This is a genomic window from Burkholderia sp. Bp8963 (assembly GCF_003854275.1).
GTDB lineage: Bacteria > Pseudomonadota > Gammaproteobacteria > Burkholderiales > Burkholderiaceae > Burkholderia.
In genome coordinates, this window is the sequence record NZ_QTQP01000008.1 from 57,672 (window position 1) to 115,342 (window position 57,671).

General features: G+C 67.7%; 45 protein-coding genes (2 of these 45 cut by a window edge). 18 read left to right on the forward strand and 27 right to left on the reverse strand.

The features are described from left to right. The 4 genes from DID96_RS08880 to DID96_RS08895 all read right to left on the reverse strand — a co-directional run. Positions 1–1,237, reverse strand: partial view of a mechanosensitive ion channel family protein gene (locus tag DID96_RS08880; protein WP_260463830.1) — the beginning only. Its footprint begins 1,253 nt before the window's first position; the window shows 1,237 of its 2,490 coding nt (coding positions 1–1,237); the start codon lies at positions 1,235–1,237; the stop codon falls past the left edge of the window. 216 nt (positions 1,238–1,453) lie between these two features. Then, positions 1,454–2,095: an NAD(P)-dependent oxidoreductase gene (locus tag DID96_RS08885; RefSeq protein WP_124598988.1), complete on the reverse strand. Its 642-nt coding sequence runs from the start codon at positions 2,093–2,095 to the stop codon at positions 1,454–1,456. Between the two features lie 122 nt (positions 2,096–2,217). Continuing rightward, positions 2,218–2,673, reverse strand: a complete 456-nt coding sequence (locus tag DID96_RS08890) for an Rrf2 family transcriptional regulator (RefSeq protein WP_124598989.1) — start codon at positions 2,671–2,673, stop codon at positions 2,218–2,220. Positions 2,674–2,766: 93 nt separating this feature from the next. Next, on the reverse strand, positions 2,767–3,189 hold the full coding sequence (locus DID96_RS08895) for a hypothetical protein (RefSeq protein ID WP_124598990.1): 423 nt from the start codon (positions 3,187–3,189) through the stop codon (positions 2,767–2,769). A gap of 191 nt (positions 3,190–3,380) precedes the next feature. Between DID96_RS08895 and DID96_RS08900 the strand changes: the two genes are divergently transcribed. The 8 genes from DID96_RS08900 to DID96_RS08935 all read left to right on the forward strand — a co-directional run bounded on the left by DID96_RS08900 (position 3,381) and on the right by DID96_RS08935 (position 17,245). Next, the gene (locus tag DID96_RS08900; protein ID WP_124598991.1) at positions 3,381–3,716 is read left to right on the forward strand and encodes a hypothetical protein; all 336 of its coding nucleotides are present in this window, start codon (positions 3,381–3,383) and stop codon (positions 3,714–3,716) included. A 288-nt stretch (positions 3,717–4,004) separates the two neighbouring features. Further along, positions 4,005–5,198 carry an ammonium transporter gene (locus tag DID96_RS08905; RefSeq protein ID WP_124598992.1) on the forward strand — a complete coding sequence of 398 codons (1,194 nt, stop codon included), beginning with the start codon at positions 4,005–4,007 and terminating at the stop codon, positions 5,196–5,198. Between the two features lie 182 nt (positions 5,199–5,380). Beyond that, the gene (locus DID96_RS08910) at positions 5,381–7,345 is read left to right on the forward strand and encodes a PhoX family phosphatase (protein ID WP_124598993.1); all 1,965 of its coding nucleotides are present in this window, start codon (positions 5,381–5,383) and stop codon (positions 7,343–7,345) included. A 572-nt stretch (positions 7,346–7,917) separates the two neighbouring features. Further along, entirely contained in the window at positions 7,918–8,742 is an 825-nt protein-coding gene (locus tag DID96_RS08915; RefSeq protein ID WP_124598994.1) for an IclR family transcriptional regulator, read from the forward strand. Positions 8,743–8,975: 233 nt separating this feature from the next. Further along, entirely contained in the window at positions 8,976–10,343 is a 1,368-nt protein-coding gene (locus DID96_RS08920) for an MdtA/MuxA family multidrug efflux RND transporter periplasmic adaptor subunit (RefSeq protein ID WP_124598995.1), read from the forward strand. A 15-nt stretch (positions 10,344–10,358) separates the two neighbouring features. After that, positions 10,359–13,472 (forward strand): MdtB/MuxB family multidrug efflux RND transporter permease subunit, encoded by a 3,114-nt coding sequence (locus DID96_RS08925; protein ID WP_124598996.1) that lies wholly within the window; start codon positions 10,359–10,361, stop codon positions 13,470–13,472. Between the two features lie 4 nt (positions 13,473–13,476). Next, a complete protein-coding gene (locus DID96_RS08930) occupies positions 13,477–16,782 on the forward strand; it encodes an efflux RND transporter permease subunit (RefSeq protein WP_124598997.1) in 3,306 nt (1,101 codons plus the stop codon). Between the two features lie 79 nt (positions 16,783–16,861). Beyond that, on the forward strand, positions 16,862–17,245 hold the full coding sequence (locus tag DID96_RS08935; protein ID WP_124598998.1) for a VOC family protein: 384 nt from the start codon (positions 16,862–16,864) through the stop codon (positions 17,243–17,245). A gap of 138 nt (positions 17,246–17,383) precedes the next feature. Here DID96_RS08935 and DID96_RS08940 read toward each other — a convergent pair whose 3' ends face one another. Further along, positions 17,384–18,904: an NYN domain-containing protein gene (locus DID96_RS08940; RefSeq protein ID WP_124598999.1), complete on the reverse strand. Its 1,521-nt coding sequence runs from the start codon at positions 18,902–18,904 to the stop codon at positions 17,384–17,386. A 245-nt stretch (positions 18,905–19,149) separates the two neighbouring features. Here DID96_RS08940 and DID96_RS08945 point away from each other — a divergent pair, with 245 nt between their 5' ends. Next, complete coding sequence (locus tag DID96_RS08945; RefSeq protein WP_185732204.1) at positions 19,150–19,779, forward strand: SDR family oxidoreductase; 630 nt, start codon at positions 19,150–19,152, stop codon at positions 19,777–19,779. Positions 19,780–19,901: 122 nt separating this feature from the next. On the opposite strand, the gene DID96_RS08950 is transcribed toward DID96_RS08945, so the two are convergent. Further along, on the reverse strand, positions 19,902–20,462 hold the full coding sequence (locus tag DID96_RS08950; protein WP_124599000.1) for a peroxiredoxin: 561 nt from the start codon (positions 20,460–20,462) through the stop codon (positions 19,902–19,904). Positions 20,463–20,741: 279 nt separating this feature from the next. Between DID96_RS08950 and cdpA the strand changes: the two genes are divergently transcribed. Both cdpA and DID96_RS08960 read left to right on the forward strand, forming a co-directional pair. Further along, on the forward strand, positions 20,742–22,484 hold the full coding sequence (gene cdpA / locus DID96_RS08955) for a cyclic di-GMP phosphodiesterase CdpA (RefSeq protein WP_221624578.1): 1,743 nt from the start codon (positions 20,742–20,744) through the stop codon (positions 22,482–22,484). A 28-nt stretch (positions 22,485–22,512) separates the two neighbouring features. After that, positions 22,513–24,006, forward strand: a complete 1,494-nt coding sequence (locus DID96_RS08960) for an HDOD domain-containing protein (protein ID WP_124599002.1) — start codon at positions 22,513–22,515, stop codon at positions 24,004–24,006. Positions 24,007–24,079: 73 nt separating this feature from the next. Here the strand turns inward: DID96_RS08960 and DID96_RS08965 are convergent, their stop codons facing one another. From DID96_RS08965 to hpnI, 16 genes are all read right to left on the reverse strand, one after another. Beyond that, the gene (locus tag DID96_RS08965; protein ID WP_124599003.1) at positions 24,080–24,874 is read right to left on the reverse strand and encodes an ABC transporter substrate-binding protein; all 795 of its coding nucleotides are present in this window, start codon (positions 24,872–24,874) and stop codon (positions 24,080–24,082) included. A gap of 302 nt (positions 24,875–25,176) precedes the next feature. Continuing rightward, the gene (gene astE, locus DID96_RS08970) at positions 25,177–26,247 is read right to left on the reverse strand and encodes a succinylglutamate desuccinylase (protein ID WP_185732209.1); all 1,071 of its coding nucleotides are present in this window, start codon (positions 26,245–26,247) and stop codon (positions 25,177–25,179) included. A 7-nt stretch (positions 26,248–26,254) separates the two neighbouring features. Continuing rightward, a complete protein-coding gene (gene astB, locus DID96_RS08975) occupies positions 26,255–27,595 on the reverse strand; it encodes an N-succinylarginine dihydrolase (protein ID WP_124599005.1) in 1,341 nt (446 codons plus the stop codon). A 14-nt stretch (positions 27,596–27,609) separates the two neighbouring features. After that, positions 27,610–29,073, reverse strand: a complete 1,464-nt coding sequence (astD, locus tag DID96_RS08980) for a succinylglutamate-semialdehyde dehydrogenase (RefSeq protein WP_124599006.1) — start codon at positions 29,071–29,073, stop codon at positions 27,610–27,612. Between the two features lie 7 nt (positions 29,074–29,080). Beyond that, the gene (gene astA, locus DID96_RS08985; RefSeq protein ID WP_124599007.1) at positions 29,081–30,121 is read right to left on the reverse strand and encodes an arginine N-succinyltransferase; all 1,041 of its coding nucleotides are present in this window, start codon (positions 30,119–30,121) and stop codon (positions 29,081–29,083) included. After that, on the reverse strand, positions 30,118–31,173 hold the full coding sequence (gene aruF / locus DID96_RS08990; RefSeq protein WP_124599008.1) for an arginine/ornithine succinyltransferase subunit alpha: 1,056 nt from the start codon (positions 31,171–31,173) through the stop codon (positions 30,118–30,120). Before aruF ends, astA begins: the two co-directional genes overlap by 4 nt. Positions 31,174–31,203: 30 nt before the next feature. Next, positions 31,204–32,436, reverse strand: coding sequence for an aspartate aminotransferase family protein (locus tag DID96_RS08995; RefSeq protein WP_124599009.1), 1,233 nt, complete (start codon positions 32,434–32,436; stop codon positions 31,204–31,206). 341 nt (positions 32,437–32,777) lie between these two features. Further along, positions 32,778–33,818: a GlxA family transcriptional regulator gene (locus tag DID96_RS09000; RefSeq protein ID WP_124599010.1), complete on the reverse strand. Its 1,041-nt coding sequence runs from the start codon at positions 33,816–33,818 to the stop codon at positions 32,778–32,780. Positions 33,819–33,840: 22 nt separating this feature from the next. Next, a complete protein-coding gene (locus tag DID96_RS09005) occupies positions 33,841–34,635 on the reverse strand; it encodes an ABC transporter ATP-binding protein (protein ID WP_124599011.1) in 795 nt (264 codons plus the stop codon). Positions 34,636–34,656: 21 nt separating this feature from the next. Beyond that, positions 34,657–35,370, reverse strand: coding sequence for an ABC transporter permease (locus DID96_RS09010; RefSeq protein WP_124599012.1), 714 nt, complete (start codon positions 35,368–35,370; stop codon positions 34,657–34,659). After that, positions 35,367–36,056 (reverse strand): ABC transporter permease, encoded by a 690-nt coding sequence (locus DID96_RS09015; RefSeq protein WP_124599013.1) that lies wholly within the window; start codon positions 36,054–36,056, stop codon positions 35,367–35,369. The genes DID96_RS09010 and DID96_RS09015 overlap by 4 nt, the downstream gene beginning before the upstream one ends. A 273-nt stretch (positions 36,057–36,329) precedes the next feature. After that, positions 36,330–36,887 (reverse strand): hypothetical protein, encoded by a 558-nt coding sequence (locus DID96_RS09020; protein WP_124599014.1) that lies wholly within the window; start codon positions 36,885–36,887, stop codon positions 36,330–36,332. Positions 36,888–36,973: 86 nt separating this feature from the next. Further along, on the reverse strand, positions 36,974–38,014 hold the full coding sequence (locus DID96_RS09025) for a lysylphosphatidylglycerol synthase domain-containing protein (RefSeq protein WP_124599015.1): 1,041 nt from the start codon (positions 38,012–38,014) through the stop codon (positions 36,974–36,976). Beyond that, complete coding sequence (gene hpnK / locus DID96_RS09030) at positions 38,011–38,895, reverse strand: hopanoid biosynthesis-associated protein HpnK (protein ID WP_124599016.1); 885 nt, start codon at positions 38,893–38,895, stop codon at positions 38,011–38,013. Before hpnK ends, DID96_RS09025 begins: the two co-directional genes overlap by 4 nt. A gap of 3 nt (positions 38,896–38,898) precedes the next feature. Next, positions 38,899–40,341 carry a hopanoid biosynthesis associated radical SAM protein HpnJ gene (hpnJ, locus tag DID96_RS09035; protein ID WP_311767730.1) on the reverse strand — a complete coding sequence of 481 codons (1,443 nt, stop codon included), beginning with the start codon at positions 40,339–40,341 and terminating at the stop codon, positions 38,899–38,901. A gap of 95 nt (positions 40,342–40,436) precedes the next feature. After that, positions 40,437–41,609 carry a bacteriohopanetetrol glucosamine biosynthesis glycosyltransferase HpnI gene (gene hpnI, locus DID96_RS09040; protein ID WP_124599018.1) on the reverse strand — a complete coding sequence of 391 codons (1,173 nt, stop codon included), beginning with the start codon at positions 41,607–41,609 and terminating at the stop codon, positions 40,437–40,439. Positions 41,610–41,806: 197 nt separating this feature from the next. On the opposite strand from hpnI, the gene DID96_RS38225 reads away from it, so the two are divergent. Continuing rightward, positions 41,807–41,965: a hypothetical protein gene (locus DID96_RS38225; protein ID WP_185732205.1), complete on the forward strand. Its 159-nt coding sequence runs from the start codon at positions 41,807–41,809 to the stop codon at positions 41,963–41,965. 274 nt (positions 41,966–42,239) lie between these two features. Beyond that, complete coding sequence (locus DID96_RS09045; protein ID WP_124599019.1) at positions 42,240–43,238, forward strand: LLM class flavin-dependent oxidoreductase; 999 nt, start codon at positions 42,240–42,242, stop codon at positions 43,236–43,238. Positions 43,239–43,302: 64 nt separating this feature from the next. On the opposite strand, the gene DID96_RS09050 is transcribed toward DID96_RS09045, so the two are convergent. After that, positions 43,303–44,376: an alpha/beta fold hydrolase gene (locus tag DID96_RS09050; protein WP_124599020.1), complete on the reverse strand. Its 1,074-nt coding sequence runs from the start codon at positions 44,374–44,376 to the stop codon at positions 43,303–43,305. Between the two features lie 166 nt (positions 44,377–44,542). Here DID96_RS09050 and pdxY point away from each other — a divergent pair, with 166 nt between their 5' ends. The 3 genes from pdxY (at position 44,543) to DID96_RS09065 (ending at position 49,382) form a co-directional block, all read left to right on the forward strand. Next, entirely contained in the window at positions 44,543–45,403 is an 861-nt protein-coding gene (gene pdxY / locus DID96_RS09055) for a pyridoxal kinase PdxY (RefSeq protein ID WP_124599021.1), read from the forward strand. 320 nt (positions 45,404–45,723) lie between these two features. After that, a complete protein-coding gene (locus tag DID96_RS09060; RefSeq protein WP_124599022.1) occupies positions 45,724–47,865 on the forward strand; it encodes a phosphocholine-specific phospholipase C in 2,142 nt (713 codons plus the stop codon). Between the two features lie 368 nt (positions 47,866–48,233). Continuing rightward, complete coding sequence (locus DID96_RS09065) at positions 48,234–49,382, forward strand: branched-chain amino acid ABC transporter substrate-binding protein (protein ID WP_124599023.1); 1,149 nt, start codon at positions 48,234–48,236, stop codon at positions 49,380–49,382. 174 nt (positions 49,383–49,556) lie between these two features. Here DID96_RS09065 and DID96_RS09070 read toward each other — a convergent pair whose 3' ends face one another. Further along, entirely contained in the window at positions 49,557–50,318 is a 762-nt protein-coding gene (locus tag DID96_RS09070) for a FadR/GntR family transcriptional regulator (protein ID WP_124599024.1), read from the reverse strand. A 297-nt stretch (positions 50,319–50,615) separates the two neighbouring features. Here DID96_RS09070 and gudD point away from each other — a divergent pair, with 297 nt between their 5' ends. Beyond that, the gene (gene gudD, locus DID96_RS09080) at positions 50,616–51,968 is read left to right on the forward strand and encodes a glucarate dehydratase (RefSeq protein WP_124599025.1); all 1,353 of its coding nucleotides are present in this window, start codon (positions 50,616–50,618) and stop codon (positions 51,966–51,968) included. Between the two features lie 103 nt (positions 51,969–52,071). Here the strand turns inward: gudD and DID96_RS09085 are convergent, their stop codons facing one another. Further along, positions 52,072–52,935 carry a hypothetical protein gene (locus tag DID96_RS09085; protein ID WP_124599026.1) on the reverse strand — a complete coding sequence of 288 codons (864 nt, stop codon included), beginning with the start codon at positions 52,933–52,935 and terminating at the stop codon, positions 52,072–52,074. 238 nt (positions 52,936–53,173) lie between these two features. After that, positions 53,174–54,238, reverse strand: coding sequence for a glycosyltransferase family 4 protein (locus DID96_RS09090; RefSeq protein ID WP_124599027.1), 1,065 nt, complete (start codon positions 54,236–54,238; stop codon positions 53,174–53,176). A 570-nt stretch (positions 54,239–54,808) separates the two neighbouring features. Here DID96_RS09090 and DID96_RS09100 point away from each other — a divergent pair. Then, positions 54,809–56,647, forward strand: a complete 1,839-nt coding sequence (locus tag DID96_RS09100) for an ABC transporter ATP-binding protein (RefSeq protein WP_124599029.1) — start codon at positions 54,809–54,811, stop codon at positions 56,645–56,647. A gap of 112 nt (positions 56,648–56,759) precedes the next feature. On the opposite strand, the gene otsA is transcribed toward DID96_RS09100, so the two are convergent. Continuing rightward, on the reverse strand, positions 56,760–57,671 hold the 3' portion of the coding sequence (gene otsA / locus DID96_RS09105) for an alpha,alpha-trehalose-phosphate synthase (UDP-forming) (protein WP_124599030.1). Its footprint extends 468 nt past the window's final position; the window shows 912 of its 1,380 coding nt (coding positions 469–1,380); its start codon lies beyond the right edge, outside the window; its stop codon occupies positions 56,760–56,762.

Sequence of the window (57,671 nt, forward strand, 5' to 3'; positions counted from 1 at the left end):
CCAGCACCGCGGCGAACGCGAGCAGCAGCACCGGCACCGGCCAGACCCACGCGGCAAATTCCGCCATCTCGGTCGTCGCGCGGTGCTGGGTGCGCTGCATATGGCTGCGGTTGCGGATCAGGTGCGCGACGGGCCGCCGGTACGCGAGCGCGAAATACGCGCAGAGCGTTGCGGCCGCCATGTTCGCGACCGTCGCGATCAGGCCCGCGAGATTGGTGCCGAGCTGGTGCGCGATGTCGTAGTTGAGCGCGGCGTCGCCGAGCGCGCCGAACGCGCCGATCACGCGCAGCAGGCGCCACGACCGCTCGATCAGCACGTGCCCCGCCGCCCGGCGATGCCCGGCACTGAACAGCGCGAACATGATCAGGCACAGCGCAGCAAACACCGAGCCCGCCACGATCACGTACGCGACCACGAGCGCGACGATGCGGCCGAGCGATTCCGGCAGGTTTCGGGACATCGCGAACACGACCGCGAACGCGATGATCCATGGCCCGACGCGGCGCAGCGCGAACCTCAGCATCTCGCCCGCGCTAGGGTTCGGATTCAGCTTGATGACGACGCCGGCCCGCGCGGCGAGCCGCTGCTGCAGCCAGATCAGCGCGATTGCGCAGGCGCCCCAGCCGAGCAGCAGCAGCACGAAGTCGAGCACGACGACGCCGAACGACTCGGGCCCTTGGCCGCTGACGATCGTATACAGCTCGTTGCCTGCCGCGTTGAAGCGGCCCGCCCAGTAGCGTGCGGGCGAGTCGCCGTGCTTCATGTTCGCTTCGACGGACGCCATGCCCGACGCGATCGCGCCCCACAGGCCGGCATTCGCATCCGACGCGGCCGATGCGGCTGACGCCGCCTGCGCGGTCTGCGCGACGTCGCGCAGCGCCTTGAGCTGGGACACGAGCGCGGTCCGCTGCCGATCGTTGTCGAGCATGCGGATCACCGCGTTGAACGAACGCGCGATCTCCGCGGCGCTCGCCGGCGATGGCGCGGACGCCGCGGCGGTGCCCGACGCGGCCACGCCCGATGCGGCCGATGCGGACGATGGGGCCCCTGAAGCCCCTGACGCCGATGCAGGCGCGTCGGCCGCAGCCGGCGCGATCAGTTTCTGGAAGGCGGCGAGACCGGGAGGCGTGACGGCGGCGCCGGCCGGCTGCGCGAACGCGAGGCCGAGCGCCGCCGCGCACAACACGATACGGGGCCTGACCCACCCGCGCGCGACGGCGAGCAAGGCCAGCAACACGAGACAACAGGCCGAAAACCTGGCCGAAGAACAGCCCGTTAACCAGCCCGTTATCACCCAGCCCGGAAGATGCAAGGAATCCGAAAGCAAAATGCGATCCTGTCTGGGGAAGCACGGATCGCCTAGTGTAGCCGCAAGTTGCGGTGCGCCCGCCGAAGCGGGTCGCCGGCGGCCTGGCTTCGCCGCCCGCCGGCCGCCCACTTGCTCACTACGCGCTCAGTACGCGACGGTCGCGATCTCGCGCACGAAGCTGCCCTGCTCGAGCGCGTCGACGAACGCGACCGCGTAGTCTTCCGCCGAGATCTTGCTGTCACCGTTCGCGTCGACGATCAGCTTGCCGACACCGGTGCGGAACGTGCCCGTGCGCTCGCCCGGCGCGATCAATGCGGCCGGCGCAAAGAACGTCCAGTCGAGGTCTTCAACCGTACGCAGGTAGTCGAGCGCATCACGGTGTGCGAGCGCGACCGCCTTGTAGGCGTCCGGAAACCCTTCCGCATCGACGAGCTGCTTGCCCGGCGCGACTTCGAGCGAGCCCGCGCCCCCCACCACGACGAGCCGCTTCAGGCCCGCCTCGCGCGTACCGGCGACGAGCGCCCGCGCGGCTGCGACGACCTTCGCCGTGTCGTCCAGCTTCGGGCCGTAGGCGCTTGCGACGACATCATGCCCCGGCAGCGCGGCTGCGATGCTGGCCGGATCGAACAGGTCGGCCGCTTTCGCGTTGACGCCGTCGGCGGTCGCACCGGGCGTGCGCGACAGCGCCGTTACGCGATGGCCGCGTCGCGCGGCTTCCGCCGCGATGCGCGAGCCGATCATGCCGGTGGCGCCAAACAGTGCGATGTTCAAAGGACGTTGCGTCATGTCGTTTCTCCAGAAAGAAAAATATGTAACTTACATAATTACATATAAGAGCGAAAAAAATGGGGTGGTCAACCCCGCGTCGTGCCGGACCCGGTCCGGCTCACTTCACCACCTGCCGGCACTCATCCGCCGGCACCTGCCTGCTGCTGCCGATGCTGCTCGGAATGCAGCACGTCGGCCGTCACGTCGGCCAGCGTGCGGGTTGCGAGCGACGCTTCCATCGCGCGCTGCGCATCGCCAATGTAGTCGGTCAGCACGCCCTGGATGTGCCGCCCCACCAGACATGCGGGATTCGGCGCCTCGCGGTGCAGCGCGAACAGCTGCGCGTCGTCAACCGCCCGGTACACGTCGAGCAGCGTGACATCACCGGGCTCGCGCGCGAGCAGCGCGCCGCCGCCCGCGCCGAGCTGCGACGTGGTCAGCCCCGCGGCCGCCAGCATCGACAGCAGCCGGCGGATCAGCGCCGGGTTCGTGTTGACGCTGCCCGCGATCACGTCGGACGACAGCGGCACGCCTTCCTGCATCGACAGCAAGGCGAGCACGTGGACGGCAAACGCGAACCGGCTGCTGGTATTCATTCCTGACTCACTCGGCGACGCCGGCCCGTACCGGCTTCCAGCGACAATATGCAACCATGATAGTTACATTTCATCATTCGTGCAACCGGCGCGTCACTGCCCGCTGGCGGGCTTCGCTCCGGACGCGCCCTGCGGGTTCCATTGCTGGAGCTTGCGCCCCGCTTCCGCGATCTTTGCACCGGCTTCGGACGCGGCCTGGCCAACGACGGCGGATGCCGCCGCGTTCAACTGCGCCTGCGCGGCGGCCGCGAGGCTGCTGGCCGACAGTGGCGGCACGGCCGACGCAGCGGACGCGATCCCGGCCTTCGCGGCGCCGAGCTGCTGGTTCACCGCGCTCGCGACCTGGTCGATCGCCTGGGTCGCGTGCTTCGCGACGTCGGCGGCCGCGCTCGCGGCCGTATCGGGCGGTGGCGCGGACGGCGCGCCGGATTTCTCGCATCCTGCGAGCAACGCTGCGGCGCACGCGGCAGCGACCAGAACGGGCGCGCTGCGCACCCGCCAAGACTTCATGTTCATCAGCATTCTCCGGCCGCGCGTCGCACGGCCTTCACAATTGGACCGACGTCGATGATACCGCCTGTGCGCGCCGCATTTCGCGGCTGCAGGTTAAAAATGGCTTTCAATTTCGAACTCGTCTGATTCAAACGCGCGGACAGTGGCACTAAAGTGATGCAGCCTCAACTCACATCGCCGCGCTCCCGACGTCCATGCATTTCCTAGTCGACTGGTTCATCGTTCTCGCCGTGCTGACGGCCGCCGCACTGTTTCTGTTCCTGCGCGCGCCGCGCCACCGCTATGCGCCGGAGATCGGCCGCAAGCGCCGCATCGATTCCGCGCGCCTGATCACGCAGGCGATCCTCGGCTTCTGGACAGCCGCGCTGATCGTCGCGCGCGGCATCCTCGGCACGGCCGGCGCCGACGCGTCGCCGGCCGGCTTCGCCGCATTCGCGCTCGCCGCGTTCGGGCTGGCGTCAGTTTCCACCTACTGGACCGTGCTCGCGCTGCGGCTGCGCCGCACTCGCACGCTGTTCACGCGCCACTGACGCGCGAGCCCGGTGCGCACCGCGCACACTGCACTGCACTGCACTGCACTGCACTGCACTGCACCACGTTGCACCATACCGCGCCCGGCGCGCACCAGATCGGCACGCTTCGCACCACACGCGTGCGGCCTCGATCGACGCCACCCCATGGCCGCGCAGCGAAGCACCTGCGCGATTCCCCGGAAAGCCGCACGGGATCGCGCCCTCGCACCATTTCCACGCATCCGTTCACCACGTTGGCTCGATTTTTGCGTTCCTCGCCCACTTTTTGAGCAAGGAAGCTTCGGAATGGATGGTCTGAAATCCGGCGTCGATACACTGTTCCTGTTGATCGGCGCGGTCATGGTGCTCGCGATGCACGCGGGCTTCGCGTTTCTCGAACTCGGCACGGTGCGCAAGAAGAACCAGGTCAACGCGCTCGTGAAGATCCTCGTCGATTTCTCGGTGTCGACCATCGCGTACTTCTTCATCGGCTACACGATCGCGTACGGCGTCGAGTTCTTCGACGACATCGGCACGCTGTCGCAGCACAGCGGCTACGCGCTCGTGCGCTTCTTCTTTCTGCTGACCTTCGCCGCCGCGATTCCCGCGATCATCTCCGGGGGGATCGCCGAGCGCGCGAAATTCAATCCACAGCTCGTCGCGACGCTGATCATCGTCGGCTTCATCTATCCGTTCTTCGAAGGGATCGCATGGAACGAGCGCTACGGCGTGCAGGCGTGGCTCACGCACGCGTTCGGCGCGCCGTTCCACGATTTCGCGGGCTCGGTCGTCGTGCATGCGTTCGGCGGCTGGGTCGCGCTGCCCGCGGTGCTGCTGCTCGGCGCGCGCCACGGCCGCTACGGCAACGACGGGCGGATCGCCGCGCACCCGCCGTCGAACATCCCGTTTCTCGCGCTCGGCGCGTGGGTGCTCGCGGTCGGCTGGTTCGGCTTCAACGTGATGAGCGCGCAGACGCTCGACAAGGTGAGCGGCCTCGTCGCAGTGAACTCGCTGATGGCGATGGTTGGCGGCACGCTCGCCGCGTGGCTAGCAGGCCGCAACGACCCGGGCTTCACGTACAACGGCCCGCTCGCGGGGCTCGTCGCGGTGTGCGCGGGGTCCGACGTGATGCACCCGATCGGTGCGCTCGCGACCGGCGCCGCGGCCGGCGCGCTGTTCGTCGCAATGTTCACCTGCGTGCAGAACAAGTGGCGCATCGACGACGTGCTCGGCGTGTGGCCGCTGCACGGGATGTGCGGCGCGCTTGGCGGCATCGCGGCCGGCGTGTTCGGGCTGCCGGCGCTCGGCGGCCTCGGCGGCGTGTCGTTCGTGTCGCAGCTGCTCGGCACGCTCGGCGGCATCGCGATCGCGCTGGCCGGCGGCACGCTCGTCTACGGCGCGCTGAAAGCGACCGTCGGCCTGCGCCTCGATCGCGAGGCGGAATTCGACGGCGCCGATCTGTCGATCCACCGCATCTCGGCAACGCCTGAACGAGACTGAGCACAACCGAGCGCCAAACCGACGCCCGACGCCCGACGCCCGACGCAACCATACAATTTCAATTCAAAAAACTTTCATCGAGCGCCTATAAACTTCCGCCCAGTTTTCAAATAGCCTTCGCGCCGCTTGCTGTTTGCAAACGCGCGACGGCGATTCTTCCAATAACCGAAACTGGACACCCCATGCCCGCGTTGCCCAATGCTTCCCGTCGACAGGCCCTGAAGATCCTCGCCGGCGCACCGATGCTTCCCCTTTCCGGTCTCGCGCTGCCTGCCCTGCTGACGGGTTGCGGCGGCGACGACAGCCCGGCCGCCACCCCCGCCACCCCCGCGGCCGCGTTCACCGCGGCGACGTTCTCGGCAATGGCCGCGCCGACGCTCGACAATGCGGCGGCGATGGCGGCGACGACGGTCGGCTCGACGCTGTCGGTGTCCTTCTCCGACGGCACGTCGCGCAACTTCAAGCTCGCGTACAAGCCGTTCTTCGTAACGGGCGACATGGTGCCGGACGGCAAGGGCGGCACGATCCTCGCGGGCGGCTACTACGACATCAACAACCAGCCGATCATCGACCGTTCGGTCGCGGGCAAGGAACGCCAGTTCTATTCGGACTGCCCGGACGGCAGCTCGCTGCTGACGCTGAAGAACGCGAGCGTGCCCGGCGTGAAGGGCAACACGGTGTTCGCAGTCGTGCAGTTCGAATACACGACGCGCGACCAGGCGAGCGTGTCGCAGTACGGCCAGCTGCCGTCGCCGATCGCGGTGCTGACGCTCGACCAGGATCCGGCGACCGGCGCGCTCAAGCTCGTCAAGTACCACAACGTCGACACGTCGAAGGCACACGGCCTATGGATCACCTGCGGCGCGAGCCTGTCGCCGTGGGGCACGCATTTGTCGAGCGAGGAATACGAGCCGGACGCGACGAAGGCCGCGACCGATGCGCAATTCAAGGCATTCAGCAAGAACACGTTCGGCGACGCAACGAAGGCCAATCCTTATCACTACGGCCACCTGCCGGAGATCACCGTCAATCCGGACGGCACGGGCACCGTGAAGAAGCACTACTGCCTCGGCCGCATCTCGCACGAGCTGATCCAGGTGATGCCGGACCAGCGCACCGTGATGATGGGCGACGACGCGACCAACGGCGGCCTCTTCATGTTCGTCGCCGACAAGGCGGCCGACCTGTCGGCGGGCACGCTGTACGTCGCGAAGTGGACGCAGACGTCGTCGGCGGGCGCGGGCTCCGCGACGCTCACGTGGCTCAAGATCGGCCACGCGACGAGCGCCGAGATCGAGGCGCTCGCGAACACGCTGAAGGCGTCGGACATCATGGACGTCGCGACGACCGATCCGGCCGACGCGAGCTACACGAAGATCCATTTCGGCGGCAAGTTCAACTGGATCCGCGTGAAGCCGGGCATGGAAAAGGCCGCCGCGTTCCTCGAGACGCACCGCTACGCGGCGCTGATCGGCGGCAGCATGGCATTCACGAAGCTCGAAGGCACGACGGTGAATGCGAAGGACAAGATCGTCTACACCGCGATGTCGCGAATCGAGACGTCGATGGTCAAGGGCAACGCGGTGTCGCGCGACGTCGCGCTCGACAAGAAGATCGCCGCGGGCGCGACCTACGCGCTGAACCTGAAGGGCGGCCAGCGCGACACGTCGGGCGCCGCGATCGACAGCGAGTGGGTGCCGGTCGACATGAGCGCGCCGGCCGCGCTGGTCGGCGAGGACCTCGCCGCCGCCGACGCGCTCGGCAACCTCGCGAACCCCGACAAGGTCGCGAACCCCGACAACCTGAAGTTCTCCGAGAAGCTGCGCACGCTGTTCATCGGCGAGGACTCGGGCATGCACGTGAACAACTTCCTGTGGGCGTACAACGTCGACGCGAAAACGCTCACGCGCGTGCTGTCCTGCCCGGCCGGCGCCGAATCGACGGGCCTGCACGCGGTCGACGAGATCAACGGCTGGACCTACATCATGAGCAATTTCCAGCACGCGGGCGATTGGGAATCGCCGCTGCACGACAAGGTCAAGCCGACGCTCGACCCGCTCGTGCGCGCAAACTTCAAGGACCGGTTCGGCGCGAGCGTCGGCTACCTGACGGCCGAGCCGACGAGCATCAAGCTCGCGAAGGCCTGATCGCAGCGGCGGGACTTCCGCTCCCGCCGACAACGGACTCCGGCCTCATCCGTTTTCGTCACGTTTCATTCGTCGGCTCCACGCCGTCTTTCGCGCGATGCCTTTGCGGGCATCGCGCTTTTTTTTGCGCGTGAAGAAGTCCACACCGGGCATGCGCCGGGTGTTTGCGTGGGCGAATTTCGAGGAGGGGGATAATACGGGCCTGACGTGTCGCGGCGGACAGGCAAAAAAAAGCGCCACGGAGACCGTGGCGCTAAAAAAGTTCTAGCCATTCCGAGGGCCGTGCTAGAACCTGAGAGACTGCGCGAAACACCGTTGTCGATTAAACTGCGAAACGATGTTTCGAAAACGTGAGCCATTCTTTACGTTTCCGACCGGCAAGTCAAGCGGTATTTGCACCAATCAATGCAGTTTACAGCGGCGAAAGCTTCGGCGTTTTCCTAATAAACCAAGGGTGAACCCGTAAAATCCCATCGGATGACCGGTTCACTCGCAGAACATGCATTTTTTGACAATCATCGTACGATTGCAAGAAAATTGAAATACAGTTTCGGAAATTGAGAGAACCTCCCGTGTCGATACCCGTGCCTCCTCCTGCTTCCCGCGAACGCGAATCGTCGCCCGACGAGATTACCGCGCTTGCGCGCGGCCTTGCCGTGCTGCGCCGAATCGCCGCCGCCGACGCGCCGGTCAGCAACCGCGAGCTGACCGAACTGACCGGCATCCCGAAGCCGACCGTGTCGCGGATCACCGCGACGCTCGTCAGCGCCGGCTTCCTGTTCCAGCTGCCGGACAGCGAACGCTTCGTGCTGACCGCGTCGGTGCTCGAGCTGAGCCACGGCTTCCTGCGCAACTTCGACATCCGCGCGCGTTCGCGGCCGTTCATGATCGAGCTGGCCGAACACACGTCGCTGTCCGTGCACCTCGCGGTACGCGACCGGCTCGACATGGTCGCGATCGACGTGATCCGGCCGCGCTCGGCGGTGCTCGTCACGCGGCTCGAGATCGGCTCGCGGATGGACATCGCGCGCACCGCGGTGGGCCGCGCGTATCTCGCCGCGCTCGAGGACGACGAGCGCGGCGCGCTGATCGACGCGCTGCGGGCCGCGGCCGGCGACGACTGGCCGCACGTGTTCGCACGGCTCAACCCGGCGCTCGACGACGCGACCCGCATGGGCCACTCGATCGCGATCGGGGAATGGCGCGAAGGCCTGAATGCGGTCGCCGCGGGCTTCGTCGGACCGTCGGGCCAGCGCTACTCGGTCAACTGCGGCGGCGCATCGCACCAGTGCCCGCCGGAATGGCTCACTGAACACGTCGTGCCGGCACTGCACGAGTGCATCGCCAAGATTACCCGGGAAATCGGCGGCGCGCCCGCGCGCCGCCGCGCCGCCTGACCGTTTTGTCATCCTGCTGTCGCGTTCTGTAACGACCGTAACCCGTTGAAAGATAGCGCACTGGACTCTATCGGGGACGGGACGTAGCATCATGCCCATCGCCGCGCCGCATCCGCGGTGCGCACGCTCTTTTCCCGCGCGGATCGGGGGCCGGGCCGGCCCGCCTGATGCCGCATGCACGCCCACGCGCGACCCGCTTTGCAGCGCGCCGCGTCGTCATCAAGACAGAACCGATGGACAATCAACAAAAGCCCACGCCCCCCGCGCGCGAACCTGCGCCCGCCTCCACCGCCGCGCGGCGCCCGCGCCGCAAGCTGATGGCTGGCGCGCTCGCGCTCGTCGTGATTGGCGGCCTGCTGTGGTGGCATCCGTGGCGCAGCGCGCCCGCCGGCCCGGCCGGCCCGGACGCCGGCGGCGGCCGCAGCGGCCGCGGCGGTCCCGCCGCGATGGCGAACGTCCCGCAGCCCGTGCAGGTCGCGACCGCGACGCACGGCGAGATGCCGATCGTGCTGTCCGCACTCGGCACCGTGACGCCGCTCGCGAACGTGACGGTGAAGACGCAGCTTTCGGGCTACCTGCAGTCCGTCGCGTTCCAGGAAGGCCAGATCGTGAACAAGGGCGACCTGCTGGCGCAGATCGACCCGCGCCCTTACCAGAATGCACTCGAGAACGCCGAAGGCACGCATGCGCGCGACGAGGCGCTGCTCGCGACCGCGCGCCTCGACCTGAAGCGCTACCAGACGCTGCTCGCGCAGGACTCGATCGCATCGCAGACGGTCGACACGCAGAAGTCGCTCGTCAAGCAGTATGAAGGCACCGTGAAAACCGACCAGGCAGCGATCGATACGGCCCGGCTGAACCTCGTCTACGCGCGCATCACCGCGCCCGTGTCGGGCCGCGTCGGCCTGCGCCAGGTCGACCCCGGCAACTACGTGACGCCGGGCGACACGAACGGCATCGTCGTGATCACGCAGCTGCAGCCGATGAGCGTGATCTTCACGACGTCCGAGGACAACCTGCCGTCGATCCTCAAGCAGGTGAACGCGGGCAGCAAGCTGTCGGTGACCGCATACGACCGCAGCAACACGACCCCGCTCGAGACTGGCTCGCTCGCGACGCTCGACAACCAGATCGACACCACCACCGGCACGGTCAAGCTGCGCGCGACCTTCGATAACAAGGAAGGCCTGCTGTTCCCGAATCAGTTCGTCAACACGCGGCTGCTCGTCGACGTGATCCACGACGCGACGATCGTGCCGACCTCGGCCGTGCTGACCGGCTCGATCGGCCAGTTCGTCTATATCGTGAAGCCGGACAACACGGTGACGGTGCGCAAGGTCAAGATCGGCCCGGTCGACGGCGAGCGCACGAGCATCGTCAACGGCGTCGCGGTCGGCGAACGGGTCGTCACCGACGGCTCCGACCGCCTGCGCGAAGGCTCGAAGATCACGATCCCGGTCGACAAGGCGAAAGGCGCGGGGGGCGCGTCCGGCGCGCGTGGCGCGAGCGCGGCATCGAGCGCATCGGGCGCAGCGGGCGCGAAAGGCGGCGGCCACCGCGGCCAGCATCACGGCGGCGCATCGCAGGCGCCTGCCCAATAACGCGCGGGCCGCCTGATGAATCCGTCCCGCATCTTCATTCTCCGGCCGGTCGGCACCGCCCTCCTGATGGCGGCCATCATGCTGGCCGGCCTCGTCGCGCTGCGCTTCCTGCCGCTCGCGGCGCTGCCCGAAGTCGACTATCCGACCATCCAGGTCCAGACCTTCTATCCGGGCGCGAGCCCCGAAGTGATGACGTCGTCGGTGACGGCACCGCTCGAACGCCAGTTCGGGCAGATGCCGTCGCTGAACCAGATGTCGTCGCAGAGCTCGGCCGGCGCGTCGGTGATCACGCTGCAGTTCTCGCTCGACCTGCCGCTCGACATCGCCGAGCAGGAAGTGCAGGCCGCGATCAACGCGGCCGGCAACCTGCTGCCGTCCGATCTGCCCGCGCCGCCGATCTACGCGAAGGTCAACCCGGCCGACGCACCGGTGCTGACGCTCGCCGTCACGTCGAAGACGCTGCCGCTCACGCAGGTGCAGGACCTCGCCGACACGCGGCTCGCGATGAAGATCTCGCAGGTCGCGGGCGTCGGCCTCGTCAGCCTGTCGGGCGGCAACCGCCCCGCCGTGCGGATCCAGGCGAACCCGACCGCGCTCGCGCAGTACGGGCTGAACCTCGACGATTTGCGCACGACGGTCTCGAACCTGAACGTCAACACGCCGAAGGGCAACTTCGACGGCCCGACGCGCGCGTACACGATCAACGCGAACGACCAGCTGACGAGCGCCGACGAGTACCAGAGCGCCGTTGTCGCGTACAAGAACGGCCGCCCCGTGATGCTGACCGACGTCGCGAAGATCATCGACGGCTCGGAGAACACCAAGCTCGGCGCGTGGGTCGACTCGGAACCGGCGATCATCCTGAACGTGCAGCGCCAGCCGGGCGCGAACGTGATCCAGACGGTCGACGCGATCAAGGCGCAGCTGCCGAAGCTGCAGGAATCGCTGCCCGCGGCGCTCGACGTACACATCGTCACCGACCGCACGACGATGATCCGCGCCGCAGTGCGCGACGTACAGTTCGAGCTCGGGCTCGCAGTCGCGCTCGTCGTGCTGGTGATGTACCTGTTCCTCGCGAACGTCTACGCGACGATCATCCCGAGCCTGTCGGTGCCGCTGTCGCTGATCGGCACGCTCGCGGTGATGTACCTGTCCGGCTTCTCGCTGAACAACCTGTCGCTGATGGCGCTGACGATCGCGACCGGCTTCGTCGTCGACGACGCGATCGTGATGATCGAGAACATCGCGCGCTACGTCGAGGAAGGCGATTCGGCGCTCGAAGCGGCGCTGAAGGGCTCGAAGCAGATCGGCTTCACGATCATTTCGCTGACCGTGTCGCTGATCGCGGTGCTGATTCCGCTGCTGTTCATGGGCGACGTGGTCGGGCGCCTCTTCCACGAGTTCGCGATCACGCTCGCGGTAACGATCGTGATCTCGGCGATCGTGTCGCTGACGCTCGTGCCGATGATGTGCGCGAAGCTGTTGCGCCACTCGCCGCCGCCCGAGAGCCACCGCTTCGAGGCGCGCGTGCACCTGGCGATCGACTGGGTGATCGCGCGCTACGCGGTCGCGCTCGAATGGGTGCTGGACCGCCAGCGCTCGACGCTCGTCGTCGCGGTGCTGACGCTCGTGCTGACGGGCCTGCTCTACGTGCTCGTGCCGAAGGGCTTCTTCCCGCCGCAGGACACCGGCGTGATCCAGGCGATCACGCAGGCACCGCAGGCGATCTCGTACGGCGCGATGGCCGAGCGGCAGCAGCAGCTCGCGGCCGAGATCCTGAAGGATCCGAACGTCGAGAGCCTGACGTCGTTCATCGGCGTCGACGGCACCAACATCACGCTGAACAGCGGGCGGATGCTGATCAACCTGAAGGCGCGCGACCAGCGCAAGGAGACGGCGGCCGAGATCATCCGCGACCTGCAGCAGCGCGTGTCGCACGTGCCGGGCATCTCGCTCTACATGCAGTCGGTGCAGGACCTGACGATCGATTCGACCGTCAGTCCGACGCAATACCAGTTCATGCTGACGAGCCCGAACCCCGACGAGTTCGCGACCTGGGTGCCGAAGCTCGTCGCGCGCCTGCAGCAGGAGCCGTCGCTCGCCGACGTCGCGACCGACCTGCAGAACAGCGGCCAGTCGGTGTACGTCGAGATCGACCGCGCGAACGCCGCGCGCTTCGGCATCACGCCCGCGACAGTCGACAACGCGCTCTACGATGCGTTCGGCCAGCGCATCGTGTCGACGATCTTCACGCAGTCGAACCAGTACCGCGTGATCCTCGAGTCCGCGCCGAAGGAACAGCACTACGCGCAGTCGCTGAACGACCTCTACCTGCCGTCCGCGGGCGGCGGCCAGGTGCCGCTCGCGTCGATCGCGACGTTCCACGAGCGGCCGTCGCCACTGCTCGTGTCGCACCTGTCGCAGTTCCCGTCGACGACGATCTCGTTCAACCTCGCGCCGGGCGCGTCGCTCGGCGAGGCGGTGAAGGCGATCGGCGCGGCCGAGCAGGAGATCGGCCTGCCCGCGTCGTTCCAGACCCGCTACCAGGGCGCGGCGCTCGCGTTCCAGGCGTCGCTGTCGAACCAGCTGTTCCTGATCCTCGCGGCGATCATCACGATGTACATCGTGCTCGGCGTGCTGTACGAGAGCTACATCCACCCGATCACGATCCTGTCGACGCTGCCGTCGGCCGGCGTCGGCGCGCTGCTCGCGCTGATGCTGACCGGGCACGACCTCGACATCATCGGCATCATCGGCATCGTGCTGCTGATCGGCATCGTGAAGAAGAACGCGATCATGATGATCGACTTCGCGCTCGAGGCCGAGCGCGCGGAAGGCAAGCCACCGCGCGAGGCGATCTACCAGGCGTGCCTGCTGCGGTTCCGGCCGATCCTGATGACGACGCTCGCCGCGCTGCTCGGCGCGGTGCCGCTGATCGTCGGCTCCGGCGCCGGTTCCGAGCTGCGCCAGCCACTCGGCATCGCGATCGCCGGCGGCCTGATCGTGTCGCAGGTGCTGACGCTGTTCACGACGCCCGTGATCTATCTCGGCTTCGATTCGCTCGCGCGCCGCGTGCGCGGCTGGTTCGAACGCCACGGCCCCGCCGCCGGCCCGCGCACGGATGCGTAAGTAAATGAACCTGTCGCGCCCCTTCATCACCCGGCCTGTCGCGACGACGCTGCTCGCGCTCGGCGTCGCGCTCGCGGGCCTGTTCGCGTTCATCAGGCTGCCCGTATCGCCGCTGCCGCAGGTCGATTTCCCGACGATCCTGGTGCAGGCGTCGCTGCCCGGCGCGAGCCCAGAGACGGTCGCCACCAGCGTGACGAGCCCGCTCGAGCGGCACCTCGGCTCGATCGCCGACGTCAGCGAAATGACGTCGACCAGCACCGTCGGCAACGCGCGGATCATCCTGCAGTTCGGCCTGAACCGCGACATCGACGGCGCCGCGCGCGACGTGCAGGCGGCGATCAATGCCGCACGCGCCGACCTTCCCGCGGCACTGAAGAGCAACCCGACGTACCGCAAGGTCAACCCGGCCGACTCGCCGATCATGGTCGTGTCGCTGACGTCCGAAACCTCGTCGCCCGCGAAGCTGTACGACGCGGCGTCGACGGTGCTGCAGCAATCGCTGTCGCAGGTCGAAGGCGTCGGCCAGGTGTCGGTCAGCGGCTCGGCGAACCCGGCCGTGCGCGTCGAGCTCGAGCCGCAGGCGCTGTTTCATTACGGCATCGGGCTGGAAGACGTGCGCGCCGCGCTCGCGTCGGCGAACGCGAACAGCCCGAAGGGCGCGATCGAATTCGGCCCGCAACGCTTTCAGCTCTACACGAACGACCAGGCATCGGAGGCGTCGCAGTATCGCGATCTCGTCGTCGCGTACCGCAACGGCTCGGCGGTGCGGCTGTCGGAGCTGTCCGACGTCGTCGATTCCGTCGAGGACCTGCGCAACCTCGGCCTCGCGAACGGCAAGCGCGCGGTGCTCGTGATCCTGTACCGTTCGCCCGGCGCGAACATCATCGAGACGATCGACCGCGTGCGCGCGGCGCTGCCGAAGCTGACCGCCGCGCTGCCCGCCGACATCGAGGTGACGCCCGTGCTCGACCGGTCGACCACGATCCGCGCATCGCTGAACGATACCGAGCGCACGCTGCTGATCGCGGTCGGCCTCGTCGTGATGGTGGTGTTCCTGTTCCTGCGCAACTGGCGCGCGACGCTGATCCCGAGCGTCGCGGTGCCGATCTCGATCGTCGGCACGTTCGGCGCGATGTACCTGCTCGGCTTCTCGATCGACAACCTGTCGCTGATGGCGCTGATCGTCGCGACCGGCTTCGTCGTCGACGATGCGATCGTCGTGCTCGAGAACATCACGCGCCACATCGAGAACGGCACGCCCAGGTTGCAGGCCGCGTTCGACGGCGCGCGCGAGGTCGGCTTCACGGTGCTGTCGATGAGCCTGTCGCTGGTCGCGGTATTCCTGCCGATCCTGCTGATGGGCGGCATCGTCGGGCGGCTGTTCCGCGAGTTCGCGCTGACGCTGTCGCTCGCGATCGCCGTATCGCTCGCGGTGTCGCTGACCGTCACGCCGATGATGTGCGCGCGGCTGCTGCCGGAGGTGCACGACAAGCGCGACGAGGGCCGCTTCGCGCGCTTCCTCGAGCATTGCTTCACGTCGCTGCAGCGCGGCTACGAGCGCTCGCTGTCGTGGGCGCTGCGCCATCCGCGGCTGATCCTGCTGACCCTCCTCGCGACGGTCGTCCTGAACGGCTATCTGTACTACATCGTGCCGAAGGGCTTCTTCCCGCAGCAGGATACGGGGCTGATGATCGGCGGCATCCAGGCCGACCAGAGCACGTCGTTCCAGGCGATGAAGCTGAAGTTCTCCGAGATGATGCGCATCGTGCAGCACAATCCGAACGTGAAGAGCGTCGCCGGCTTCACGGGCGGCTCGCAGACCAACTCGGGTTTCATGTTCGTCACGCTGAAGGATCGCACCGAGCGCAAGCTGTCGGCCGACCAGGTGATCCAGCAACTGCGCCGGCCGCTCAGCGACGTCGCGGGTGCGCGCACGTTCCTGCAGGCCGCGCAGGACATCCGTGTCGGCGGCCGGCAGAGCAGCGCGCAATACCAGTTCACGCTGCTCGGCGACTCGACCCCCGAGCTGTACAAGTGGGGGCCGTTGCTGACCGAAGCGCTGCAGAAGCGCGCCGAGCTGGCCGACGTGAACTCCGACCAGCAGCAAGGCGGCCTCGAGGCGATGGTGACGATCGACCGCGCGACCGCGGCGCGGCTCGGCATCAAGCCCGCGCAGATCGACAACACGCTGTACGACGCGTTCGGCCAGCGGCAGGTCTCGACGATCTACAACCCGCTGAACCAGTACCACGTGGTGATGGAGGTCGCGCCGAAATACTGGCAGAGCCCGCAGATGCTGAACCAGGTCTGGATCAGCACGTCGGGAGGCAGCGCGAGCGGCGCGCAGACGACCAACGCGGCGGCCGGCACCTACGTCGCGACGAAGGCCGGCGCGTCGAGCGCGGGCACTGCCGTGCAGAGCGCCGCCGCGATCGCGTCGGATTCCGCGCGCAACCAGGCGCTCAACTCGATCGCGGCGAGCGGGAAGTCGAGCGCGTCGTCGGGTGCGGCCGTGTCGACGTCGAAATCGACGATGGTGCCGCTGTCGGCGATCGCGTCGTTCGGGCCGAGCACGACGCCGCTGTCGGTCAACCACCAGGGGCTGTTCGTCGCGACCACGATCTCGTTCAACCTGGCGCCGGGCGTGTCGCTGTCGCAGGCGACGCAGGCAATCTACGCGACGATGGCCGGGATCGGCATGCCGCCGACGATCCACGGCAGCTTCCAGGGCACCGCGCAGGCGTTCCAGCAGTCGCTGGGCAACCAGCCGATCCTCATCGTGGCGGCGCTGATGGCCGTCTACATCGTACTCGGCATCCTGTACGAGAGCTACATCCACCCGATCACGATCCTGTCGACGCTGCCGTCGGCCGGCGTCGGCGCGCTGCTCGGCCTGCTGCTGTTCAAGACCGAGTTCAGCATCATCGCGCTGATCGGCGTGATCCTGCTGATCGGTATCGTGAAGAAGAACGCGATCATGATGGTCGACTTCGCGATCGATGCGACGCGCAACGGCGGCAAATCGTCGTTCGACGCGATCCACGAGGCGTGCCTGCTGCGCTTCAGGCCGATCATGATGACGACGATGGCGGCGCTGCTCGGCGCGGTGCCGCTCGCGTTCGGCAGCGGCGACGGCGCCGAGCTGCGCGCGCCGCTCGGGATCGCGATCGCGGGCGGCCTGATCGTGTCGCAGATGCTGACGCTTTACACGACGCCGGTCGTCTACCTGTACATGGACCGGCTGCGGGTGTGGGCCGAGAGGCGGCGCGGGCGGCGGCCGTCGGGCGGCGCGGCGGTCGCGGGAGAGTGACGGCGGTCGCCTTGAACGCGGGTGGCAATCGACTATCGTGAGTCCATGCACACCGCCGTGCGCTTCCCGGGGACACACCATGAACGTCCAGCTGAACCATACGATCGTCTGGTGCCGCGACAAGCTCGCGTCGAGCCGGTTCCTGACGGAGCTGCTGGAACTGCCGCCGCCGATCCCGTTCGGATCGATGCTGGTCGTGCAGCTCGACAACGGCGTGTCGCTCGACTTTTACGAACGGGCAGGCGACATCACGTCGCAGCACTATGCGTTCCTGATCGACGAAACCGCGTTCGACGCGGTCTTCACACGGATTCGCGACCGAGGGCTGCCGTACTGGGCCGATCCGTCGAAACGGCACGCCGGCGAAATCTACCGGCACAACGGCGGCCGGGGCGTGTATTTCGACGATCCGGACGGTCATTTCCTCGAAGTGATGACCCGGCCGTATGCACTGAACGGCTAGCGTTGCAGGCAGTCCGGCGTTGCACCGGCCGACGTCGGGCGACGCAGGCGCCGCCCTGCTACTCGCGCCACCCGGCAGGCGCCGGGCGTGGCCGCATCCGGCGCGCGCCGTCGGGCGAACCGGCGCGGCAGGCGGCCTTCACTCCGCGGCCGGCGCGGTCTTGCGCGGACGGCGCGCGCGCGGCGCCGTCTTGCGGGCAGGCTTTTTCGGCTTCGCATCGGCAGCCGCCTCGGCGAATGCTTCGGCCGGCGTGGCCGCTTCCGGCTGCGGCTCCACGGCGGCGGTGATCGCCGCCTTCGTGCCTGCCGGCCTCGCGTCGGCATGTGCGCTGTCGACAAACATCTCGACCTGCGGCGCGTCCGCGTGCTTCCCGTCGCCGTGCTTGTGCTCGCCGTGCTTGTGCTCGCCGTGCCTCGCGTCGGCATGCTTGGCGTCAACGTGTTGCTCGTCGCCGTGCCGCTCGTCGGCTTCCTTCGCGACAGCTTGCTTCGCGCCGGCTTCCTTCGCGTCCGTCCCGTCCGTCCTCTTCGCGCCGCCCTTCTTCGTCGCGACCTTCTTCGCCGCGCTCTTGCGCGCACGCTTGCGGCTGTCCTTCTTCTCGTCGTGCGCGTCACCCGGGCCGGCGGCCGCGTCCGCGCGCCCCGCCGCTTCCGGCGCGGCAGCTTCCACCGCGTCGCGCTCGGCCGCCTCGGCCACGACCGGCGCCGCCGCTTCCTGCGCATGCGCGGCGCCGTGCCGCCCGTGGCGGCGCTCGCGCTCGGCGTGCACCGGCTCGACCGCCCGCGCGTCGTCCTGCGCGATCGGCACCTCGACAGGCGCCGCCGACTCCACCGCCGCGGCCTGGCGCGCGCGCGACACGAACGCGCCCGACTTGTCGTCGCGGCCGACCTCGAGCAGGCCGCGCGCCTGCGCCTCGTCGAGCAGGTTGCCGAATGCGCGGAAGCCGTAATACGACTCGTTGAAGTCCGGCTTGCGGCGCTTGATCGCGCTCTTCAGCACCGACGCCCAGATCTTGCCGACGTCGTCGCGCTCCGACGCGAGCGCGTCGAAGGTCTCGACCGCGAGCGCGATCGCCTCGGCCCGGCGCACTTCGAGCTCCGGCTTGCGGGACGGCTCGTCGGGCCGCTTCGCACCGCCGTTGCCCACCCGCTGCTGCTCGCGCTTCGCGAGCGCGCGCTGCTGCTCGCGCACGAGATCGTCGTAGAAGATGAATTCGTCGCAGTTCGCGACCAGCAGGTCCGACGTCGATTTCTTCACGCCGACACCGATCACCTTCTTCGCGTTCTCGCGCAGCTTCGACACGAGCGGCGAGAAATCCGAGTCGCCGCTGATGATCACGAAGGTGTCGACGTGCGACTTCGTGTAGCACAGGTCGAGCGCGTCGACGACGAGCCGGATGTCGGCCGAGTTCTTGCCCGACTGCCGCACGTGCGGGATCTCGATCAGCTCGAAGCTCGCCTCGTGCATCGCCGCCTTGAACCCCTTGTAGCGATCCCAGTCGCAATAGGCCTTCTTGACGACGATGCTGCCCTTCAGCAGCAACCGCTCGAGCACCGGCTTGATGTCGAACTTTTCGTACTTCGCGTCGCGCACGCCGAGCGCGACGTTCTCGAAGTCGCAGAACACCGCCATGCTGACGTTATCGAGGGGTAATGCCATGTGTACTCCAACCGGTTGGCCGACGCGTTGAATTGCGTAGCGGCAGAAAATGCGTCGCGCACATGATAGCCGGTCGGCGGGGTCTCACCCGCGATAGTTGCACGCGGGCAGCTCCGCGTCGCCGGTACGCCGCCGCAGGTACGCCCCCATTTCGCTATCCGCCGGCGGGCCAAATCGACATACACTTGAGTATCGGTCGTCCGTCCCCATCTGGACTGGCGACGCATCGATCAAGGAGCGGTTTCATGACGATCAAGGTACTGCTGATTGGCGCCGCCGGCCGCACCGGCCAGGCCTGTGCCGATCTTTTGCTCGAGCAGCCTGAATTCGAGGTCACGGCGCTGGTGCGCCGGCACGGCTATACGCTGCCGGGCGCGAAGGTGATCGAGGCCGACCTGACGGACGACTTCTCGCACGCATTCCAGGGCATCACGCACGTGATCTACACGGCCGGCTCTGCCGAGTCGGAAGGCGCGACCGAGGAGGAGCAGGTCGACCGCGACGCGGTCGCGCGTGCGGCCGACTATGCGCTCGCATTCAACGTGCAGAAGCTGGTCGTGATCAGTTCGCTGTCCGCGTACTGGCCCGAGCGCAGCCCCGACGCGCTGCGCCACTACTCGCAGATGAAACGCGAAGGCGACGAGCGCGTGATCGCATCAGGCGTCGACTACGTGATCCTGCGGCCAGGCCCGCTCGCGGACGGCCCGGGCGTCGGCAAGATCGCGCTGACCGAGGAGCGACTTGACGACGCACCGCCGGTGTCGCGCCAGGACGTCGCCTGGGCCGCGATCGAGGCGATCAAGCTCGGGATCTCGAGGAAGACGATCGGCTTCGTCGGCGGCAGCGTGCCGATCGAGCAGGCGCTGCGCGCATGACGCCCGCGGGCGCCGCCGCACCGGCCGCGCCCGCCGCCACGCCCACCCCGCGGCATGCCCGCGGGGCGGGCGTCCCTTTCGTTCCTTTCGTCCCGCCCGTTCGTCCCCGCCGTTCACCCCCTTTACTGCTTCGGGTGCGCGTCCGCCCACGCCTTGACCGCCGCGAGCGTGTTCTCGACGTGCTTGTCCGGCGACAGGCTCGTGTACTCGTACAGCACCTTCCCCTCCGGCGAAATCACGTAGGACACGCGGTTCGCGCGGCTGATCGCGGGCAGCTTCGCGTCGTACTCACGGATGATCTTCGCGTCGGGATCGGCCGCGACCGGAAACTTGCTGCGGCACTCGCTGACCGAAAACTTCGCCAGCGTGCCGATATCGTCTGCGGATACGCCGATCACGGTCGCGCCATATGCGCTATAGCGGCCGACCGCGTCCGCGAACGCGTGCGCCTCGATCGTGCAGCCCTTCGTGAACGCGGCCGGATAGAAGTACAGCACCACCGGCCCGCGCTTCAGCGCGTCGGCGAGCGAATATGTATAAGTCTTGCCGCCCAGCGACGCCTGCGTCGTGAAATCCGGCGCCCGATCGCCCGGCTTCAGTTCCGCGTGCGCACTCAGCGCATAGCCCGCGACGAGCGTCGCCGCCGCGGAACACACCATCGACACCATCAGTTTTCGCTTCATCTGCGTCCTCATTTCTTATAAAGTCAGCCTCGATGCGTGACGTGCCGGCGTTCGCCAGTCGAACGTCGGCGCACCATCTGGGTGCGCGCGGCCCAAGTCCCGGAGGGCCGCGCGTTAAAGATTTCGCGTGGTCTGCCGTTATTCCTCCCGGACAACCGGTTCCAGCCCTTCACGTCAGCGAGAAACATGGAAGCCAACAGGAAACAGACGCCACGCAAGGGCTCCTGGCGTAGCGCCTTGCATACGCTGCGCCGCTTCGCCTGGTCAGGCGGCGCGCTGATGCCGGCGCGCGCCGGCGCGCCGCGCCGCGACGATACCGTCCGCAACTGGCTGGAACAGACGGTCGGCGCGGTGGACTTCCTCGCGCACGTCGATCGCGAGCTGCGCTTTCTCTACGTGTCCGATGCCAGCCTGCGCTTCATCGGCTATCACCGCGACTATCTGCACACGCTGACGCTGCGCGATCTCATCGCCGAGCAGGATACCGCGGCGCTCGAAGGTCTGCTTGCGCGCGCCGCGCGCTCCGGCCACGTCGAGAAGGCGACGATGTGCATCGTCAAGTCGCTGACCTACCCGCTCGACGTCGAGGTGCGGGCGGTCAAGAGCCGCCACCACGGCGTCGACGGCTTCGCGATCGCGGCATTCGACGTGTCGTCGTGGCGCGCGCTCGAGGCACGCCTGACCTACGAAATGCATCACGACCCGATGACGGGGCTCGACAACCTGTCGGCGCTCGTGCCTGCGCTGATGCGCGCGCAGCAGACCGCCGACGAGACGGGCACCTACGCGGCGCTGCTGCTGCTCGACCTCGACGATTACCAGCGGATCAACCGCGCGCTCGGCTACGACGCCGGCGACGCGCTGCTGCGCGAGACCGCGCAGCGGCTGCAGGCGCTGATGGCGCCGGACCACCAGCTCGCGCGGGTCGCGAGCGACAAGTTCGCGATCGTGTTCAACGCGCCGGGCCGCGCGCAGGCAAGCGACGTCGCGGGCGCACTCGGGCGCCGGCTGCAGGCGGCGGTGCGCCAGCCGTACGTGTATCACGGGCAGCCCGTGCACCTGTCCGCGAGCATCGGCATCGCGCTCTACCCGGACGAGCGCGCGGCCCCGCATCGCGCGCAGCACCACAGCCCGCTGCTGCGCCGCGCGGACCACGCACTGTCGCAGGCGAAAGCGTCGGGCGGCAACGCGCTCGCGTTTCATACGCCGGTCGACGACCCGTCCGATGCCGAACGCCTGAAGCTCGAGGCCGACCTGTACGACGGCGTGCGCAACGGCGAGTTCTCGCTGCATTTCCAGCCGATCTCGCGCAGCCAGTCGGGCGCGGTGGTCGGCGTCGAGGCGCTGATCCGCTGGAGCCACCCCGTGCACGGGCTCGTGCCGCCGGCAACCTTCATTCCGCTCGCCGAATCGATCGGCCTGATCAACTACCTCGGCAACTGGGTGCTGAAGGCCGCGTGCATGCAGCTCGTCGCGTGGGACCGCCAGGGGCTCGCGCTGCAGTACGTCGCGGTGAACGTGTCGCCGCAACAATTCCGTGATCCGCGCTTCACGCAGAGCGTGCGCGACGCGATTACACTGACCGGCATCGACCCGCGCCGCATTGTGCTCGAGATCACCGAGAGCCTGCTGATGCACGACCCGGCGCACGCGAAGGGGCTGCTCGAGGAGCTGACCGACCTCGGCATCCGCTTCGCGATCGACGATTTCGGCACCGGTTACTCGAGCCTCGCGTATCTGCAGCGCTTCCCGCTCGCGAAGCTGAAGATCGACCGCAGCTTCGTCGAGAACCTGCTGACGTCGCGCAACGACCGCGCGATCGTGTCGGCGGTCGTCGGCCTCGCGCAAACGCTCGATCTCGAACTCGTCGCCGAAGGCGTCGAGACCGAGGCGCAGCGCGAGCTTCTGACCGAGATGGGCTGCAACCATATCCAGGGCTGGCTGGTCTGCAAGGCGCTGCCGTCCGAGGAACTGGCGCGGCGCTTCGAGGCGCAGCAGTTGCGCCTGCACGCGGCCGCTTGACGTGTCGCCGCGAACCGAACGGATCCGTATGTCAATCACCGAACACCTGCCCCGGACGACGCTGCTCGACAAGCTGTGGGCCCGGATGAACGAACGGGGCGATTTCCCGCTGCTGTCGGAATCGCTGCGCGCGACGATGGCCGCGATGAAGAGCGACGACCTCGACTTCACCGCGCTCGTGCGCGTCGTACTGTCGGACTTCGCGCTGACGCAGAAGGTGCTGCGGCTCGCGAACTCCGCGATGTACATGGCGTTCGGCGGCAACATCACCACCGTGACCCGCGCACTGATGGTGCTCGGGATGGACGCGGTCGGCCACCTCGTCGTCGGCCTCAAGCTCGTCGACCACTTCCACCAGAGCACGCCGCGCAGAATCGACGCGAAGCTCGAGCTGAACCGCGCGCTGCTGTCAGGCTGCGTCGCGCGCAAGCTGACCGAGCACGTCGACCTGCGCGCCGGCGAGGAAGCGATCGTCTGCACGCTGATGCGGCAGGTCGGCAAGCTGCTCGTCGTCTGCTATCTCGACACCGAATGGGACCGGATCCGCCGGCGGGCGGCCGAGCTGCACGGCGACGAGGCCGCGGCCTGCATCGACGTGCTCGGCGTCGGGTTCGACGAGATCGGCCTCGAAGCGGCCACGCGCTGGCGGCTGCCCGAGCTGGTTCGCGCCGGCATGGCCGATGACGCCCGGCTCGTGGCGCTGATCGGCGGCGACGCGCCGCAGGACGAAGCGAACGACCCGGACGACGGCGACAACCCGGCCAGCGAGGTGCGCTGGCTGCGCGCGGTGAGCCGCTGCTCGACCGAAGTCGCGGCCGCGCTCACGATGCCGGCGAGCCCGCAGCGCGACGCGCGCATCGCGTCGGTCGCACAGCACTACGGTGCGGAGCTCGACACGTCGCCCGACGCGCTCATCCAGATCGCCGAGCAGCTCGCTCGCGAGGAGACGAGCGACACCGTGATGCGCGAGATCGTCGAACTGCGCGCGAACGCCGACGCGATCGCCCGCGCGGGCGATACCGAGGCCTGCCTCGAGGCCGGCCTCGCCGACCTGCGCGCGCTGCCGTCCGAGCATGTGCTCACGCCGGTGCTCGCGCTCGCGTCCGAAAGCCTGCTCGCGGGCCTCGCGTTCACGCGCACCGTGATGTTCGTGCGGCATGACGACGGCTCGTTCGCCGCCCGCCTCGGCTTCGGCCCCGGCGTCGACGCGGCGCTCGGCCAGCTACGCTTCGACGAGCGCTTCGAGCCGGACGTGTTCCATCTCGCGATCACCAATTCGGTCGGCATCTTCATCGAGCAGGCGCAGGACCCGAAGATGGTGAAACGCCTGCCCGCGTGGTATCTCGACGCGTTCGACGACACGCACGCGTTCGTGCTGCTGCCGGTACGGGTCGACACGTCGACGGTTGCGCTGCTGTACGGCGACTGGTCCGGCGCGCAGCGCGCGCGCAAGATCTCGCAGCAGGAAATGGGCGTGCTCAACGAGCTGGCGCGGGAATTGAGCCGGTTCTTCAAGACCTGAACTTCAAGGCCTGAAAAGCAAACCGGCCGCATCTGCGGCCGGTTTGCATCATGCGGCGAATCGGATCGCGCGCTTACTTGAGCGTGACGGGCACGCTGAAGTACTTCTTCGCGAGGTTGTCGATCGTACCGTCCGCCTTCAGCTCCTTCAGCGCCTGATCGAGCGCGGTCTTCAGCGCCGCGTCGTTCTTGCGCAGGCCGAAGCCGACGCCCGAGCCGAGGATCTCGGCATCGCTGACGGTGCCGCCTGCGTAGCCGAAGCCCTGGCCTTGCGGCTTCGACAGGAAGCCCTTCGCGCCCGCTTCCGAATCCTGGAAGGTCGCGTCGAGACGGCCCGACTTCAGGTCCGCGTACGCGAGATCCTGCGTCTGGTACGGCACGACTTCGACGCCGGCCGGCGCCCACTTCTTCTTCGCGTACGCTTCCTGGATCGTGCCCTGCAGCACGCCGACGCGCTTGCCCTTCAGCGATTGCGGGGTCGGCAGCAGGCCGCTGCCCTGCTTTGCGATCAACTGGTTCGGGATCGTGTAGATCGGATCGGTGAACGCGATCGCGTGCTTGCGCTGGTCGGTGATCGTCATGTCCGAGTTGATCGCGTCGAACTTGCGCGCCTGCAGCGCCGGGATCAGGCCGTCGAAGTCGTTCTCGACCCACACGCACTTCGTCTTCAGCTTCGCGCACACTGCGTTGCCGACGTCGATGTCGAAGCCGGTCAGCTTGCCGTCGGGCGTCTTGAATTCGAACGGCGCATACGATGCCTCGACGCCGAAGCGGATCTCCTTCAGATCCGACGCAAACGCGCTGCCCGCCGCCACGGCCACTGCCGCCACCACCGCGTGCGCGGCCACTTTTCGCCAATCCAACTTCATTAAAGGGTCCTCCTGATACGAACGGTATTTCCGGAACAACGTGCGTACGCATCATTGCAGGGCCGGAATGCCCGGACAATCGCGATGCGTCGCCGTGATGCGGCGCAACAGCCGCAAGGCCGCGATTGTACCAATCCGCGTGCGCCGTCACGGCAAAGCGGCCGGCCGGGCCGGTTGCTGCACTGCGCGCACGACGCCGCGCGCGACGCATGCGGAACTTGCAAGACGATGTCGCAAACACGCAAGGCAGGGGCGTCGCACGCACCGTCGGCGCACTGCGCGTGCGAACGTCGGCGCGTCGCTCAGACGAGCGCGGCGAGCGTCTCGCGGGTCGTATCGACGACGAGCAGCCCGGCACGCAGCCCGGGCTTCACCGACGGGTTCGGAAACACGATCCGCTCCTCGTCGTGCTGCACCGTGTAGCGGTACGCGCCGTCCTGCGCGAGCACCGTGCCGCGCGGGAATGGCGTGAAGTTCGCGACATCGGCCGCGACGAACAGCTCGAGCGCGTCGCTCTGCTTCGTGATCTGGTCGATCACGGTGAACACGCGCGGCAGTGAAGCATCGGCATCGCGCTGCGAGTGGCCGCCGCGCGGATGGCCGCCCCGCACCCCCGACACGAGCGCGCGCACTGCGCGATCGGCGGCTGCGAAGCGCGTCAGGTCGTTCTGGCCGAACGGCCGCACCTTGCCGAGCTCCAGCGTGCACGCCAGCGCGCCGCAATGCTCGGCCGTGAAGTGCGAATACGTGAACCCTTTCGCGGAGTGCAGCAGCACGGCCGCGATGCGCGCGTCGCCGAGCCATTCGATCATCGTGCGCGACGGCGGCGCGCCCGTATGCGGCAGCAGCGCGAACTGCTCGAATACCGACGCGCGGATCGCCGTATGCATGTCGATATGCCAGCGCGCGCCCGCTTCGGCCGGCGCAGCGGCGAAGAACGACGCGGCGGCCGCCTCGAGCTGCGCGGCGCGCGGCGCCTCGCGGCTGCCCGGCACCTGCGCATGACGCCCGCTGAACAGCCGGTTCAGGTCGTCGTCGAGATAGCGGTCGCCCGCGCGCATCGCCGGCGAATTGCCGAGCACGACGAACAATCGGCACGCGAGCGGCAACGCGCCCGCCGCGATATCGCGCACGAGCATCGACAGCAGCTCGATCGGTGCGGTCTCGTCGCCGTGCACGCCGGCTGACACGAGCACACTGAGGCCCGACGCGACGTTCGCCGTGCCCACCGCTTTCGGCTCGAGTGCCAGCAGCCCTTCGCCATGCCACTGCCAGCGCACCGCGCCGTCGGCACAGACGCCGTCCGTCACGGCAGGCGTCTCACCCGCGAGCGTGAACGCGAGGAAATCGTCGAGCCAGGCCGCGTCGCGCATGCGGGCCTCAGCGCTGGAAGTCATACAGCGACCCGACGCGCAGGATCTGCGTCAACTCGTCGAGCGCGGTGCGCGACTCGTCGAGCAGCACCGGATCGGCGAGGTCTTCCGGCGCGAGGCGGTCGCGGTAGTGCTTTTCGATCCACGCGTCGAGCGACGCGAACAGCGTGTCGTTGATCCACACGTTCGACGTGACGGCCGCGCGCTCCGCGTCGTTCAGCACGACGCGCAGGCGCAGGCACGCCGGGCCGCCGCCGTTCTTCATGCTTTCGCGCAGGTCGAACACGAGCACGTCGCGGATCGGGCCGCTGCCGGCCGCGAGGCTGTCGAGGTACCCGGCAACGTTCGCGTTCTCGCGGCATTCCTGCGGCACGACGAGCACTTGCGAACCGTCGGCGCGCGACAGCAGCTGGCTGTTGAACAGATACGACGTCACCGCGTCATTGACGCTCACCGCCGCATCGGGCACCTCGATCACGTTCAGGCGCGCGCCGCGCGCGTCGAGCGCCGCCGTCAGCGTGTCGTAGATCGCCTGCTTGTTGACGAATGCGCGCTCGTGCGTGAACAGCGTGTCGCGGTTGCCGACCGAGATCACGTCGTTGTGGAACACGCCCGCGTCGATCACGTCCGGATCCTGCTGCGCGTAGACCGTCGCTTCCTCGCGCAGCCCGTGGCGATGCGCGACCGCGCGGCTCGCCTCGAAGGTCTGGCGCGCCGGGAAGCGCTTCGGCTCCGGCCCGCGGCGGTATTCCGAGCGGCCGTACACGAAGAACTCGACGCCCGGCTGCCCGTATTCGGCGCAAAAGCGCGTGTGGTTTGCCGCGCCCTCGTCGCCGAGCGCGGGCGTGCCGGTCAGCGCTTCATGCACCGCGAAGTGCGCGGGATCGGCAAACAGCGTCGACAGCGTGCGGCGCGTCGCCTCGTGCTCGATCGCGCGGTGCAGCTTGCTGCACAGGTTCGCCGGCGTGAAGTGCACGCGGCCGTCGCCCGTGTCAGCCGACGGGCTGACGGTGGCCGCATTCGCGGTCCACATCGCCGATGCGGAACTCGCCGCGGCGAGCAGTTCGGGCGCCTGTTTCGCGGCCTTCGCGATCACGTCCGCGTCCTTGCCCGAGAAGCCGAGCTCGCGCAGCAGGCGCAGCGACGGGCGCTCCTGAGGCGGCAGCACGCCCTGTGCGAAACCGAGGTCGGCGAGCTGCTTCATCTTGCGCAGCCCCTGCTTCGCGGCGGCCTTCGGATTCGCTGCGGATTTTTCGTTGTTCAGCGACGCGACGTTGCCGAACGACAGCCCGGCGTAGTTGTGAGTCGGGCCGACGAGTCCGTCGAAATTGGCTTCTTGTGCGTTCATCGTCGTTCCCTCGTTCAGAAGTGCAGGCCCGGCGACAGGCTCGCGGGCAAGGTCAGTTGCGTGCTTTCCACCGACGCCATCGGGTACGCGCAGTAGTCGGCCGCGTAGTACGCGCTCGGCCGGTGATTGCCGGAGCGGCCCGTGCCGCCGAACGGCGCCGCCGACGATGCGCCGTTGGTCGGGCGGTTCCAGTTGACGATCCCCGCGCGGATCGTGCGGCGGAAGTGATCCCACACGCGCGCATCGTCGGCGATGAGGCCCGCGGACAGGCCGAACGCGGTGTCGTTCGCGCGCTCGATCGCGGCGTCGAACGTCGTGTAGCGGATGATCTGCGCGAGCGGGCCGAAGTGCTCCTCGTCGGGCAGCTCGGCGACGCCGGTCACGTCGAGGATCGACGCGTTCACGAAGCCGAGGCGTGGGTCGCGTTGCGCCATCTCGATGATCGGCTTCGCGCCCTGCGCGACGAGGCGCGCCTGCGCATCGACGAGCTTCGCGGCCGCGCGCGCCGAGATCACCGCGCCCATGAACGGCTGCGGATCGGCGTCGTAGACGTCCGCCGTGATCTTCGACGTGACGTCGGCGAGGCGTGCGACGAAGCGGTCGCCGTACGCGCCTTCCGGCACGAAGATGCGGCGCGCGCACGTGCAGCGCTGGCCCGCCGACAGGAACGCCGACTGGATCGTGTGATGCACGGCCGCGTCGAGGTCCTCGACCTCGCCGATCACGAGCGGGTTGTTGCCGCCCATCTCGAGCGCGAGCACGATCTCCGGACGGCCGCCGAACTGCTTGTGCAGCAGCGTGCCGGTATCCGAGCTGCCGGTGAAGAACAGGCCGTCGATCTGGCGATGGTTCGCGAGCGCGATCCCGGTGTCCTTCTCGCCCTGCACGAGGTTCAGCACGCCGGCCGGCAGGCCCGCGTCCTTCCACACTTCGACGGTCGCGCGCGCGACGCCCGGCGCGAGTTCGGACGGCTTGAACACGACCGTGTTGCCCGCGATCAGCGCCGGCACGATATGCCCGTTCGGCAAATGACCGGGGAAGTTGTACGGGCCGAACACCGCGACGACGCCGTGCGGACGGTGGCGCAGCACCGCGACGCCGTCGGCCATGTCCTGGCGCTTCTCGCCGGTGCGTTCCTGGTACGCCTGAATCGAGATGCCGACCTTCGCGGCCATCGACGCGACTTCGGTGCGCGCTTCCCACAGCGGCTTGCCGGTCTCGCGGCCGATCGCGGCGGCGAGCGCGTCCTTGCGCTCGTTGAGCAGCGCGGCGAAGCGTTTCGCGATTTCGCAGCGCGATTCGAAGTCGAGCGCCGACCAGCCGGCGAACGCACGGCGCGCGCTGATGACCGCGCGGTCGACGTCGGCGGCCGATGCGCTCGCGCCCTGCCACGCGATTTCGTCGGTGCCCGGGTTGCGCGATGCGAAGACGTGGCCCGAGCCTGCGACCCAGGCGCCGTCGATGAAGAGTTCCGTCATGATTCGTTTATCCCTGTTTGACTTTGAGCGGCAGCACGCGGACCGGATCGCCGGCCTTCACGTCGAGCGCGGCGGCATCGTCGGCCGACAGCACGAACGCGCCGTTCGCAACGACGCCCGGCGCGACGCCGACGCGGAAATCGCCGAGCGACGTGTTCGACACGAGCGATTTCGGCGCGCGCTCGTCTGGCACGCCCGCGTCAGGCACGCCGATCGCGACCGGCACGACGACGCTCTCGCGCACCGTGCGCAGGTCGTTGACGTGGCATTCGAGCACCGGGCCCGCATCGAAGATGTCGACGTGGTTCTGGTATCGCAGCCCTTCCGCCTCGAGCATCTTGCGCGCCGGCAGCGTGTCGCGATGCGTGAGGCCGACCGCGTCCTGCGCGTCCTGCGGCAGCAGGTCGACGTACACGGGGTAGCGCGGCATCAGTTCCGCGAGGAACGACTTGCGGCCGTGTGAGCTGAGGTAGTCCGCCGCATTGAAGTCGATCTGATAGAAGTGCGAACCGACCGCGCGCCAGAACGGCGACGTGCCGTCGTCGTCGAAGTGGCCGCGCAGCTCCGCGCAGATGCGTTCCGGAAACAGTTCGCGGAACTGCGCGATGAACATGAAGCGCGAGCGCGACAGCAGGCCGCCGACGCCGCCCGTGCGGTAGCGCGGGCTCAGGAACAGCGAGCACACTTCCGCGTAGCCGGTCAGGTCGTGCGAGATGTTCAGCGCGTGCATCCGCGTCCACACGCCGAGCTCCTGGCTCGCGTGGACGACCGTGCTCACGCGGTAGTTGTAGAACGGCTGCTCGAGGCCGACCTGCGATTCGATCCCGCACACGCCCGCGATGTCGCCCGTTGCCGAGTCTTCCATCACGAAGAAGTAGCCGGCTTCCGACGGTTGCGCGTGCCCTTCGAGCGTGCGGCGCGTGCGTTCGATGCGCGCGGCGAGCGCGTCGCGGTCGGGCTTGAACGTGGTCAGGCCCGGACCGGTTTCCTTCGCGAGCGACACGAGCGCATCCACATCGCCCGTTTGTACGACCCGAACGACGATCATGCTGCGTCTCCCTTCGAATGTTCGTCATCGCGCTGGTGCAGCGGCACGCAGCGCACGACATCGCCGTCCTTCACGTCGAGCGCCGCGCGCACGTCGCCGGCGAGCGGCGCGTCCTTACCGGCATCGGCCGGCAAGTCGGCGAGCACGCAGCGGAACGCATCGCCGCTGCCGCTCGACACGAGGTACGCGACGTCGCCCTGCTGGCGCGCGGCCTCGCGCACCGTGCGTTCGGCCGCGTGCGCCACGCACGCGGTGCGATCGACCTGCTGGGTCAGCACCGGGCCCGCGTCGAAGATGTCGACGAAGCGGTCCGGCTCGAAGCCTTCCTCGAGGTGGATGTCGTATGCGAGCAGCGCGGTGGCGTTCGGCTCGCCGAGCACGCGCTGCGCGGCTTCCGGCAACAGCGGCACGTACAGCGGATAGCCGGGCATCACTTCGGCGATGAACGTGCGGCTGCGGCCGCCCGACGCGATGTCGACGTCGGCGAAGTCACGGCCGAAGAACTTGCGGCCCACCGCTTCCCAGAACGGCGACGCGCCGCTCTCGTCGCTCACGCCGAGCAGCAGCGTGAACACTTCGGGCGTGAAGCGGCGGCGGTTCGCGGCGATGTACATCATCCGTGCGCGGGAAATCAGGTGCGCGGCCGCGTCGCCACGCAGCGACGGATCGACGTAGAAGCCCGCGAGCCGGCTCTTGCCCGTCAGCTCGTGCGACATCGTCAGCGCGTGGATCTTGCGGTTCACGTGCAGTTCGCGCGACGCGTGGATCAGCGCGTCGTTGCGAAACGCGTAGAACGGCTCGGAGTAGCCGGCGGCCGCCACGATGCTGGCGGTGCCGAGCAGTTTGCCGGTTGCGGCGTCTTCCAGCACGAAGAGATAGAACTCCTCGCCGGGGAAGTCGACGTCCGCGCGAAACGAATCCTCCGAGAGCGCGACACGCGCCTCGAGCGCCGCGCGATCATGCGGCAGCGAGTGCAGGACCGGCTGCGCGGTGCGCGCCATGTGCGCGAGCGCATCGAGATCCGTGAGTTTGCCGGGGCGAACAAATAGCATCGTCGTTCCTGTCAGCGATGGGTGCACGCTTCAGCGCGCGGTGGCTTCCTGCGCGGCGACCACCTGCTCGACCGCCTTCTCGAAGCGCGCGAGGCCTTCGTCGAGCACGTCGAACGGAATCACGAGCGACGGCACGAAGCGCAGCACGTTAGGGCCTGCGATCAGCATGATCACGCCGTGCTCGGCGGCTGCGTTCACGAAGTCCTTTGCGCGGCCGTCGAATGCGGCCGTGAGTTCCGCGCCGACCAGCAGGCCCTTGCCGCGCACGTCCTTGAAGATGCCGAAGCGTGCGTTGATGCGCTCGAGCGCGCCCTTCAGTCGCACGCTGCGTTCGCGCACGCCTTCGAGCAGAGCCGGGTCGCCGATCAGTTCGACGACCTTGTCGGCGATCGCCGACGCGAGCGGGTTGCCGCCGTAGGTCGTGCCGTGCACGCCGACCTTGAAGTGGGCGGCCAGTTCCTTCGTCGTCAGCATCGCGCCGATCGGGAAGCCGTTGCCGAGCGCCTTCGCGGTCGTCAGGATATCCGGCGTGACGCCCGTGTCCATGTATGCGTAGAAGTGGCCCGTGCGGCCGACACCCGTCTGCACTTCGTCGAAGATCAGCAGTGCGCCATGCGCGTCGCATGCTTCGCGCAGCGCCTTCAGGAAGGCCGGATCGGCGGGGATCACGCCGCCTTCGCCCTGCACGGGTTCGACGATCACCGCGCAGGTTTGCGGGCCGATTGCGGCCTTCGCGGCTTCGATGTCATTGAACGGCAGGTGCTTGATGCCTTCGGGCACCGGGCCGAAGCCTTCCGAGTATTTCGGCTGGCCGCCGACGCTGACCGTGAAGAACGTGCGGCCGTGGAACGACTGCACGAACGAGATGATTTCGTATTTGTCGGCGCCGTGGCGTTCGAACGCGACGCGGCGGGCGAGCTTCAGCGCGGCTTCGTTCGCTTCCGCGCCCGAGTTCGCGAAGAACGCGCGGTCGGCGAAGGTCAGCGATTCGAGGCGCTTGGCGAGACGCAGCACCGGTTCATTCGTGTAGCCGTTGCCGATGTGCCAGAGCTTGCGGCTTTGCTCGTCGAGCACCTTCAGCAGTTCCGGGTGGCCGTGGCCCAGCGACGTCACGGCGATGCCGCACGCGAAATCCACGTACTCGCGACCGGCCGTGTCCCACACACGGGAGCCCTCGCCGCGGTCCGGCACGAACGGCGCGGGGGAAAACACCGGCACCATCACTTCGTCGAAAGTCTGGCGGTTCACGGTCAGGTTCGTCATGGTGGTTCCTTCCTTTCGGTTGAGGTCTTGAAACAATAGGTTCAAGTTTAGGTAAGGGGCGGGGAAGCGTCTTGCGCAATTGCGACGGGTTCTGTCGGGATGCCTCGGGCGGTTTTTTTTTGCCTCCGGCGGGGGGCTTCGGGTTCGGGGCTTCAGTTTGCTCAGCTTTTTCCCTCTGTGTGGCTGGGGTTTTGCTCGGTCCCGATTTCTTATCGGTCTATTTGTGTCGCCCCTCCCCGGGGCAGGGGGAGGGGCGACACAAATAGACCGACAAGATCACAGGTACTTCACGCCCGCCGCCGCCGGACCACCAAAAAAATGCCCCCAGGCCCCCTCATCCCTTACTTGTTCTCGCGCTCGACGAGCGCCCCCGCCCGTGGCTCGGCGGCACCCCCAGTCTGCTTCTCGAGCCAAGCACGCCGATCCTCACGAGGCGTCACCCCGAACCTCTCGCGGTACGCATTGGAAAAGTGCGCAGCAGAAGAAAACCCACAGGCGAGACTGACCTGAACGACCGACTTGCTGGTCCGCTGCAACTGCGTCCTTGCCTTGAGCAACCGCAAATTGAGGTAATACTTCGACGGCATCGCCCCAAGATACTGCCGAAACAGCCGCTCGAGCTGCCGGCGAGACACGCCGACCAACCCGGCGATCTCATCGGTCGTCAACGGATCCTCGATATTCGCTTCCATCAGCAGCAGCGCATCGTTCAAACGAGGATGCCGCTCGCCGGGCGCGGTGACAAAAGGAATCCGCTGCCGCTCCTCGCCACTGCGCAGCGTGCCCGCACCGAGCGCATCCGCAATCCGCTCCGCCAGGTCGGGCCCATGCTCCCGACCGATCATCGCCAGCATGAAATCAACCGTCGTCTGCCCGCCCGCACACGTGGCCCGATCCCGGTCGATCTCGAAGATCTGCTGCGTGACGATCGAACGCTCGAACTGCTCGGCAAACTGCTGGTACGTCTCCCAGTTCACGCTCACGCGATAACCGGACAACTGCCCGGCCATCGCCAGCCACCACACGCCATGGTGGATGCCCGTCACGACCGGCGTGCGCTGCCCGACGCGCGCAAGGCTCGCCAGGAACAGCCGGTAGTCGGCAAACTGCTGGAACCGCTCGGAAACGACGATCAGCCAGTCGCACGCAACCGCGTCGTTGAACGCCGCATCCGCATGCCATTGCGCGCCGCCGGCGAGCGGCACCGGCCGCCCGTCCCACGAACACACCTGCCAGCGGTACAGCAGCCGGCCATCGATCTCGTTGGCAAGACTCAACGCATCGACGATCGGACCCACGCCCGACATCGACACGGGCGGCAAAGCAACGATCACCACCTGCGTCGTGCGGGTGGCGCCTGCGGGACGGGACACCGGTACCACGGATGCGACCTGCCGCGCCGCGTTACTTGAGGCTGCCGGACAGGAACTGCTTCAGGCGCTCGCTCTGCGGGCGCACCAGCACCTCCGCCGGATTGCCCTGCTCCTCGGTCCGCCCCTGGTGCAGGAACATCACGTGGTTCGACACGTTGCGCGCGAAGCCCATCTCGTGCGTGACGACGATCATCGTGCGGCCCTCCTCGGCGAGCTTCTGCATCACCTTCAGCACTTCGCCGACGAGCTCCGGATCCAGCGCCGAGGTCGGCTCGTCGAACAGCATCACGTCCGGATGCATCGCCAGCGCCCGCGCGATCGCGACGCGCTGCTGCTGACCGCCCGACAGGTGCGACGGATATTGCTTCTCGACCCGCGGCGGCAGCCCGACCTTCTCCAGATACTCGCGCGCACGATCCTCGGCTTCCTTCTTCGAGATGCCAAGCACGTGCACCGGCGCTTCCATCACGTTCTCGAGCACGTTCATGTGCGCCCACAGATTGAAGTGCTGGAACACCATCGCAAGCTTCGTGCGGATCCGCTGCAGCTGCTTGTGGTCGGCAACCTCGAGCGCGCCGCTCTTGTCGGTCTTCGTGCGCACGGCCTCGCCGTCGACGACGATCTGCCCCGCATTCGGCCGCTCGAGAAAATTGATGCAGCGCAGGAACGTGCTCTTGCCCGAGCCGCTCGCGCCGATGATGCTGATGACGTCGCCGGCCTTCGCGTTCAGCGACACGCCCTTCAGCACCTCGTTGTCACCATAGCGCTTGTGAATGTCGACCGCCGCAAGCTTGCAGGCAGCGCCCGTTTGAGTGATCTCGGCCAACTGGCTCTCCTCGAAGTGAAATCAATGACGGCCGGCCGCGAGATACGCGAGCCAGTGGCGCTCTGCACGGCGAAATGCCGCGACGAGTGCGAACGATACCGCAAGATAGATCAGCGCAGCGATCCCGAACGACTGGAACGCCATGTACGTCGCCGAATTCGCGTCACGCGCGACTTTCAGGATGTCCGGCACGGTCGCCGTGAACGCAACCGTCGTCGCGTGCAGCATCAGGATCACCTCGTTGCTGTAAAGCGGCAACGCACGGCGCAGCGCCGACGGCAGGATCACGCGGCGATACATCGTGAACGGCGTCATCCCGTAAGCGCGCGCCGCCTCGACCTCGCCGTGCGGAATCGCGCGGATCGCGCCGGCGAAGATCTCGGTCGTGTACGCGCAGGTGTTCAGCGCAAACGCGAGAATCGCGCAGTTGAAGCCGCTCCTGAAGAACGCGTCGAGCAGCGAATGCGAGCGCACGAATTCCAGGCTGTACATGCCCGTATAGAGCAGCAGAAGCTGCACGTAAAGCGGCGTGCCGCGGAACACGTACGTGTAGAAGCGCACCGGCATCGATACCCACTTCTTCTTCGACACCCGCGCGACCGCGAGCGGCACCGCGCACACGAAGCCGAACGAAATCGACGCAACGAGCAGCCACAGCGTGACCGCAAGGCCTGACAGGCGCTGGCCGTCCCAGTAAAGGAACGCCTGGCCGAATTCCTGGAGAATCTCGATCATAGTTCTGCGTGGCGCACGCCCGTGGAATAACGTTTCTCGAGCTGCATCAGCACGAGGTTGGAAACGGTCGTGATCGCGAGATAGATCAGCGCCGCGACGAGGATGAAGAAGAACATGTTGAACGTGCTCTTGCCTGCGTCCTGCGCCGCCTTCACGACGTCGGCGAGGCCGATGATCGACACGAGCGCGGTCGCCTTCACGAGCACCTGCCAGTTGTTGCCGATGCCCGGCAGCGCGAAGCGCATCATCTGCGGGAACATGATCCGCACGAACACCCGCAGCCCGCTCATCCCGTACGCCGCACCGGCCTCGAGCTGGCCGCGCGGCACCGACAGGAACGCACCGCGGAACGTCTCGGTGAAATACGCGCCGTAGATGAAGCCGAGCGTCAGCACGCCGGCGACGAACGGGTCGATGTCGATCTGATCCCAGCCGACCAGGTCGGTGAACTGGTTCAGCCAGATCTGCATGCTGTAGAACAGCAGCAGCATCAGGACGAGATCGGGCACCGAGCGGATCAGCGTCGTATAACCGGTCGCGATCGAACGCAGAAACCGGTTGTGCGACAGCTTCGCCACCGCGCCGATCAGCCCCAGCGCCACCGCAGTGGCGAGCGACAGCACCGACAGCTCGATCGTCTGCACGGTGCCGGCCCAGAGGACGGGACCAAAGCCGTAAAGAAACACGCGCGTCTCCAGAGTTGGAATGAAAGCCGGCGCGCATGCGTGTCCTGCGCCGGGCTGACGCGGATAGTCGCAAGCGGAAATGATTGCCTCAAATCACCGTGCATCGTATTGCTGCGTCGCAACAATCCGGGCCGGCGCCCGCAATACCCCGCTACACGGCTGTTTCAAAAGGAAAAAAGCCGCTCCCTGACAGTTCGACAACACGCCAGGAAGCGGACTTTTTGCAATTTTCCGGTCGCTTTTTCGATATAGCGCCGGGGGGCGGTCACTGGGTCAGTGCCCTTTCAGGATGTCGGAGCGCGACGTCGTGTAGACGAGGCCGTCGGGGCCGAAATGCACGTTGAAGAACGCATCGGTATTGACGCCGTCCTCGAGCCAGCGCCAGCTCCAGACGATTTCGGGCTTCAGCGGATACTCCGCGATCTCGCAAGGCTTGCCGAGCAGGCGCCGCACCTCGTCCTCGCTCATCCCGGGCTGCACCTTCGCGAAATTCGCCGCGGTGAGCACCTGCGTCGCGCCCGTGTAGTGCCCGTTCGCGTCGATGTCGACGAACCAGGTCTGATTGCCCATCGGGCCGCGTGGATACTCGAGGCGCTTCGAGCCGTCGGTGAACACCCGCTCGGTTTCCGGCTTGCCCATCGTGCCGCGGATGTCGGCCTCGGTCGATTCGCCGGGCTTCAGCCCCTTCAGCAGCAGCGGCGCAGGCTTGATCGCGTTGAAGAAATCCTTGAGACGTTGCACGTTGAACTCGCTTTGCTGGTCGTCGCAACCGGACAACGCCAGCATTGCGGCCACTACGGCGACGGGGAACAGCCGGAAACGGAAAATCATCGGGAGCAAGCCGCATCGGGACAAACACGCGGCAAGCATACCCGCGCGGCGCCAAAAGCGCGAGACGGGCGCGCGGCCCGTCTCGTTCAGTGCATCGTTTCGGTTTCTGCTTCCGTTTCGCGCGCATGCGCCGGCTGCGGCGCGCGCGATACGGGCGCCTTGATCCTGCGGCGCGTATGCGCAAGCTCCGCGAGCTGCCACGAGCCGAGCGCGAGGCAGCCGAACACGACCTCGCGCGCGCGCTTCACGAGCGCGAGCGACAGCGCCGTTTCGCGGTCGACGCCGAACATCTGCGCGAGCAGCACGACGGTCGCCTCCTGCACGCCAAGGCCGCCCGGCACCATGAACGCCGCATGGCGCGCGGCCTGCGTCATCGCCTCGATCGCGAGCGCGCCGCCGATCGACACCGGATGGCCGAGCAGTTCGAGCGCCCAGTAGATCTCAAGCGCGCCGACCGCGTAGCCTGCCAATTGCCAGAAGAATGCGCTGAACAGCAAGCCCGTGCGCGACATCAGCGCGTCGATGTCCGCGTCGAGGCGCTTGCCGTCGACGCCCTGCAGCAGCCGGTGCGAATCGCCGAGCAGGCGGCTCGCGAAACGCTCGATCGCATGGAAGATGCCGCCGCGCCGCATCAGCACGACGCCGAGCACCGGCAGCGGCAGCGACAGCACGAGCGCGAGGCCGATCGTGCCGCCGCTCATCTCGTGTGTCGACGCGAGCAGCAGCACGAGGCCGAGCGCCGCGAACGCGTACTGGACGACGATCGTGACGAGCACCTCGACGATCACCGACGCGGTCACGCGACTCGCGTCCGGTACCTGCCAGCGCGCAAGCCGGATGCCGACGAGTTCGCCGCCGATCCCGACCACCGGCAGCAGCCGGTTGACGGCCTCGCGCACGGTCGCGATCCACCACAGGAACGGCAGCGAGCTGCGCTTGTCGAGCAGCAGGTGCCACGCATACGCGTCGAGCAGCAGCGGCAGCGCATGGAACGGCACGAGCCACAGCAGCGCGAACCCCGCGCGGCCGATCATCTGCGTGACGTCGCCGACACCTTCATGCAGCCCCAGCACGAGCAAGAGCCCGATGCCGATCGGCCAGCCGAGCCATTTGATCCACTTGCTCACGACGGCTGCGCTCCCGGTTGGCGCGCCGCGCGCGGCGCGCGCGACGGCGAATGCTGGCCGAACACGTCGGCAAAGCCGCCGGTCGCGACGCCCGCCGACTTCAGCGCGGCGGCGACGCGCGGCGACAGCAGCGCATCCAGTTCGTCGACCGGACGATAGCCGGCCATCGTCGGCGTGATCGGACCGTCGCCGGCCTCGGCCGGATGGCAGTAGATCTCGCCGACGCCGGGCGGCAGCTTCGCGAGCGCGTCGAGCAGCACCGCCTCGTCCATCCCGCCCGTGTGCTCGATGCCGACCACGTAGTCGTTGTGCGCGAGCCCCGCACGGTCGAGCCGCGCGCGCACGAGCCCGATCCATGGCTTGAGCCACGCGGGCGCGTTCGTCTCGTAAGGGAGCCGGACCGCGCGCAGCCCGTAATCGCGGCCGATCTCGACGATCATCGACAGCACGGTCGGATGCAGATGGAAATGCTTGTGCGCGTTCACGTGGTCGAGCGGCAAGCCGCTCGCCGCGAACGCGTCGAACTGCGCGCGGATCTCGCGGCGCAGCTGCGCACGCACGTGCGGCAGGAAGAAGAAGCGACAGCCGTCCTTCGCCATCGCGTCGCCGAACCGCCCGTCGGCGCCGACGAGCGCGGGAATCTCATGCGCGGGCAGCGTGGCCGGCCCGTCCGCAAGGACGAGATGCAGGCCGACCGCGAGCGACGGCAGCCGCCGGGCGCGCTCAATCGCATCGGCCGCGGCCGGCGCGGCGACCATCAGGCTCGCGGCGTTCAGCACGCCGTCGCGATGCGCGCGCTCGACCGCCGCGTTGACGCGCGGATGCAGCCCGAAATCGTCCGCGGTGAAGATGAGCGCCCGCGCCGCCCGCTGCGTCGTCACGTATCAGGCCTCGTGCGCGCGCAGGAAACGGAAGAATTCCACGCCCTCGCGCAGACGGCGCTTCATCATGTCCCAGCTCGTCAGCATCTCGCGGACGATTTCCCAGATCTTCGACGGACGGAAGTAGAACTGGCGATAGAACTGCTCGAGGTGGTGATAGATCTCGTCGCGCGACAGGTGCGCATAGCCGATCGCCGCGAGCTGCACGCCTTCCTTGCTCACCAGGTTGATGGTCTTGTTCTCTTCCATCCAGCCGTTTTCCACGGCCTGCTTGTAGAGCGTCGTGCCCGGATACGGCGCGGCGAGCGACACCTGGATCGTGTGCGGATTGATTTCCTTCGCGTACTCGATCGTCTTCTTGATGGTTTCCTGCGTCTCGCCCGGCAGGCCGAGGATGAAGGTGCCGTGGATCTTGATGCCGAGCTTCTTGCAGTCCGCGCTGAAGCGGCGCGCGAAATCGGTGCGCACGCCCTTCTTGATGTTCACGAGGATCTGGTCGTCGCCGGATTCGAAGCCGACCAGCAGCAGGCGCAGGCCGTTTTCCTTCATGACCTTCAGCGACTTGTACGGCACGTTCGCCTTCGCGTTGCACGACCACGTCATGCCGAGCTTGCCCAGGCCGATGGCGATGGCTTCAGCACGCGGCAGGTCGTCGGTGAAGGTGTCGTCGTCGAACATCAGTTCCTTCACTTCCGGCATGTTGTCGCGGATCCACTTCGCTTCCGCGAGCACGTTCTCGACCGAGCGCGTGCGGTAGCGATGGCCGCTGACCGTCTGCGGCCACAGGCAGAAGGTGCAGCGCGACTTGCAGCCGCGGCCCGTGTAGATCGATACGTACGGATAGTTGAGGTAGCCGATGAAGTAGTTGTCGATCTTCAGGTCGCGCTTGTAGACGGGCGCGACGAACGGCAGTTCGTCCATGTTCTCGAGGATCGGACGCGCTTCGTTGTGCTCGATCGAGCCGTCCTTCGCGCGCCAGCTCAAGCCCTTGATCTGCGGGAACGGCTTGCCTTCGGCGATTTCCTTGCAGGTGTAGTCGAATTCCTCGCGGCACACGAAGTCGATGGCCTCGCTCGCCGTGAGCGAGTTGTGCGGATCGACCATCACCTTCGCGCCGACCATGCCGACCAACAGCGACGGCTTCATCTTCTTCAGGTCCTGCGCGAACATCGCGTCGGTCGGGAACGACGGCGTGCTCGTGTGGATGATCACGAGGTCATAGTCGTTCGCGATCTTCAGCGTTTCCTCGACCGACAGGCCGTCGGCCGGCGCATCGAGCACGCGGCTGCCCGGCACGAGCGCGGCCGGCTGCGCGAGCCACGTCGGATACCAGAAGGAACGGATTTCGCGCTTCGCCTGGTAGCGGGAGCCGGCACCGCCGTCGAAGCCGTCGTACGAAGGGGCCTGCAAGAACAGCGTTTTCATGAATGCTCCGGTAGCCTGCATAGTTCGAGTTCGTTTCAAGAATCTAGTAAAAAAAACCGCGGGCCGCCCACACGGGTGCCCGCTCTCGGAATAGGGGTCGGTACGCGCGACGCCGCTCAGCGGCCGTCGACGCCCTCCACGGCCGTCGCGCGCTCGCCGCCGACGACCGTCATCCTCGCACCGCGCCACACGACCTGCGTGCCGAACGCGGCGACGAGCCACTCGAGCGCGAGCAGCGTGTCGCGCACCGCGACGAGCGGCAGATCACGCCAGAACGCGCGCCAGCCGTCTTCGCCGCGCGCATGCAGCACGAGCCGCCCGAACGCGCCCGCGGCGGCGGCCGTGCCCGCCAGCGTGCCGGCGAACGTGCCATCCAGACGCAGCGCGAGCCCCGCGCCGATCGCGAGCCACGGCGCGGTGAACGTGATGAACAGGAACGCGAAACCGGCCGGGTTCAGCGACCGGATCGTGCGCAGCCAGCGCGTCTCACGGTGCCAGAGCGGCCCGAACGACGCTTCGATCACGTCGGTGCCGACCTCGACCTCGGACAGCACCGTGCGCCGGCCGAGGCGGCGCGGCAGTTCGGCGAGCCAGAAATCGTCGGCCAGTTCGTCCTTCAGCGCCTTGAAGCCGCCGATCCGGTCGAGCGTGTCGCGCGTCAGCGCGAGCGTCGCGCCGAAGCCGAAGCGGCTCGAGCGGCCGAGGTGCGTGATCCGCACCGACGGCGCGAACCATGCGTCGACGAACTGCGCGCCGATCCGCGTCCAGAATCCGCCGACGCTGCGCGCATGATACAGGCACGTGACGACGCCGACCGACACATCGGCGAGCGGCGCCGTCACGCGCTCGAGATAGTCGGGCTTCACCGCGATGTCGCTGTCGGCAATCACGATGCGCCCGTACTTCGCCCGGTCGGCGAGGTTGATCAGGTTGCTGACCTTCAGGTTCTTGCCGTACACGCGCGCGTCGATCACGAGCGTGATGTCGCATTCAGGGTAGTCCGCGCGCAGCCGCTCGACGACTGCGACCGCCGGGTCGCTCGCCGACGCGACGCCGAACAGCACCTCGTAACGCGGGTGGCGCTGTTCGCAGAAGGTCGCGAGGTTCTCGTACAGGTGCGGCTCCGCGCCGCACAGCGGCTTCAGCACGCTGACGGGCTCGAAGCCGTCGCGCGCGGCCGTGCGCGGCGTGCGCGGCCGCGGCGCGAACGCCGCGACGAGCGCATAGCCGGCAGCGGCGAGCGTAAACGCGATCAGCAGCCAGTCGATGAGCGTTGCGGCAGGCGTCATGCGAGGTGCCCTCCGGCGGCGAAACCGCGGCGGGCATCGGTGGTGTGTGTACTGGGTGATCCGATTGGGACGAACGCGGGCACGACCCGACTCCTTGTTCCGGCAGCGTCTGAATTGGGGGGACTCCATACCCGAAAACGGCCATGCCCCCTCTTGCGAGGCACTCCCCGCGCGACGCCCGGGCGGGACGCAGGAAGATGAACGGTAACGATCCTGTCAGTCAGCAAGACATGGACAAGCGCCGGATTTTAGCAGTCAGCGGCATCGAGCGCTTGGCGACCCAGGCAACGGACTGGTGCAAAATCGGCAAATTCCCGGAAAGGAGAACCATTCCGGTGCAACCTCGTTCAGATTAGCGTAAGCGCTTTGCAGGCGTATTGCAGTCTTCGTGTGAAGGCCTTTCGTGCTTTTTTGTGTCTACGCCCGGATTCACACCCAATCCCCGTAAAAATCGGTAATTTACCGACTATTACAGCGATTTTGAAAACAATCGAAAACCGCCTTTCACGCACCCCTGACAACGTCAGGGGTATCCGCGCGCCGTCAGCACGTTCCGGCACCCTTTGGCAAAATCGACCGATCTGTTGCGTCCGCGCATCACCGCGCGCACCCCCGTTCGAAGGCCATCCGATGACTCCGTTTTCCGTACTCGATCTTGCCCCCATTCCGGCCGGCGCCGACGCCGCGCAGGCATTCCGTAACACCCTCGATCTCGCGCAGCACGCCGAGCGCTGGGGCTACCGCCGCTACTGGCTCGCGGAGCACCACAACATGCCCGGCATCGCGAGCGCCGCGACCGCCGTCGTGATCGGCCACGTCGCGGGCGGCACGCGGACGATCCGCGTCGGCTCAGGCGGCATCATGCTGCCGAACCATGCGCCGCTCGTGATCGCCGAGCAGTTCGGCACGCTCGCGTCGCTGTACCCGGGCCGGATCGATCTCGGCCTCGGCCGCGCGCCGGGCACCGACCAGACCACGTCGCGCGCGCTGCGCCGCGACCTGGTCGGCAGCGCCGACGCGTTCCCCGACGACGTCGCCGAGCTGCTCCGCTACTTCGCGGAACCGGCGCCCGGCCAGCGCGTGCGTGCGGTGCCTGGCGCCGGGCTCGACGTGCCGGTCTGGCTGCTCGGCTCGAGCCTGTTCAGCGCGCAGCTCGCCGCAATGCTCGGTCTGCCGTTCGCGTTCGCGTCGCACTTTGCGCCGGACTCCCTGATGCGCGCGCTCGAACTGTACCGCGCGCAGTACCGGCCGTCGGCCGCGTGGCCGAAACCCCATGCAATGGTGGGCGTGAACGTGTTCGCGGCAGATACCGACGACGAGGCGCGGCACCTGTTCACGTCGCTGCAGCAGCAGTTCCTGAACCTGCGCCGCGGCACGCCAGGCAAGCTGCCGCCGCCCGTCGACGTGCTCGACGCGAACGAGCTCGAGCTCGCGAACGTCGCGCATGCGTTGTCGTTCGCCGCGGTCGGCTCGCGCGATACCGTGCGCGACCGGCTGCGCGACCGGATCGCGCAGACCGGCGCGGACGAGCTGATCATCACCGCGCAGATTTACGATCACGCGGCGCGCTTGCGTTCGTTCGAGCTCGCCGCGCAGATCCGCGACGAGCTCGCGAGCGAAGCGCACTAAGTCGGCCACGACACCGGCCACGGCATCGGCGCCGGCGCGCCGGGAGACGCCCGGCGCGCCGGCATCACTGCGGATGCACTTGCGCGAGCCCTTCTAGCAGCGCCTTGTGGAAGGTGTCCGGATCCTGGAGCTGCGGCGCATGGCCGAGCGCCGGGAACTCGACGAGCTGCGCGCCGGGAATCGCCGCCTGCGTACGCTTCGCGAGCTCCGGATAGTGCCCGAGCTTCGCGTGGAGATCCGGCGGTGCGACGTCCTTGCCGATCGCGGTCGTGTCCTTGTCGCCGATCATCAACAGCGTCGGCACGCGGATCGCACCGAATTCGTAGACGACCGGCTGCGTGAAGATCATGTCGTAGACCAGTGCGGAACTCCATGCGACCGCGTCCCGACCTGGCCCGCGATACATCCCGGCGAGCATCTGCACCCAGCGCTCGTACGCGGGCGACCACTTGCCCGCGTAGTACGTCGCCTGCTCGTAGCGGCGGATGCCGTCGGCCGTCGTCTTCAGCTCGCGGGCATACCAGTAATCGATCGACAGCGGCGGCACGCCGAGCGCCTTCCAGTCCTCGAGGCCGATCGGGTCGACGAGGACGAGCTGCTCGGTCGCCTTCGGGTACATCAGCGCGTAGCGGATCGCGAGCATGCCGCCCGTCGAATGGCCGACGAGCGTCGCGCTCTTCACGCCGAGCGACTCGAGCAGCGCATGCGTGTTGTGCGCGAGCTGCTGGAAGCTGTACTGGTAGCGCTCGGGCTTCGACGACTTGCAGAAGCCGATCTGGTCGGGCGCGATCACGCGATAGCCGGCACGGCTCAGCACCGCGATCGATTCTTCCCAGGTCGCCGCGCAGAAGTTCTTGCCGTGCAGCAGCACGACGGTGCGGCCGTTCGGATGGGCGGGCTGCACGTCCATGTACGTCATCTCGAGAGTCTCGCGCTGCGACACGAACGCATAGCGATGCACGGGCTCCGGATACGTGAAGCCCTCCAGCCGCGGACCGTAAGCGGGCCCGTCGTTGCCGCCCGACGGGGGCGTCGCCGCGGTCGCCGCGGTCGCAACGGACGCCGCGCACGCGGCGGCGAAGCACGCGCCGAGCACGGCGGCACGCGAGGCGGACAACATCTTGCAAATCGAAGGCATGACGGACACGATGAGTGGATACGCACGCGGATAGCGCCGCGCCCCGCGATTCTACGCGGTCGCGCTGACGACGGCGCGCAACACTCCGCGACCGCGCGACTTTCTCGCATGCGGCGAACTCGGGTATCGTGTGACGTGACCCTGATCCGCGTGCAGGCGAAACCCCATGAAAAACGTCCTCAGCATTCAGTCTCACGTGATCTACGGCCACGCGGGCAACAGTGCGGCCGTGTTCCCGATGCAGCGCCTCGGCGTGAATGTCTGGCCGCTCAACACCGTCCAGCTGTCGAACCACATGCAGTACGGCCACTGGGCCGGCAGCGCGATCGACGCCGCGAAAATGGAGCAGCTCGTCGACGGCATCGCCGCGATCGGCGCGCTCAAGCGCTGCGACGCGGTGCTGTCGGGGTTCCTCGGCTCCCCCGCGCAGGCGCGCGCGACGGTCGAGATCGTCCGCGCGGTCAAGGCGACGAATCCGAACGCGTGGTACTTCTGCGATCCGGCGATGGGACAGACGGGCGGCATCCGCCCGGAACCGGGCGTCGAGGAGTTCATCGTCCACGAGATGCCCGCGCTCGCCGATGGCATGTCGCCGAACCACACCGAACTGCAGAAGCTCGCCGGGCGCCGCATCGAGACCGTCCCGGAAGCGGTCGACGCATGCCGCGCGCTGATCCGCCGCGGGCCACAGATCATCCTCGTGAAGCACCTGCATGACCGCAACAGCCCGGCGGACCGTTTCAACATGCTGGCCGTCACCGAAACGGAGGCATGGATCGGCCAGCGTCCGCTGTACGCGTTTCCGCGCCATCCGGTCGGCGTCGGCGACCTGACGAGCGCCATCTTCGTCGCGCGGCGGCTGCGCGGCGACTCGGTGCGCGCGGCGTTCGAGCACACGCTCGCGGCAGTGCACGCGGTCGTCAAGGCCACCTACGACGCGCGACGCTACGAGCTCGAACTCATCGCCGCACAGGACGAGATCGCAAGCCCGAGCGAGTGGTTCGGCGCGTGGGTCACGGACGTGTGACGACGCATTTGCCTTGATCCTGCCGGGCGCTCCGCGCCGGCTTTCCAGCGGCGCGCCCTGCTTTCCAGCTTTCCCGCTTTCCCGCTTTCCCGCTTTCCCGCTTTCCCGCTTTCCCGCTTTCCCGCTTTCCCGCTTTCCCGCTGTCCGTGCAACACCGCAAAAAAACTGTCGCGCAAACGTTTTCGTTTCTTCATCCGATTTTCACCGTTCGCTCGTTATGCTCGCGGCGGCACGGATCGGGGTCATGCAATCCGCCCCGGTCCGGACGATTCCAGTCGCCGCTTCAAGGCGTCCATTCCCTTCCGTATCGGAACCGAGACATGACCCAAAAGAATCGCCGTGACTTCCTGCGTCTGGCCGCCGGCACCGCCGGCGCCACCGCGCTGAACCTGTTCCCGCCCGCGATCCGCGATGCGCTCGCGATTCCCGCGAACCGCCGCACCGGCACGATCCGCGACATCGAGCACATCGTGATCCTGATGCAGGAGAACCGCTCGTTCGACCATTACTTCGGCACGCTGCGCGGCGTGCGCGGCTTCGGCGACCCGCGCCCGCTGCGCCTCGCGAACGGCAAGTCGGTGTTCCATCAGCCGGTCGGCCCGGCCGAGCTGCTGCCGTTCCATCCGGGCGCGGACAAGCTCGGCATGCAGTTCCTGCAGGACCTGCCGCACGGCTGGCAGGACATGCACGCCGCGTGGAACAAGGGCCGCTATGACCAGTGGGTGCCGAACAAGGGCACGACGACGATGGCGTACCTGAAGCGCGACGACATCCCGTTCCACTACCAGCTCGCCGACGCATTTACGATCTGCGACGCGTACCACTGCGCGATCCCGAGCTCGACCGACCCGAACCGCTACTACATGTGGACGGGCTATGTCGGCAACGACGGCATCGGCGGTGGCCCCGTGCTCGGCAACGAGGAGCAGGGTTACGGCTGGACGACCTATCCGGAAGTGCTGCAGAACGCCGGCGTGTCGTGGAAGATCTACCAGGACGTCGGCACCGGGCTCGACGCGAACGGCTCGTGGGGCTGGACGCAGAACCCGTACATCGGCAACTACGGCGACAATGCGCTGCTCTACTTCAACCAGTACCGCACCGCGCTGCCCGGCACGCCGCTGTACGACAACGCGCGCACCGGCACCAACATCAGCGCGGGCGGCACGCTGTTCGACATCCTGCAGCAGGACGTGAAGAACGGCACACTGCCGCAGGTGTCGTGGATCTGCGCGCCGGAAGCGTACTCCGAGCACCCGAACTGGCCGGCGAACTACGGCGCGTGGTACATCGAGCAGGTGCTGGCGACGCTCGTGTCGAACCCGGACGTGTGGAGCAAGACCGCGCTCTTCATCACCTACGACGAGAACGACGGCTTCTTCGACCACGTGCCGCCGCCGTTCGCGCCGCAGTCGCGCGACAACGGGCTGTCGACGGTCGCGACCACCAACGAGGCATTCCCCGGCGACGCATCGCACATGGCCGGCCCGTACGGCCTGGGGCCGCGCGTGCCGATGCTGGTCGTGTCGCCGTGGACCAAGGGCGGCTGGGTCTGCTCGCAGACGTTCGATCACACGTCGCTGCTGCAATTCATCGAGGCCCGCTTCGGCGCGCAGTACGCGGTGACGGCCGGCAACGTGTCGCCGTGGCGCCGCACGGTGTGCGGCGACCTGACGTCCGCGTTCGACTTCTCGACGCCCGACGCAAGCTGGCCGCAACTGCCCGACACGAGCGGCTACGCGCCGCCCGATCGCAACCGCCACCCCAACTACATCCCGGTCCCGCCCGTCGTGCAGCACCTGCCGAAGCAGGAGCCCGGCCTGCGGCCGGCACGCGCACTGCCGTACGAGCTGTTCGCATACGGCCGGATCGACAACGCAAGCGGCCAGTTCCGGCTGACCTTCGCGAACACCGGCAGCGCCGGTGCGGCGTTCCAGGTCCAGGCGCGCAACCGTGTCGACGGCCCGTGGACCTATACGGCGGCGGCCGGCAAGCGAGTCTCCGACACCTGGAGCCCGGCGCCGTCGCTCGGCCTGTACGACCTCGACGTGCACGGCCCGAACGGCTTCTACTGCCACTTCCGCAGCCCCGCCGCGATGGCGGTCGGGCCCGCGAGCATCAACCCCGAAGTGATCTACGGCTTCGACGTCGCGAACGGCAACATCACGCTGCGCCTGATGAACCGCGGCCACCGGCCGGTGCGGCTCAAGGTCACGAGCGCGTATGGCCACGCCCATCCGCGCGTGTTCGACCTCGAGCCGGGCGCGCGGGTCGACGACTACTGGGACCTGCGCGGCAGCCACGGCTGGTACGACCTCACCATCACCGACAGCAAGCCGCTCGGCTTCCTGCGCCGCTTCGCCGGCCACGTCGAAACCGGCCGCCCGAGCACGAGCGACCCGCTGATCCGGACCGAGCCGGCCGCCGAGTCCGCATCCGACGACGCGTCCGGGTCCGAGTAACGCCACCGTCACGCCACCGTCACGCCACCGTCACGCCACCGTCACGCCAACGTCACGCCAACGTCACGCCATCGCGAGCGCCGGCCGTTCGATACGGCCGGTGCCCCGTGCTGCGGGCGCGGCGTCTGCCGCCGCGCCCGCCCCGCCAGGTTCCGGCGCGGGAATTCCCTCATCGCCGCTTTCCCTTGTCGCGCCTGAACTGTGCGGAAATCCGCATGTTTCGTGCGTCGAATCGACAAGACTCGCCCAATTTGGCCCCCTATAAATCGTCGTCAGACGCTCGGGCCCACGTTCGGCCAGGCCCGCAGAAGCGTCGCCCGCGTGCGCCTTTGCGCGCGTTTTCGTGTCTCGCCGCCCAAGGAACGAACATGACATTCCGCCCATCGCTGCTGTCCCTGTCGCTCGCCTCCGCACTTGCGGTGTTCACGCACCAGGCCGCGCTGGCGGCCGGGGAAACCGACGTCAAGGTCGGCTTCGCCGCGCCGCTCACCGGCGTCAATGCCGGCTACGGCAAGGACCTTCAGAACGGCGTCCAGCTCGCGCTCGACGACGCCACCGCGCAGAAGGTGCAGATCGCCGGCAAGCCAGTGCACTTCGACCTCGTCGTGCAGGACGACCAGGCCGACCCGCGGATCGGCGTGCAGGCCGCCCAAAGCCTCGTCGACCAGAGCGTGTCGGTTGTCGTCGGCCACTTCAACTCAGGCACGACGATTCCGGCGTCGGTCGTCTACGACAAGGCCGGCATCCCCGTAATCGATCCGGCCGCCACCAACCCGACGCTGACGTCTCGCGGGCTCGCAAACATGTTCATGGTCATCGCGACCGACGGCCAGAATGCCGGCAACGCGGGCAAGTACGCGGTCGACGTGACGAAAGCGAAGCGCATCGCGATCGTCGACGATCGCACGGCGTTCGGCCAGGGCGAAGCGGACGAATTCGAGAAGGCCGTGAAGGCGGCCGGCGGCTCGATCATCGCGCGCGAATTCACGAACAACCAGGCGGTCGACTTCCGCGCGCAGATCACGAGCCTGAAAGGCAAGAATCCCGACCTGATTTTCTTCGGCGGGCTCGATTCGCTCGCCGCGAACTTCATCAAGCAGATGCGCCAGCTCGGGCTGAACGCGCAGTTCGTCGGCGGCGGCGGCGTGAAGGACAACGAGTTCATCAAGATCGCGGGGCCCGCCGCCGAAGGCGCGATGGCGTGGGAATACGGCCGGCCGCTCGACGAGCTGCCGCAAGGGAAAGACTTCGAGCAGCGCTTCAGGAAGCGCTTCGGCGTCGACGTGCTGTCGTACGCGCAGTTCGGCTACGACGCGACGTGGGCGGCGATCAAGGCGATGCAGGCGGCCGGCTCGACCGATCCGAAGGTCTATCGCCCGGCGCTCAGGAAGGTCGATTTCGAAGGGATCACCGGCCGCATCTCGTTCGCGCACGACGGCTCGCTCAGGAGCGGCATGTCGACGCTGTACCAGGTGAAGGGCGGCGACTGGAAGACGATCGTGACGAAGGGGGGTTGATCGCGCGGGCGGCACCGGCAGCGCGCGGCCTGCGACGGGCCGCTGCGCCGCCGCGAAGATCCCTTGCATGCCGGCAAGCCGACATCATCATACGATGACTGACATTAATAACTTCCAGCCAGCCGGCTGACCGGAGGCGGCCCCGCCCTGCCGGGTCGGCCGCCTGGTCGCGCATCATTCGGCGTGCACGCCCCGTTCGGCCTCGGCCGCTTCATGCGCGCGGCGCAGCCGCTCGCGGCTGTTGGTCAGGTGCGTGCGCATCGCGGCGCGTGCGGCCTCCGGGTCGTGGCGCGCGATTGCCTCGTAGATGTCCTCGTGCTCGTGGTTCAGCCGGCCGACGTAACGTTCGAGGTCGTCGCCCGCGAAGCGCGCGGAATTCACGCGGGTGCGCGGGATGATCGATGCGCCGAGCTGCGACATGATGTCGACGAAATACCGGTTGCCGGTCGATTGCGCGATCTGCAGGTGGAACTGGTAGTCGAGCTGAGCGGTGTCGCGGCCGCCGCCCGAGCCCGACGCGATCGCGTCGAGTGCGCGCCGCAGCGCGGCGAGATCCGCGTCGTTCGCGCGCTGCGCGGCAAGGCTCGCGCATTCGCTTTCGAGGCTGATGCGCAGCTCGAGCACCGCGAGCACGTCGCGCAGCGTCGTGATCGTCGCAGGATCGATGCCAAGCGCCTGGCGGCGCGACGGCTCGAGCACGAAGCTGCCGATGCCGTGGCGCGTCTCGATCAGGCCGCTTGCCTGCATCCGCGAGATCGCTTCGCGCACGACCGTGCGGCTCACGCCCTGCGTCGCCATCACTTCGGTTTCGGTCGGCAGCTTGTCGCCAGGACGCAGCGCGCCGTTCTCGATCTGCGCAGTCAGCGCGTCGACGACATCTTGTGCGAGGCTGCGCGCGCGACGACGCGGCGCTGCGGGGAGCGTAGGCACGGACATGTGGCCGGTTCCTTATTGAATGATCGTATCGGTAAGCCGAGGGTTTACGCGGGGTTTGAGCGAAAGGCGATGATTCATTATACTGCGTCACAAGTCATCCGACGACTGATGATCGCTGTATTCGTCTCCTGGCATCGAGCCTTTCGCGCCGCTATCGTGGGATTCATGCGTCGTGCGGCGTCTGCAGACGATCCGCGCACGTCGGTTGTCGAATGATCGCACCTCCTGCCGCGCGCGGCAAAGCTTTTGCCGTGCGCGACGCCGCCCGCCCCGCTCACCCTTTCGCCAACGCCGCCCATGACTGCCGCCACTACCCCGCCCGTTCACGACACGCCGCGCATCATCGACCTGCAAGCGATCCCGGTTGCCGGCCACGACAGCATGCTGCTCAACCTGAGCGGTGCGCACGGCCCGTTCTTCACCCGCAATCTCGTGATCCTGAAGGACAGCGCGGGTCGCACCGGGGTCGGTGAAGTGCCGGGCGGCGAGAGCATCCGCCGCACGCTCGACGACGCGCGCGCGCTCGTCGTCGGCCAGCCGGTCGGCAACCATCATGCGGTGCTCAACGACGTGCGCCGCCGCTTCGCGGACCGCGACGCCGGCGGCCGCGGCCTGCAGACGTTCGACCTGCGCACGACGATCCACGCGGTGACCGCGCTCGAGGCAGCGATGCTCGACCTGCTCGGCCAGCACCTCGGCGTGCCGGTCGCCGCGCTGCTCGGCGAAGGCCAGCAGCGCGAGCGCGTCGAGATGCTCGGCTACCTGTTCTACATCGGCGACCGCACGCAGACCGCACTGCCGTACCGCGACAGCAGCGGCGCGACCGACGACTGGACGCGCGTGCGCAACGAGCCCGCGCTGACGCCGGAGGCGGTCGTGCGGCTCGCCGAGGCCGCGCATGCGCGCTACGGCTTCAACGACTTCAAGCTGAAAGGCGGCGTGTTCGACGGCGCGCGCGAGGTCGAGGCCGTGACCGCGCTCGCCGAACGCTTCCCCGACGCGCGCGTGACGCTCGACCCGAACGGCGCATGGTCGCTCGACGAGGCCGTGCGGCTGTGCCGCGACCTCCATCACGTGCTGGCTTATGCGGAGGATCCGTGCGGTGCGGAAAACGGCTACTCGGGCCGCGAGGTGATGGCGGAATTTCGCCGGGCGACGGGGCTGCCGACCGCGACCAACATGATCGCGACCGACTGGCGGCAGATGGGCCACGCGGTGCAGCTGCATGCAGTCGATATTCCGCTCGCCGACCCGCACTTCTGGACGATGCAGGGTTCCGTGCGCGTCGCGCAGATGTGCCGCGACTGGGACCTGACCTGGGGCTCGCACTCGAACAACCACTTCGACGTATCGCTCGCGATGTTCACGCACGTCGCGGCGGCCGCGCCGGGCAAGGTCACCGCGATCGACACGCACTGGATCTGGCAGGACGGCGAGCGCCTCACGCGCGAGCCGCTGAAGATCGAGAACGGGCTGGTGGACGTGCCGAAGCGGCCGGGGCTGGGGATCGAACTCGACATGGACGCGGTCGCGGTCGCACACGAGCTGTACAGGCAGCACGGCCTCGGCGCGCGCGACGATGCGGCGGCGATGCAGTACCTGATCCCCGGGTGGACGTTCAACAACAAGCGCCCGTGCCTCGTGCGCTGAGCGCGGCAAGCACGACGCCGAACGCGCTCAGGTGAAGGCAGCCGGCAACCCGCGAACGGTCATTACGCGTTCGTTGTCGGCTGCGCACGACGCGCCAGCCGGATCAGACGATCTGCTTGAGCGCCGCGTCGAGCGCGAGCGCGGCGACGCGGTCGCCGTCGGTCGCGAGCGGCGCGCGCATCACGATCTGCCGGTTATGGCCGACGGCCGCGGGCGAATCCCACAGCAGCTCCACCTTCGGCCGCTTGAACCAGCCGGCGCGGCGCGGCGGCGTGCCTCGCGGCCTGTCGCTCTGCGCAGCGCCGCCCGACGGAGCGCTGCCCGCCGCATTACCGGCTGACGCATCACCGCCCGGCGGATCGCCCGCGGCGGTCGCCGCCCCGTTCGGCCAGCGCACCGACAGTTCGCGCGCATCGTACTGGCCGACCTTGCGGCTTTCCATCCAGACGATCGCGGTGCGCGTGAGGGTATCGATGGAGATCGCGTAGCGGCCGACCGCGAAGCGTCGCGCGGCGATATTGGTGCGCCATAGCGGCCGCGGCCGGCAGATCCAGACGACGGCCGCGTACAGCGCCGGCGCGGCGACGAGCCAGCCGTTGGTCGCCGTCACCGCGTGCAGTGCGCGGCGCCAGCCGGCCACCAGCACATAGGCGCCGATCGACCAGACCGCGAACAGGAACCCGATCAGTGCAAAGAAGCGGAGCGCCTGGCGCAGCCATTGCGGCAACGGATGGAACGGACGCTCGGCGCGCGCGGCCGCGCCCGGCAACGCGAGCAGCAGGAACATCAGCACGAGGTAGACGAATGCCCACGGCGACGACGCCATCGCCGACAGCGACTCGCGATAGCCCATCTCCGACATCGAGAACAGCCACCGCGCGAGCAGCACGAGACCGATCGCGCGCAACGCGAAGATCACGCCGGCGCCGGGGGCCGGGGCTGCGCGCGTGGATTTCGTTCTCGCCAAGACTGCTCTCCTCTCGATGATCTGCGGGGCCGGATTTCGCGGCACGGCCATTATAGGGACATTACCGTCTGGACAGACGAACGGCCCGTGTGAGCGAGCGCGTTCGGCGCGTTCATGTCCGCCGGGCGCGGCGAGAATACAACAGATTGGCGCTGCGGATGTGACAACGCCCCGCCGGAAAACCCGGACGGGGCGTCGGTGCGGCGGCCGGCCGACGAAATCCGGCCGGCTGCGGCGATCAGCCTGCGTTGACTTCGCGCAGCACGGTGCGGCGCTTCTGGCGCAGCAGCTCTTCGTAGCCCTTCACGTAGTTCTGCGCCATCACCTTCGACGAGAAGCGCGCTTCGAACGCCGCACGAACCTTCTCGCGCGGCAGCGTGTTCAGGCGCTTGACCGCAGCGACGGCCGACAGCTCGTCCTCGACGACGAAGCCCGACACGCCGTTGTCGATCACTTCCGGCACCGAGCCGCGCTTGAACGCGATCACCGGCGTGCCGCACGCCATCGCCTCGATCATCACGAGGCCGAACGGCTCCGGCCAGTCGATCGGGAACAGCAGCGCATGTGCGTTGCCGAGGAATTCGGTCTTCTCGGATTCGCTGATCTCGCCGATGTACTCGACGTGCGGCAGCGAGAACAGCGGCTTGATCTTCTCTTCGTAGTACGCGCGATCGGCCTTGTCGAGCTTCGCGGCAATCTTGATCGGCATGCCGGCCTGCTCGGCGATGCGGATCGCCGTGTCGACGCGCTTCTCCGGCGAGATGCGGCCGAGGAACGCGAGGTAGCTCGGCTTCACGTCGGGGATCGGCGTCAGCAAGTTTTCCGGCAGGCCGTGGTAGGTCGTCTGCAGCCAGTTCGCCTGCTGCAGCGGGATGCGCTGGTTGTCGGAGATCGACACGACCGGCACGTCGCTGAACGTATTGAAGATCGGCTGCAGTTCCGGCAGGTCGAGGCGGCCGTGCAGCGTCGTCAGATGCGGCACCGGCTGGCGCGAGAACAGCGGGAACGGATAGTAGTCGATGTGGAAGTGCAGCACGTCGAACTCGTCCGCGCGGCGGCGCACCTGCTCGAGCAGCAGCATGTGCGGGGCCATCACGTCGCGGATCGTCGGGTCGAGGCGCAGCGCCTGCGGCCAGACGGCTTCGAGCTTCGCCGACGTTTGCGAATCGCCGCTCGCGAAGAGCGTGACGTCATGCCCCATCTCGACAAGCGCTTCGGTCAGGTAGGACACCACCCGTTCGGTACCACCGTACAGCTTCGGGGGAACCGCTTCGTGCAACGGAGCGATTTGGGCGATTCGCATGCGTAACTCCTAAAAAATCGGCAATAAACCAGGCTTTGGGTCGGCAGCCTGCCGGCAATCCCGGCGGGACGCGTGTCGTCTAAAAATCGGACGAATCGGCCTGCTGGCGGCGTCGAACCCGCGCTGCTCAAGGAGCGTCGGCGACGCGACAGGCATAGAACGTTTGAAACGAAGACCCGTTGACAGGGGTTCGTAAAAATACCAGGACGCGAACCCGGAGCCGATTATCTAGGGTTAATCCCGAGACGGTGCACGACATTTCAAACACTTTACTTTGTTACAAAGCGGCAACACTTTGCAACCCGCGGACTTGGGTGTCCGTTCTAGAGTGGAAGGCCTTTTTCGGCATTCCTCGCCGCACATCGCGTGATCCGGCACCGAAATTACGGTGCGTCGCGCGCGGCACGGGATGCCGGATTTTATCTCAAAATTGAACGCGCGCCCTCTGCCGACGGCAAGATTCGCGCGGCGCGATGCCGGGCGTTGTTTACAATGGCGGATTACGTCGGGACGAAATCCTGCAGGCGATCCGGGCGCGACGTTCAACCATCGATTCACCGCACGCACATTTTGGAAGCTCTCACCCCTGCCCAGCGCAACGCCTACAACGCGAAGCTGTCGAGCTACGCGCACCGTCCGCTTGCGTTCCTGTTCCGCTACATCCGCCTGCATCCGGTCGCGCACCTGATCGTGCTCGTCAGCGTGCTGGCCGCCGTCGGCTGCGCACTCGGCTCGCAATACGCGATCAAGCACCTGATCGACGTGCTCGCGACCGGCCGCCACCATCCGGGCCCGCTGTGGAGCGCGTTCGCGCTGCTCGTCGGGCTGATCGCCGCCGACAACCTGCTGTGGCGGGTCGGCGGCTGGGCCGCCGCGCACACGTTCGTCGCGGTCACGGGCGACCTGCGGCGCGACCTGTTCCAGTACCTGATCGGCCACTCGCCGACCTATTACTCCGAGAAGCAGCCCGGTACGCTCGCAAGCCGCATCACCGCGACGTCGAACGCCGTCTACACGTCGGAGAACACGATGGCGTGGAACGTGCTGCCGCCGTGCATCGCGGTGATGGGCGCGATCCTGATGATCATCGTCGTCAACCCGCTGATGGCGGCCGGCCTGCTCAGTTGCTCGGCGGTGCTCTCCGTCGTGCTGTTCAAGCTCGCCGGCCGCGGCTCCGCGCGCCATCACACGTTCGCGGCGAAGGCGGCGGCAGTCGACGGCGAGCTCGTCGACGTGATCGGCAACATGGGCCTCGTGCGCGCGTTCGGGATGACGCTGCGCGAGCAGAAGCGCTTCGGCGCGACCGTGAAGGCCGAGATGGACGCGCGCCAGCAGAGCCTGCTCTATCTGGAAAAGCTGCGCCTGCTGCACGCGGTGATCACCGCGATGCTGTCCGCCGGCCTGCTCGGCTGGGCGCTGTGGCTGTGGGACCAGGGCCGCGCAACGTCGGGCGACATCGTGCTCGTCAGCTCGCTCGGTTTCACGATCCTGCACGGCACGCGCGATCTCGCGGTCGCGCTCGTCGACGTCACGCAGCACATCGCGCGCCTGTCCGAAGCGGTGAAGACGCTGCTCGAGCCGCACGGGATGCCGGACCGCTCCGATGCGGTGCCGCTCGCGGCACGAGGCGGGCGCGTCGATTTCGAGCGCGTGACGTTCGCGTACCCGCATCGTCGTGCGATCCTCGATCACTTCGACCTCCATATCGAACCGGGCCAGCGCGTCGGCCTGATCGGCAAGTCCGGCGCCGGCAAGTCGACCGTGCTCGCGCTGCTGCAGCGCTTCTACGACACGCAGGACGGCGTCGTGAAAGTCGACGGCCAGGACGTGAAGTCGCTCACGCAGGACAGCCTGCGCCACGCGATCGCGCTCGTGCCGCAGGACATCTCGCTGCTGCACCGGACGATCTACGACAACATCGCGTACGGCCGCCCCGACGCGTCTCGCGACGAAGTGCTCGCCGCCGCGCGCGACGCGCGCTGCGCGGAGTTCATCGAGGCGATGCCCGAGGGCTACGACACGATCGTCGGCGACCGCGGCGTCAAGCTGTCGGGTGGCCAGCGCCAGCGCATCGCGATCGCGCGGGCGATCCTGAAGAACGCGCCGATCCTGCTGCTCGACGAGGCGACGTCCGCGCTCGACAGCGCATCGGAGGAAGCGATCCAGAGCGCGCTCGACCGCCTGATGGTCGGCCGCACGGTGATCGCGATCGCACACCGCCTGTCGACACTGCGCAACTTCGACCGGATCATCGTAATGAGCAACGGCAAGGTGATCGACGACGGCAGCCCCGACGTGCTGCGCAACCGCCCGGGCCTGTACCGCGACCTGCTCGCGAAACAGCACGGCCGCCATCATCACGCAGCGCCCGACGGCGGCGGCGCGCCGACCGGCGAACGCGCGGCCTGACGCGGCGCGCGTCCCGCCACGCGCGTCCCGCAAAAGACAAAGCCGCAGTGCATCACGTACTGCGGCTTTTTTCATGTTCCGCCGAACCGGTGTCCGGCGCACGGGCTGCGCGTCACGCGCGCTGCAGGTCGCGCAGGAAGTTGTCGCGCCACACCGACACGTTGTTCTCGCGCAGCTGCGCGATCATGTCCGCATAGCGCGCGCGCCGTTCGGCGAGCGGCATCGACAGCGCTCGCGACAGCGCTTCGGCCATGCCCGCGATGTCGATCGGATTGACGATCAGCGCGCCCGTCAGCTCGCGCGCGGCGCCCGCGAATTGCGACAGCACCAGCACGCCCGGATCGTCCGGATTCTGCGCGGATACGTACTCCTTCGCGACGAGGTTCATCCCGTCGCGCAGCGGCGTCACGTAACCGACGCGCGCGAGCCGGTACAGCGCGGCGAGCAACTGTCGGTCGTACTGCCGGTGGATATAGAGGATCGGCGCCCAGTCGAGCTCCGCAAAGCGTCCGTTGATGCGGCCCGACTCCGCCTCGAGCTGCAGGCGGATGTCCTGGTACGCGCGCAGCTCCGCGCGGGTCGACGGCGCGATCTGCAGGAACGACACGCGATTGCGCTGCGAAGGTTCGTGCTCGAGCAGCTTCTCGAACGCGCGGAAGCGCTCGACGAGCCCCTTCGAATAATCGAGCCGGTCGACGCTCATGATCAGCTGGCGGCCGCGCAGCGACGTCGCAAGCGTGCGCACGGCCTTGCCGTGCTCGCCCGCCTGCGCGAGCGTCGCGATCTCGTCCGGATGCACGCCGATCGGATACGCGGCTGCGCGCAGCGTTTGCCCGAATGCGCGCACGGTCACCGTGCGAGCGTCGCGCTCGATCGTACCGTCCGCCTCGGATTCGACGTAGTCGCAGAACGCGCGCAGGTCGGGTTCCGTCTGGAAACCGAGCAGGTCGAACGCACACAGCACCTCGACGAGCTCGCGGTGCGGCGGCACGTTGACGAGCACCTGCGCGGCCGGAAACGGAAT

Excerpts from the sequence above, each read along its gene's own strand:
- DID96_RS08885 (WP_124598988.1), bottom strand. The coding sequence starts at position 2,095 with ATGACGCAACGTCCTTTGAACATCGCACTGTTTGGCGCCACCGGCATG.
- DID96_RS08890 (WP_124598989.1), bottom strand. The coding sequence starts at position 2,673 with ATGAATACCAGCAGCCGGTTCGCGTTTGCCGTCCACGTGCTCGCCTTG.
- DID96_RS08895 (WP_124598990.1), bottom strand. The coding sequence starts at position 3,189 with ATGAACATGAAGTCTTGGCGGGTGCGCAGCGCGCCCGTTCTGGTCGCT.
- DID96_RS08900 (WP_124598991.1), top strand. The coding sequence starts at position 3,381 with ATGCATTTCCTAGTCGACTGGTTCATCGTTCTCGCCGTGCTGACGGCC.
- DID96_RS08905 (WP_124598992.1), top strand. The coding sequence starts at position 4,005 with ATGGATGGTCTGAAATCCGGCGTCGATACACTGTTCCTGTTGATCGGC.
- DID96_RS08910 (WP_124598993.1), top strand. The coding sequence starts at position 5,381 with ATGCCCGCGTTGCCCAATGCTTCCCGTCGACAGGCCCTGAAGATCCTC.
- DID96_RS08920 (WP_124598995.1), top strand. The coding sequence starts at position 8,976 with ATGGACAATCAACAAAAGCCCACGCCCCCCGCGCGCGAACCTGCGCCC.
- DID96_RS08925 (WP_124598996.1), top strand. The coding sequence starts at position 10,359 with ATGAATCCGTCCCGCATCTTCATTCTCCGGCCGGTCGGCACCGCCCTC.
- DID96_RS08930 (WP_124598997.1), top strand. The coding sequence starts at position 13,477 with ATGAACCTGTCGCGCCCCTTCATCACCCGGCCTGTCGCGACGACGCTG.
- DID96_RS08935 (WP_124598998.1), top strand. The coding sequence starts at position 16,862 with ATGAACGTCCAGCTGAACCATACGATCGTCTGGTGCCGCGACAAGCTC.
- DID96_RS08940 (WP_124598999.1), bottom strand. The coding sequence starts at position 18,904 with ATGGCATTACCCCTCGATAACGTCAGCATGGCGGTGTTCTGCGACTTC.
- DID96_RS08945 (WP_185732204.1), top strand. The coding sequence starts at position 19,150 with ATGACGATCAAGGTACTGCTGATTGGCGCCGCCGGCCGCACCGGCCAG.
- DID96_RS08950 (WP_124599000.1), bottom strand. The coding sequence starts at position 20,462 with ATGAAGCGAAAACTGATGGTGTCGATGGTGTGTTCCGCGGCGGCGACG.
- cdpA (WP_221624578.1), top strand. The coding sequence starts at position 20,742 with ATGCCGGCGCGCGCCGGCGCGCCGCGCCGCGACGATACCGTCCGCAAC.
- DID96_RS08960 (WP_124599002.1), top strand. The coding sequence starts at position 22,513 with ATGTCAATCACCGAACACCTGCCCCGGACGACGCTGCTCGACAAGCTG.
- DID96_RS08965 (WP_124599003.1), bottom strand. The coding sequence starts at position 24,874 with ATGAAGTTGGATTGGCGAAAAGTGGCCGCGCACGCGGTGGTGGCGGCA.
- astE (WP_185732209.1), bottom strand. The coding sequence starts at position 26,247 with ATGCGCGACGCGGCCTGGCTCGACGATTTCCTCGCGTTCACGCTCGCG.
- astB (WP_124599005.1), bottom strand. The coding sequence starts at position 27,595 with ATGAACGCACAAGAAGCCAATTTCGACGGACTCGTCGGCCCGACTCAC.
- astD (WP_124599006.1), bottom strand. The coding sequence starts at position 29,073 with ATGACGGAACTCTTCATCGACGGCGCCTGGGTCGCAGGCTCGGGCCAC.
- astA (WP_124599007.1), bottom strand. The coding sequence starts at position 30,121 with ATGATCGTCGTTCGGGTCGTACAAACGGGCGATGTGGATGCGCTCGTG.
- aruF (WP_124599008.1), bottom strand. The coding sequence starts at position 31,173 with ATGCTATTTGTTCGCCCCGGCAAACTCACGGATCTCGATGCGCTCGCG.
- DID96_RS08995 (WP_124599009.1), bottom strand. The coding sequence starts at position 32,436 with ATGACGAACCTGACCGTGAACCGCCAGACTTTCGACGAAGTGATGGTG.
- DID96_RS09010 (WP_124599012.1), bottom strand. The coding sequence starts at position 35,370 with ATGATCGAGATTCTCCAGGAATTCGGCCAGGCGTTCCTTTACTGGGAC.
- DID96_RS09020 (WP_124599014.1), bottom strand. The coding sequence starts at position 36,887 with ATGATTTTCCGTTTCCGGCTGTTCCCCGTCGCCGTAGTGGCCGCAATG.
- hpnJ (WP_311767730.1), bottom strand. The coding sequence starts at position 40,341 with ATGCAGGCTACCGGAGCATTCATGAAAACGCTGTTCTTGCAGGCCCCT.
- hpnI (WP_124599018.1), bottom strand. The coding sequence starts at position 41,609 with ATGACGCCTGCCGCAACGCTCATCGACTGGCTGCTGATCGCGTTTACG.
- DID96_RS38225 (WP_185732205.1), top strand. The coding sequence starts at position 41,807 with ATGAACGGTAACGATCCTGTCAGTCAGCAAGACATGGACAAGCGCCGG.
- DID96_RS09045 (WP_124599019.1), top strand. The coding sequence starts at position 42,240 with ATGACTCCGTTTTCCGTACTCGATCTTGCCCCCATTCCGGCCGGCGCC.
- DID96_RS09050 (WP_124599020.1), bottom strand. The coding sequence starts at position 44,376 with ATGCCTTCGATTTGCAAGATGTTGTCCGCCTCGCGTGCCGCCGTGCTC.
- pdxY (WP_124599021.1), top strand. The coding sequence starts at position 44,543 with ATGAAAAACGTCCTCAGCATTCAGTCTCACGTGATCTACGGCCACGCG.
- DID96_RS09060 (WP_124599022.1), top strand. The coding sequence starts at position 45,724 with ATGACCCAAAAGAATCGCCGTGACTTCCTGCGTCTGGCCGCCGGCACC.
- DID96_RS09065 (WP_124599023.1), top strand. The coding sequence starts at position 48,234 with ATGACATTCCGCCCATCGCTGCTGTCCCTGTCGCTCGCCTCCGCACTT.
- DID96_RS09070 (WP_124599024.1), bottom strand. The coding sequence starts at position 50,318 with ATGTCCGTGCCTACGCTCCCCGCAGCGCCGCGTCGTCGCGCGCGCAGC.
- gudD (WP_124599025.1), top strand. The coding sequence starts at position 50,616 with ATGACTGCCGCCACTACCCCGCCCGTTCACGACACGCCGCGCATCATC.
- DID96_RS09090 (WP_124599027.1), bottom strand. The coding sequence starts at position 54,238 with ATGCGAATCGCCCAAATCGCTCCGTTGCACGAAGCGGTTCCCCCGAAG.